We start from the raw sequence: 56,063 nt of genomic DNA on the forward strand, positions 1-56,063 counted from the left end.
TCGAATTCGCCGTGAAGATGCGGTGTACCCGCGGCTAGACGGAAAGACCCCGTGAACCTTTACTACAGCTTGGCACTGAACATTGAACCTACATGTGTAGGATAGGTGGGAGGCTTTGAAGGCGTGACGCCAGTTGCGCTGGAGCCGTCCTTGAAATACCACCCTTGTATGTTTGATGTTCTAACGCAGGCCCGTGAATCCGGGTCGCGGACAGTGCCTGGTGGGTAGTTTGACTGGGGCGGTCTCCTCCCAAAGAGTAACGGAGGAGCACGAAGGTTGGCTAATCCTGGTCGGACATCAGGAGGTTAGTGCAATGGCATAAGCCAGCTTAACTGCGAGACGGACAGGTCGAGCAGGTACGAAAGTAGGTCATAGTGATCCGGTGGTTCTGAATGGAAGGGCCATCGCTCAACGGATAAAAGGTACTCCGGGGATAACAGGCTGATACCGCCCAAGAGTTCATATCGACGGCGGTGTTTGGCACCTCGATGTCGGCTCATCACATCCTGGGGCTGAAGTCGGTCCCAAGGGTATGGCTGTTCGCCATTTAAAGTGGTACGCGAGCTGGGTTCAGAACGTCGTGAGACAGTTCGGTCCCTATCTGCCGTGGGCGTTGGATGATTGAAGGGAGTTGCTCCTAGTACGAGAGGACCGGAGTGAACGAACCTCTGGTGTTCGGGTTGTCACGCCAGTGGCACTGCCCGGTAGCTAAGTTCGGAATCGATAACCGCTGAAAGCATCTAAGCGGGAAGCGAGCCCTGAGATGAGTCATCCCTGACCCCTTGAGGGTCCTAAAGGGCCGTTGGAGACCACAACGTTGATAGGTGGGGTGTGTAAGCGCGGCGACGTGTTGAGCTAACCCATACTAATTACCCGTGAGGCTTAACCATACAACACCCAAGAAGTGTTCTAAGGCTTGTAGCAGATACCGAGAACGAACAACAAAATCAGCTTTCTTAGATTGAAGAATTTGCCTGGCGGCCATAGCGCCGTGGAACCACCTGATCCCATGCCGAACTCAGAAGTGAAACGCGGTAGCGCCGATGGTAGTGTGGCATTCGCCATGCGAGAGTAGGACACTGCCAGGCACCCAATTAAACAGCGACGTGCACATCACGACGTTGGCCGAGAGGATGACACCTCGTTGAAACGGCAGACAATTTAGCAAAAAGCTAACCAGACAGCGGAGCGGTAGTTCAGTCGGTTAGAATACCGGCCTGTCACGCCGGGGGTCGCGGGTTCGAGTCCCGTCCGCTCCGCCACTACTTAAGAAGCCCAGTCGAAAGACTGGGCTTTTTTTCGTTTGCGACACCGCACTCATGTTCCCGAATAGCCTCTTTTTTTCCTCACGCGACTCAGTAAAACACGCAAAGCCAGACGGTGGTCATGTTGGGATGGGTCCATTCCACCCGGTGTTTTTGGCGGGCGGGAATGTTGCTGTGGTCGCCACGGGCCAGCTGTACACATGACTTGCACTGGGAGCCTTCCTTGGTTGAAGCCCCTTTAAAGAGGTCTGAGCGAATGCCGGGGAGCTTTGTGGGTGGCTGCAGCCCAGAGCAACAGCGTTCACGAAGTGTATAGGATGTGAGAGAGGCGGATATTTTGGCTGACAATGGGCACCCAGATTGAGGGGGGGGGGGGGCTCTAGAGCAGACAGGATGTTCTGTGGCAGCGAATAGAGTCCCATGACATTGACCCGTTCTGGTACAAAATGCACATAAAGAAAAGGGGACGGCAGCTGCCGTCCCCTCAAGTCATCTAGTCCAGTCCATGAACTGCAACGCTCCCTGCAATCCCTGACTTTATCCTGATCCTTCGGAATATCCCCTTCCCAATCCGTTGAGGTGTCCTGTGGCCATCCTAGCCTGGCAATCGCTCCTGATTGCTGCACTCTCTCCATCCTGGAGGTGTCCGTTACCACATCCCGTGGTGTTCCTTGCGTCATCCTGACGGACAACCGTCCGGGTTGTCTCGCTTCATCCTGAAGCTGTCCTGCTCGCTTCCGGCGAGGTCCATATTCTTCCTGAAGAGCAATCATCCTGTTTGCTCTGCCTCATCCCGAGGTGTCCACAACCACGTCCAGTGGTGTCCTGCATTCCGTTTGATAACCATCCTGGTTACCGGCCTCATCCTGAGGTGTTCCCTGTCCACGCCCTGTGGTTTATTCCCTGCTTATGCGCTGTTTCCGCATCCTGCCGAACCAGCTCCGTCCTTGTGAGACCCATATTAAGGGAACCAGGGGGCGGAACAAGGGAGGATCCGGCGTTGTTGGCGTGCGGATAGCGGTTCAATGACCACTATCAGTGAAGATAAAGTCATATAAATCATTATATTAGTTTGTTTCATGGGAAAGTATGTGGATTCAAAGATGGCTTCGCGTACGGCTCGACACAGTGGCCTCTTACAGCTGCCATGGCGGATCTCTTACACGCAAAAACAGGGCGAAAACGATGGTACAAACAGGCTCAATTCGGTGGGTAAGACTTAAAAATTAGTTGAATAAATATGCTCAAAAAGAATACAAAAAGCCGGGCTTTGCCCGGCTTTTTTCTGAGGTGGTCAGCTGACGCGGCTACCCGGTGTCGGATATGCCTTGCGCAAGGATTCAGGCGCCAGCACTTCCAGGTTCCCGCTCATGTTGTTGAGCCAGGTACGGAACTCGGGGGTGTCTTGCACCTCGGTTTCCACCACCACGCTGCGCTTGTCGTAGCGAGTCATGCGCGGGTTGTGGCCGGGGATTTGCCCGTCGACCAGGGTCGGACAGTTGGCATCGATGCGGCCGACGAAGCGGATCGGTCCGCTGACATCCTGATACCCCTGATCGCGGATCAGTTTCTGGATATTGAAATCCTTCGGCTGGGTCGCGCTGAAGTTGGTCAGCTCCACGTTCTTGATGTGATCGAACGGGATGCCGTAGACCTTGGGATCCAGCTCGGACAGGGTGCAGAGCAGGGTCGGCCCTTCCGCCTGGTTCAGGATGCCGAGCGGATTGATGCGGTCGTAGCAGAGCCATACAGTGCGCTCCTTGATGACCCGTTGGATCTCGGCACTGAACTTGCGACCGCGCCACAACGCATCGCGGATCAAGGTGCTGCGGCGGATCTCCGGGTTGCCGGCAAACGGACGCGGTGACTGGTGCACGCTCTCGAGCCAGCGTTCAGCCAATTCGCTCTGGCTGTCGCGGATCACCTGGCTGGCCTTGTCGACCAAGGGATTCAGTTCGGTCAGTACGCTGGCCGGCAACAGCTGGCTGGCTTGATCGCTCCAGGTTTTCAGCGCCACTGCCAAGGAGAGCGGCATGATGTTGGCAAAATCGTTGAGGCCATGGCGCTCGAAGCACCAGCCGTGTGGTTTGCTGCGTTCATCCGAGGTGAGATCGAACAACCCCATGCCGGACATCTCTTCCAGGTCCCGTTGCACGGTACGCAGACTGACGTGGATGCCTTCTTCTTCCAGTTTTACCTGGAGTTGGCTGGCGGTCAGCTTGTAAGGGCGGTGCGGGATGCAACGCGCCAAGGTCAGTTGTCGTAACAGCTTCTTACTCATGGTGCATGCCTTCACTGGTTTAGCGTTGAGTGTATCCTAGCCATGCCTTGCGACAGTCTATGTCGCAAGTTTTGCTGCGACAACTGTCGCCATTTTCATACAAACCAAGCTAACCACATGATCCTAAAGATAATTGCCATCATTTAGGGCAGCAATCGAGGCTAAAAAATGATGAAAATTCACCAAATGAAAGTGCTGCCTTACGGATTTGGGGTAGAGGAAAAAACAGAAATGATGGGGAAACGCAGAATATGATGTGGAGGGGATGGCTCCCCTCCATCAGGCAGGTATTTTTTGGCTGGATCAGGCCAGCCAGGACAGGGCGGATTTGGTGATGGCGGCGCCCACCATGTAGCCAAATACCGCCAGGGCAGCGAGGCCGGCCACCAGCTTCTGGCTGCGCGCAGGGCGCTTGAGCGCCATGACGCCGAGGCCGATGTAAACCACCAGTGCGATCAGCTTGGCCATCAGCCAGGGTTGTTGGCCCGGGCTCATCTGCAGGGTTACCGCCAGCAGCACTCCGAACAGCAGCAGGAAGGTGTCGTTGACATGGGGCAGGATCTTCAGCCATTTCTGCTGCAGGCGGGCACTGCCATCCAGGGCCAGCAGCCAGCGATAGAGGAACAGCAGCACGCTGACCAGCGCCAGCGTCATGTGCAGGTGTTTGAGCATGGGGTAATAGGCAATCATATTGCTTCCTTGTCGTTGTCGGGCAGACCGCTGTTCCAGTTGTGAGCGTGAATGCGCTCCTGTCCTTCCTGATCGTCTTGCAGCAGATCGGAGAGGATGTCCCGGTATTGCAGGCTCTTGTTGATATAGGTGTGTTCGTCGTCCAGGTAGTTGACCTGTTCCCGCAGCAGCCAGTTGTCGTGCTGCTTGAAGGTCTGGCCGGCCCGCCAGGCCTGGTTGGCCCGAAAGCCGAGCTGGGTCAGGGCTTCCACCCCCAGATCCACGGCAGAACCCAGGGTTTCCCGGTACACGCTGCCCACGCCCTGGCGCAGGATCTCGTGAGCGTGGGGACGATCCTGGGCTCGCGCCAGTATCTTAAGGTGCGGGAAGTGTTTCTTCACCATTTCAATCACTTCGAGTGACGTGGCCGGATCGTTGATGGAAAGCACCAGCAGCTTGGCCTTGTGGGCGCCGGCGGCGTGCAGCAGGTCAAGCCGGCTGGCATCGCCATAGAACACCTGATAACCATACTTGCGCAGCATCTCGATCTGGCTGGCATCCTGCTCGAGGATGGTGGTGCCGATGCCGTGGCCGTGCAGCAGACGCCCCACGATCTGACCGAAACGGCCGAAGCCGGCGATGATGACCGGGTGCTCCACCAGCTCCGGCTGCTCGTGCTGCGGCAATTCACTCTGGTTGCGATAGTCGAACCAGGGCTGGATCACCCGATCGTTGAGGATCAGCAGCAGCGGCGTCAGCGCCATGGAGAGCGCCACCACCAGGGTCAGCAGGGCGATGGTATCCCCTGGCAGCACCTTGTTCTGGGCGGCGAACGAGAACAGCACGAAGGCGAACTCCCCGCCCTGGGCCAGTGCCAGCCCGAAGGTCCAGCGCTGGCTCGGCGAGATGCGAATGGCAAAGCCGAGCGCCATCAACACCAGCCACTTGAGCACCATCAGGCCGACCACTAGGGCCGGGATCAGCAGCGGGTGCTCGGCAAACAGCCCGAAGTTGATGCCGGCGCCGACCGACATGAAGAAGAGGCCGAGCAGCAGCCCCTTGAACGGCTCTATGTCAGCCTCCAGCTCGTGGCGATATTCGCTGTCCGCCAGCACCACGCCGGCGAGGAAGGAGCCAAGGGCGGGGGAGAGGCCGACCGATTCCATCAACACGGCGATGGCGATCACCAGCAGCAGGGCTGCTGCGACGAAGATCTCCCGCATGTGGGACTGGGCGATGGCGCGAAACACCGGTCGCATCAGGTAATGACCACCCAGCACTATGCCGGAGATGGCGGCCACCACCAGCAGGCCGTGTTGCCAGCCGGCCAGCTCCGAGCTGCCGCTGCTGGCCACCGGCGCGATGGCCAGCAGCGGCAGGATCGCCAGGATGGGGATGACGGCAATGTCCTGGAACAGCAGCACGGCGAAGGCGGAGCGGCCGCTCTCGCTCTGCATCAGTTTGCGCTCCTGCAGGCTCTGCAGCACGATGGCGGTGGAGGAGAGCGCCAGGATGAGGCCGATGGCCAGCCCCTGCTGCCACGGCAGGCCGATGAGGTGGGCCACACCGGTCAGGGCCGCCGTGGTCAGCAGCACCTGCAGCCCGCCAGTGCCGAGAATGGGCCCCTTCAGCTGCCACAGCAGCGCCGGCCTGAGCTCCAGCCCGACCAGGAACAGCATCAGCACCACCCCGAACTCGGCGAAGTGCATCACATCCTTCTGTTCACCCACCAGCCCCAGCAGGAAGGGACCTATGATGATGCCTGCCAGCAGGTAACCGAGCACGGAGCCCAGCCCCCAGCGCTTGGCCAGCGGCACCGCGATCACCGCGGCGGAGAGGTAGATGAAGGCATCGAACAGCAAACCATGTCCCATCAGCGGATCCTCCGCACTGTGGTGGAAGCCGATGTCGGCAGGCCGGGCCGTCGCCCGGATCGAGAGCGGGTCATGAGAGTACCTCCAGCAGATCGCGCAGATAGGGGCTGCCGGTAAGCTGGGCCGGGGTCAGTTGTTCGTCGCGCAGGGCACACAGCAGCTGGCGATAGTCCTGGCCACAGCGACGCAGCGCCTCCTGATCCCGGATCTTGTGAAAGGAGTGCAGCACGAATGGCGGTAACCAGCTCATGCCGCACAACTGGGCCGTCTGCCGGAACGGCAGCAGAAAGTCGAGCAGTGGGCGCTGGTTGTAACCCTCGCTGCAATAAGACTCGGGGGCGCCGCCGGTGGTGATGGCCGACAGCCACTGCTTGCCGTTGAGGGCGTGGGCTTCCGGGCCGTAGGCGTAGCCATACTCCAGCACCAGATCCATCCACTCCTTCATGATGGCGGGGCAGGAGTACCAGTAGAAGGGGTGCTGGAACACGATGATGTCGTGTTCAGACAGCAGGGCCTGCTCCCGCTTCACGTTGATGAACATGTTGGGGTAGTGCTGGTAGAGGTCGTGCAGGGTGACGCCCTCTAGGCCGTCGATGGCCTGCAGCAGCTGTTTGTTGGCCCGTGAGCTCTGCAGCGCCGGGTGTGAAAAGATAACCAGAATGCGTTTCATGGGTTCCTGATCTGAAGAGGGGGCCAAATACCGGTGCAAGCGACCGGCGAAAAAAAGATGCATTGAGCAGCGACGTTATCAAGAAGCGCCATGGCTCGCCAGTTCCGGGATCAGCTCGCGCAGCGCCGGATTGAGGGTCTGGTGGGCGGGATAGCAGAGGCCGATGCGCCGGAACATCCGTGGCCCGCGCACCGGCACGGTACACAGACCCGCTTCGTCCTCCACCAACCCGTCCGGCAGAAAGCTGATGCCGACTCCGGCCAGCACCAGCGCCATCACCAGCCCCTTGCTCTCGGCCTTGGCCACCAGATTGAGGGTCAGTCGGTCACAGGCCAGCAGACCTATGGTCTGCTGATGGGCTTCGCAGGGAGGGCACTCAATAAAATCATAATGTTGCAGCTCGGCCAACTCGAGTTGCTGGCGGCTGGCGAGGGGATGGTCGCTTCGCACGCACAAGACATAATCCTCCTCCCACAGCGGCAGGAAGATCTCGTCTTCGCGGCGCAGGGCATCCAGAGTCAGCCGACAGTCGGCAGGCGTCCCGTAATCGGAGAGGGTGAGATCCAGCTCGGGCAGTACAGCCTGCACCTGCTGCAGCAATCCCGCCACCCGCCGCCGGCTCAGGTCCGGCATGATGGCCATGTTGAGCCGCGCACGCGTCGCCTTCTGGCGAAACAGCGCCGGCAGCCGGCGCGCCTCTTCCACCAGCTTGACCGCGTGGGGATAGAGGTAATGGGCCTGATCCCTGGCCGCCACCCCCTTCTTGCCCCGAATGAACAGGCTGTCACCCAGGGTCTCTTCCAGCTGGCGAAGCCCCGCCGAGAGGGAGGGCTGGCTGACATGGCAGCGTTCGGCCGCCGCCGTGATGTTCTTCTCTTCATAGATGGCGATGAAGAAGCGCAGCAGTCTCAAGTCCAGCATAAGCCCAACCATAGTTTTTTCAGATGATAACCAGCGGAAAACAATATTTATCACTGATGGATGGAGTGACTATAGTGATCCCGTTCCGTGCTGGCCAGCCGCTTGTTTGCTCAAACCGACTCTTGAATCAGAAGGAAAACATCATGCCCAAGCCTCTCGTCGTGATCACCGGTGCCTCCGCCGGGATCGGTGCCGCCATCGCCCGCGCCTTCTCCGCCGCCGGCCATCCGCTGCTGCTGCTGGCCCGCCGGGTCGAGCCCATGCAGGCGCTGGCGCTGCCCGATACCCTCTGCATCGGGGTTGATGTGACCGACACCGCCGCCATGAAGGTCGCCATCCAGCAGGCCGAGGCACAATTCGGCCCGGTCGGCTGCATGGTCAACAACGCTGGCGTCATGCTGCTGGGACAGGCCGACGTGCAGGACTCGGCCGAGTGGCAGCAGATGCTCAACATCAACGTGATGGGGGTGTTGAACGGTGTTCACGCCGTGCTGGCCGGCATGAAGGCGCGCCGCAGCGGCACCATCATCAACATCAGCTCCATCGCCGGTCGTAAGACCTTCCCGAACCATGCTGCCTACTGCGCCACCAAGTTCGCGGTGCACGCCCTGACCGAGAACATCCGGGAAGAGGTAGCCGATGTCGGCGTGCGGATGGTGACCATAGCCCCGGGCGCGGTGGAAACCGAGCTGCTCAGCCACACCACGGACGAGAGCATCAAGGCCGGTTATCACGACTGGAAGGATCAGATGGGGGGCGTCATTGCACCTGAGGTGATCGCCGACGCCGTGCTCTATGCATGGAGCCAGCCGGCCAATGTCTGCGTGCGCGAGATCGTGCTGGCGGCCACCCGTCAGCAACCTTGATGGCGGCTGACTGGAAGAGGGGGAGGGCTTGACCCTCCCCCTGGGCCAAGGGTTACCATAGGCCACCTTTCGTCAATGAGTCGTCTCATGGTTCTGACCCGTCGCCAACTCGCTCGCGCCCGCCGCTGGCTCCCCCTGTGGAGTCTGCTGATGGTGCTGATGTCGTTTGGCAGCCGGGCGGCGACCGATCTCTGTACCCTGACGCCTCATTGCAGCCAGAGCGAACGCACCCTGGAGAAGGCCATGCCCTGCGGCAGCTTCACCTCGGCGCTCGCCATGACGGTGCTCACCGGCGACAGCCTGACGGTTGCCATGCTGGAACCCGATACCCCGGATTTCATCTCCCCTTCCCAGTTCATGCCGGATGTTCCATCCGACCGGCTGGAGCGTCCGCCTCGTCATCTCGGTTGAGTCGAATCCCCCTGTTTTTTTGGGCATATCTTCTTATCCGAGGTGAGTGATGTACAAGTCCCTGTTATTGGCCGTGCTGGCCGGTACCGTCAGTTTTTCTGCTCTGGCAACCGAGCAGATGACCGTCTACAAGTCCCAGTATTGCGGCTGCTGCAAGACCTGGATCAAGCACATGGAAGAGAACGGCTTTGAGGTCAAGGTCGTCGAAACCGAGCAGCTTGAACCGGTCAAGCAGCAGTACGGTATCACTCCGCAGCTGGCTTCCTGCCACACCGGAGTGGTGAACGGCTATGTGGTGGAGGGGCATGTACCCGCCGCCGACGTGCAGAAGTTGCTCAAGGAAAAACCGGCGATCCGCGGCCTGACCATTCCGGGCATGCCCCAGAGTGCGCCGGGCATGGATATTCCGGGTCAGCCCTATCAGGTGCTGAGCATCAGCAACGAGGGCGCGACCAAGGTCTGGTCGAGCTACCCCGGCTGATGACAACTGGCCGTGAGCAGACACACTTCCATCATGTGAGGCACACCTGAGCGAGCCCGTGTCGCTCACGGTCAGGTATGGGGGCCGCCATCGCGAGATGGCGGCCCTTTTACATCAGGGCGCGGGAGAACTTGCAACTGAAGGCGACAAGGGGCAGATTGATCCCCTGTCCAAGGAGCCAAGGCTCAGGTCCGCCAACCCTTTTACAGCGCAAAGGATGCGACATGTTCACCTTTTCCCGAGGGCTTCTGCTGCTGGCTTGTCTGGCCGCCGTTCCCTGTTCATATGCCAATGATGAGTCCGCCATGCCCACAAGCGACACCCTGATCCAGCCTCCCGTGGCCGCCAAACACCCTCACGCCATCAAGAAACACGGGGATACCCGGGTCGACAACTACTACTGGCTGCGCGATGACGAGCGTCAGAAACCCGAGGTGCTGGCCTACCTCGAGGCCGAAAACGCCTACACCGATGCCATGCTCAAACCGATCAAGCCACTGCGCGACCAGCTCTATCAGGAGATGGTGGCCCGCATTCCACAGCAGGACGAGTCGGTGCCCTACGTGAAGAACGGCTATCGCTACCAGACCCGCTACGAGCCGGGCAAGGAGTACGCCATCTATTCGCGCAGCAAGCTGGGTGAGTCGGAAAGCAGCCTGCTGCTGGACGGCAACCAGCGTGCCGAAGGCCACGAGTTCTATGCCCTGGGGGCGCTCGAGGTGAGCCGCAACAATCGCTGGTTGGCGGTGGCGGAAGATTTCCTCTCTCGCCGTCAGTACCAGATCCAGTTCCTCGATCTGGAGAGCGGCAAATGGGCCACTGACATGCTGGAGAACACCTCCGGCAATCTGGTCTGGGCCAACGACAGCAAGACGGTGTTCTACGTGCGCAAGCACCCCAAGACGCTGCTGCCCTACCAGGTCTATCGCCACGAGCTGGGCACGGATCCGGCCAAGGATCAGCTGGTCTATGAGGAGAAGGACGACTCCTTCTATGTGAGCCTCTACGCCACCACCTCGGAAGATTTCATCGTCATCGCCCTCTCCAGCACCACCTCGGGCGAGGCACGCCTCATCGATGCCAATGTGCCGACCCAGGCGCCGCGGCTGTTCCTGCCGCGTCAGGTGGATCACGAATACAGCCTGGAGCACTACCGCGGCCGCTTCTATGTGCGCTCCAACAAGGACGGCAAGAACTTCGGCCTCTACGAGACCAAGGAGAGCCCGGTAGATCGCTGGAAGGCGGTGATCGCCCCCAATCCGGACGTGCTGCTGGAGAGTTATGCCCTGTTCAAGGAGTGGCTGGTGCTGGAGGAGCGCAGCCAGGGGCTGACCCGGCTGCGCCAGGTCAACTGGCAGAGCGGTGAGCAGAAGGAGATCGCCTTCGACGATCCGGCCTATGTCACCTGGCTTGCCTACAACCCGGAGCCGGATACCAGCGCCCTGCGTTATGGCTACTCCTCCATGACCACCCCCTCGTCCACCTACGAGCTCGATCTGAACAGCGGCAAGCGCACCCTGCTCAAGCAACAGCCGGTGGCGGGCTTCAAGGCCGACCAATATGCCAGCGAGCGCCTCTGGATCACGGCCCGTGACGGCGTGGCCGTCCCGGTGTCGCTGGTCTATCGCAAGGACAAGTTCAAGCAAGAGGGTGCGCATACCAATCCGCTGCTGGTCTACGGCTACGGCTCCTACGGTGCCAGCATGGACCCGGATTTCAGCAGCGCCCGGCTGAGCCTGCTGGACCGCGGCTTCGTCTACGCCATCGCCCATATCCGCGGCGGCGAGGAGCTGGGGCGCCACTGGTATGAAGATGGCAAGCTGCTGAAAAAGCAGAATACCTTCAACGACTTCATCGACGTGACCGAGGCGCTGGTGGCGCAGGGCTACGGCGCCAAGGATCAGGTTTACGCCATGGGCGGCAGCGCCGGTGGCCTGCTGATGGGGGCCATCATCAATCAGGCGCCCCAGCTCTATCGCGGCGTGGTGGCCCAGGTGCCGTTCGTCGACGTGGTCACCACCATGCTGGACGAGTCCATTCCTCTCACCACCGGGGAGTACGACGAGTGGGGCAACCCGAACCAGAAGCGCTACTACGACTACATGAAGGCCTATAGCCCCTACGACCAGGTCAAGGCGCAGGCCTATCCCAACCTGCTGGTGACCACCGGTCTGCACGACTCCCAGGTGCAGTACTGGGAGCCGGCCAAGTGGGTGGCCAAGCTGCGCGAGCTGAAGACGGATGATAACAAGTTGTTGCTGAGCACCGACATGGACGCCGGCCACGGCGGCAAGTCGGGTCGCTTCAAGGCCTACGAGGATATCGCGCTGGAGTTCGCGTTTATTCTGGATCTGGCCAAGCCACAAGCATAAGTCACCACAGTTGCAGCCCTTGCCAGTCAAGGGCTGCAAAAGAATCTCCCTCCTCCCACTCTGTCTGCCGACCGGTAGCACATCCAATTAATCTCTGATCAGCAAATTAATGATCGGCTTCAAATTTCTCGTCATCCATATCCATCGTTTTGTATTTTTGTTTGATTTATGTTGGCGCCGTGTGCTTAATCGAAGCCGTTATGACTCTTTAATTGGCCCCCTCGGGGCCAATTATCTTCGGTTGGCATGAAGCCGACTGTCTCACCACAGGATGCTGGTGGCTTTTTGGGGAACGTTCGCCGTTCACCCGATTCCTCATATCGAGGTCATGGACAAACCGTCGACGCAGAACGGTGGTTTGTCCGGCATTCGCCCGTGGAACGGGCGAGCTGAATCAATCAAAAAGGATGAACAACATGAAAGGATTATCCCTGGCGTGTGCCCTGTCGGCTGCTCTGGCCGGCGTCTCGTTCGGTGGCCCGGTGCAGGCGCAGGAGCGCTTCGTGACCATAGGCACCGGCGGTCAGACCGGTGTCTACTACGTGGCGGGCCAGTCCATCTGCCGCTTCCTCAATCGCGGCGCCGCCGATCACCAGATCAAGTGCAACGCCCCGGCCAGCGGTGGCGGGGTGGCCAACGTCAACGGCATCCGCAGCGGTGAATTCAACTTCGGCATCATGCAGTCCGACCATCAGTACAAGGCGATGAAGGGGCTGCCGCCATTCCAGGCCGAGGGGGCCATGGACGACATGCGCGCCGTTTTCTCCCTGCAGAGCGAAGTGTTCACCATCCTGGCCCGCAAGGACGCCAAGATCGCCGGCTTTGACGATCTCAAGGGCAAGCGGGTCAACATCGGCAACCCGGGCTCCGGTCAGCGCGATACTTTCGAAGAGATCATGGCGGTGAAGGGCTGGAAGAAGGGCGACTTCGGCCTGGTCTCCGAGCTCAAGCCGGCCGAGCAAGCCTCAGCACTCGGCGACAACAACATCGACGCCATGAGCTACTTCGTCGGTCATCCGAACGGCGCCATCCAGGAAGCCTCCACCACCACCGACGCCGTGCTGGTCCCGGTGACCGGCGCGGACATCGACAAGTTGCTGGCCGAGAAGAGCTACTACAGCAAGGCCGAGATCCCGGGCGGCATCTACAAGGGCAGCGACCAGCCGACCCCGTCCATCGGCGGCAAGGCAGTGCTCTCCACCAGTGCCAAGGCCGATCCGGAAGTGGTCTATCAGCTGGTGAAGTCGGTGTTCGACAACCTGGATCGTTTCAAGCGCCTGCATCCGGCCTTCGCCGACCTCAAAGAGGCCGACATGATCAAGGTGGGTCTCTCCGCCCCGCTGCATGAAGGGGCTGCCCGCTACTACAAAGAGCGCGGCTGGCTCTGATAGCGGGCCCAAGGGCCGCTGTCACTCTCTTCGACACCCGTCTGCCGCAGCCCGTGGCAGCGGGTGTCGTGTCGTTGTACTCGTTGGCACAAGTTAACCCCTATGCAAGATAAACAACTCTCTACCGAGGAACTGATCGCCCAGGATGTGGGGGCGCGTCTGCCGCTCGGCATCATGGGTGGGTGCATCACCACCCTGGCGCTCGCCTGGTCGCTGTTCCAGCTCTGGATCGCCTCGCCCCTGCCCTTCATGCTGGGCTTCGGCGTACTCAATGACACCGAGACCCGTGCCATTCACCTCACCTTCGCCCTGCTGCTGGCCTACTTGGTGTTCCCGGCCTTTCGCCGCTCGCCGCGCGACCGGGTGCCGCTCGGCGATCTGGCGCTCGGGCTGGTGGCCGCCGGCGCCGCTTCCTATCTGTTCGTGATGTACGAGGCGCTGGCCCAGCGGCCGGGCAACCTCACCACCGCCGATCTGGTGACCGCCTGCATCGGCATCCCGCTGTTGCTGGAAGCCGCCCGCCGTGCGCTGGGGCCGGCCCTGGCGGTGATCGCCCTGGTATTTCTCGCCTACAGCCTGGCGGGGCCCTGGATGCCGGGCCTGCTGGCTCACCGTGGGGTGAGCTTCACCGCGCTGGCCAACCACCAGTGGATCACTACCGAGGGGGTGTTCGGCATCGCCCTCGGCGTCTCCACCAGCTTCGTGTTCCTGTTCGTGCTGTTCGGTGCCCTGCTGGAGCGGGCCGGTGCCGGCCACTACTTCATCCAGCTCGCCTTCAGCCTGCTCGGCCACCTGCGCGGTGGCCCGGCCAAGGCGGCGGTGGTGGCCTCCGGCCTGACCGGCCTCATCTCCGGCTCCTCCATCGCCAACGTGGTGACTACTGGCACCTTTACCATTCCCATGATGAAGAAGGTGGGGTTCAGCGCGGAGAAGGCGGGGGCGGTGGAAGTGGCCTCCTCGGTCAACGGCCAGATCATGCCGCCGGTGATGGGGGCTGCGGCCTTTCTGATGGTGGAGTACGTGGGCATCCCCTACGTCGAGATCATCAAGCACGCCTTCCTGCCGGCGACCATCTCCTACATAGCGCTGCTCTACATCGTCCATCTGGAGGCGCTCAAGCTCGGCATGCAGCCCATCGGCGACCATCAGCCCAAGCCCTGGCTGCGCCGGTTGACCGGCTTTGCCTTCGGCGCCGCCCTGATCAGTGGGCTGTCGATGGCGGTCTACTACGGCCTGGGCTGGCTCAAGCCGGCGCTGGGTGACTATGCGCTGCCTGGCATCGCCCTGCTGCTGGCTGCCACCTATCTGGGGCTGCTGAAGATTGCCGCCAGCAATGAGCCGCTGGCGGCGGAAGATCCGGACAAGCCGCTGACCGAGCTGCCCAACACCCGTACCGTGCTGCTCTCCGGCCTGCACTTCCTGTTGCCGGTGGTGGTACTGGTGTGGTGCCTGATGGTGGAGCGGCTCTCGCCCGGGCTGTCGGCCTTCTGGGGCACCGTCATGCTGGTGATCATACTGCTGACCCAGCGCCCGCTGCTCAACTGGCTGCGCAGCGATGGCCGGCACGATTACGGCTCCCTGCAGGACGGCTTGATCGATCTGCGAGAGGGGCTGGTGGCCGGTGCCCGCAACATGATCGGCATCGGCATCGCCACCGCCACGGCGGGGATCATCGTCGGTGCCGTCTCCCAGACCGGGGTTGGTCTGGTGCTGGCGGATCTGGTGGAGATGCTCTCCATGGGCAACCTGCTGCTGATGCTACTGTTGACCGCCCTGCTGAGCCTCATCCTCGGCATGGGGCTGCCCACCACCGCCAACTACATCGTGGTCTCCAGCCTGCTGGCGCCGGTGGTGGTGACGCTCGGGCAGCAGAACGGGCTGATCGTGCCGCTCATCGCGGTGCACCTATTCGTGTTCTACTTCGGCATCATGGCCGACGTGACACCGCCGGTGGGACTTGCCTCCTTCGCGGCGGCGGCCGTCTCCAAGGGCGATCCCATCAAGACCGGCATCACCGCCTTCTATTACAGCCTGCGTACTGCTGCACTGCCGTTCCTGTTCATCTTCAACACCGACCTGCTACTGATCGACGTGGACTTTGCCCACGGGGTGCTGATCTTCATGGTGGCCACCGTTGCCATGCTGATCTTCGCCGCCGCCACCCAGGGTCATTTCCTGGTGAAGAGTCGCTGGTACGAAAGCGTGCTGCTGTTGCTGGTGGCCTTCACCCTGTTCCGCCCCGGTTTCTGGATGGACATGGTGCATGATCCCTATCGCGAGACACCGCCGGCCCAGCTGGCCCAGACTCTGGGCGAGGTGGAGGCGGAAAGCACTCTGCGGCTGAGGATCCAGGGTGAGGATGCGGTGGGCAAGCTGCGTCAGTCGACCGTGCTGCTGGCGGTGCCGGCAGGGGAGGATGGGGAAGCCCGCCTCGCCAGCCTGGGGCTCGCGCTCTATGAGCAGGATGGCAAGACCCTGATCGACAGCGTCACCTTCGGCAGTCCAGCGGCGGCAGCCGGCATGGAGTTTGACCAAGAGATCCTGGTGGTCAAGGCCCCCACCGAGCGCTGGCACAAGGAGCTGATGTGGCTGCCCGGCTTCCTGCTGTTTGCGTTGATCGTCTGGTTGCAACGGCGCCGGGTGGTGAGAACATAAACAGAGTCAATAAAAACGGCGCCATCATGGCGCCGTTTTCATGCTCCCCGCTGGGGGGCTTATTCTTGCGGATCCTGCTCCTGCAGCAGGCTCAGGGTCTGTTGTTCCACCTGACTCAGGCCAAGCTGCTCGCAGGCTTGCTCGAAGCTGATGCCAAGGCGGCACATCATGATATCCATCACCGGGAGGGATTATTCCTGCGGATCCTGCTCCTGCAGGAGGCTCAGGGTCTGTTGTTCCACCTGGCTCAGGCCCAGCTGTTCACAGGCTTGCTCGAAGCTGATGCCAAGATGGCACATCATGATATCGATAGCGGGCAGATAGTTTTTCATAGCGTCTTCCATGGTGATCCTCCGGACCCGTCCCTTATGCCCGAACAGGGTGGGCGGGACAATTAGACTTTAGGCGTAGACTGTTCGTTTGCTGAGCGCCTCTGCCACTGGGCGGGGGAATTTGTTACTCTGCTTGTCAGCAAGAAGATGTTGCCGTGACTGCGAGCAACACGTGAGGAGCAGGGCATGTTATTGAGTTTCTTGATCATCGCATCGGGCTGGTGGCACATTCGTGCGGCCTATGGCTCAGACTCCCGTCAGTTCTACATCAGCAAGCCGTTGACCATGCTGCTCATCATAGCGCTGGCCTTTGGCTATCAGAGCTATGACCACGACGGTTCCCACGCCTGGATCCTGCTCGGTCTCTGCCTGTCGCTGGCCGGTGACGTGCTGCTGATGTTGCCAAGCGACCGCTTCATCCAGGGGCTGGCGGCGTTTTTTGTCGCGCACCTCTGCTACATCGTCGGCTTCGCCCAGGGGCCGCTGGTGTTGAATCTGGTGGATGGTCTGCTGTTGCTGCTGGTGGCCGGCATGGTGTTCGGCCTGCTGTGGGGCAAGCTCGGGGAGATGAAAGTGCCCGTGTTCTGCTACATGCTGGTAATCATCGGCATGGCCTGGGTCGCCGCCGGCGCCTGGCACGCCTCCCTCACCGCTGGCAGTGCCGCCGCCCTGGTGGGGGCGTTGATGTTCCTCTTCTCCGACAGCATGTTGGCGCTGGACAGATTCCGCCGTCCCTTCCCCCATGCCACCGCTTGGGTGATGACCAGCTACTTCGCCGCCCAGTTTCTGATTGCCGCCTCGCTGGCGGGGTGACTGTGGCTGAATTGTCTCCTCGCCAAGGGGAGTGTGCAGACAAAAAAACGGGCCATCAGGCCCGTTTTGCTATTTCATGCCCATCGTTTTTCACGCCTCGAGCGGTTCGGCATCCGCTGCCCTGGGTGTGGGCTGCTTGAGCAGCAGCATCAGGCCGCTGGCGAGCAGCAGGAAGATGCCCATCACGAAGAACACCTGGTTGTAGGCCATGATGGCCGCCTCCCGGCTGATGGTGTTCGACAGCATGGCCTGGGCTTGCTGGTGGGCCAGCTCGGGGCCGGAGCCCTGCGCCATCATGGTCTGGGCCAGCTGCAGCAGGTAGCTCTGTCCCTCTATGCTGCTGGCGGCCAGGGTGCTGCTGATCTGGCTGACGTGGATGCGGGTGTCGTTGTCGATCAGGGTGGCGATGATGGCGATGCCGAAGGCGCCGCCCAGGTTGCGCAGTACGTTGAGCAAGGTCGAGGAGGAGGGGATCTCGTCGTGGGTCAGGCTGGCGGTCGCCACCAGAGAGAGCGGCACCATGATGAAGGGCTGGCCCAGTGCCCGCACGATGAGCGACTGGATCAGCTGGGGCCCTGCGTAATCCGCACTCATGTTCATGTTCATGAAGCAGCTGACGGCGAACACCAGAAAACCAAAGCTCACCAGATAGCGCGGATCTATCTTGTGGGTCAGTCTGGGCACCAGCGGCAGTACCAGCAACTGCGGCAGCCCCATCCACATCAGCACCTCACCGATTTCCAGCGCGTTGTAGTTGTGAATCTGGGTCATGTAGAGCGGCAGCACATAGATGGAACCCATCAGCGCCATGCCGAGCACCAGATAGGCGAAGCAGGCCAGCGCGAAGCGCGGGTTGTGCAGCAGCCGCAGGTTGACCAGCGGGTGGCGCCGCAGCAGCTGGCTGATGACGAAAAACACCAGCGCCACCACCGAGATGACGGTGAGCCGCACGATGAAGCTGGAACCGAACCAGTCCTCCCGGTTGCCCTCTTCCAGCACCACTTCCAACAGGCCCAGTCCCACCGCCATGGTGACGATGCCGATGAGGTCCACCCGCTTGATCACCTCCCAGTCCACCGGCTTCTTGTCGAGCCCATGGGCCAGCATGGCCATCACCAGCAGTCCCGGCGGTACGTTCATGTAGAAGATGTAGTGCCAGGACATCTGCTCGGTCAGCCAGCCGCCCAGGGTCGGCCCGATGGCGGGGGCGAAGGTGGCGCACAGGCCGAACAACGCCATGCCGGTGGCCCGCTTGTGCAGCGGCAGCAGGCTGACGATGAGGGAGAAGGCCATCGGGATCAGCGCCCCGCCGGTGAAGCCCTGCAGCGCCCGAAAGACGATCATGCTGGTGAGGTTCCAGCTGAATGAGCAGAGCACGGAGGCGATGATGAAGGCGCCGGTGGTCCACAGCAGGTAGCGCCGCACGCTCAGCCCCCGGCTCAGCCAGCCGCTCAGCGGGATGGCGATCATCTCCGCCACCAGATAGGAGGTGGAGATCCAGGAGCTTTCGCTCAAGGTGGCCGACAGGGCTCCCTGAATGTCCTTCAGGGAGGCGTTGGTGATCTGGATGTCGAGGATGGCCATGAAGGCGCCGATGAGGCCCCCCATGACCGCGATCCAGTTGCGACGCGGGATGGGTTCCATCAGTGGGCCGCAACAACGGGATCAGGGCTGCGGGTGTCGACGATCACCTCGGTGGAGAGGCCCGGCAACAGCTTGCCCGCCAGCGGCCCCGGCTCCGGGATGCGGATCTTGACCGGCACCCGTTGCACGATCTTGGTGAAGTTGCCGGTGGCGTTCTCCGGCGGCAGCAGGGCGAACTTGGCGCCGGTGGCGGGGGCCAGGCTGTCGATGATCCCCTCGACCGGCTGATCCGGATAGGCATCCAGGATCACCTCCACCTTCTGGCCGGGCTGCATGTGGAGCAGCTGGGTCTCCTTGAAGTTGGCCTCGACCCACACCTGCTGCAGCGGCACCAGGCTGGCCACCTGCATGCCGGACTGGACGTAGAGCCCCGCCCGCAGACTGCGCTTGCCGATGATGCCGTCGGCCGGTGCGCGCAGCTCGGTATAGGCCAGCTCCAGCTTGGCCTGCTCCAGCTGGGCGGCGCTCAATGCCAGCTTGGCCTGGTTCTGCTTGGCCTCGGCATCCAGCACCAGCAGCCGCTCGCGGGCGGCCTGCAGAGCCGCTTTGGCCTCCTGCTCCTGGGCCTGATTGACCTGCAGACCGGCCCGTACTTCGTCCAGGCTGTCCTGGGAGCTGTAGTGCCGCTGGTTGAGCTGGCTGACGCGGCGTACCTGTTGCTGGGCCCGCACCTGTTCGGCATTGGCCGAGCTGACCTTGGCTTCGGCCTGGCGAATGAGGCTCAGCTGCTGGGTGCGGGTAGCGGCGAGATTTTCCGCCGTCGCCTGATTGAGGCGCAGGTCGGCTTCGGCCTCGGCCACCTTGGTCTTGTACTCCCGGTCGTCGAGGCGGGCGATAAGCTGGCCGGCCTTCACCGGCTGGTTGTCGGTTACCAGCACTTCGCTGATGTAGCCGGACAGCTTGGAACCGATGCTGGTCACCTCGCTCTGCAGGTAGGCGTTGTCGGTGCTCTCGAAGTAGCGGCCGTGCAGATACCAGTAACCGGCAAACAGCAGGCCGAGCAGGGCCAGGATCATGGCTGCCAGCAGGGGGATCTTCTTGTGTTGACTCATGTGGGGGATTCCTGAACTTAAGAAAGGCAGGCTAACACTGGCCAACTGTTTCGATTAGTATCCATTTATGAGATATACAGTTTCACTGGTGCAACAATGGATCTGAACGCTGCATTGATTCTAGTGCGGATCGTCGACAAGGGTTCCTTCACGGCGGCCGCCCAGGAGCTGGGCATGACCAAGGCGACGGTGAGCCGGCGAATCGCCGAGCTGGAGCAGCGCCTCGGGGTGCGGCTGCTCTACCGTTCGACCCGTCAGCTCACCCTCACCGAGGCCGGCGAGCAGTACTATCTGCGCTGCAGCAAGGCGGTGGACGAGCTGGCTCAGGCCGAGCTGATGGTGAGCGCCAGCCAGCAGGAGGTGACCGGCACCCTCAAGTTGGCGGTGCCAATCGAGGCTGGACAGCTGGTGGTGGGCAGGCTGGTGGCGGAGTTTCTGCAGGCCTATCCCGGCCTGCAGGTGGAGCTGGAGCTGACCAATCGCATCGTGGATCCCATCAACGAGGGGCTGGATGCGATCGTGCGGATCGGCGACATGAGCGATTCGAACCTGGCGGCGCGGCGGCTGTGGAGCAACGCCCGCCTGATCTGTGCCAGCCCGGCGTACCTGGCGCGCAGCCCCGCCATCACCCATCCCGAGGATCTGGTGCATCATGAGCGGGTGGCGGTGACCAGCGGCTTTCTGGCGTCGCACTGGTGCTTCGAGCGGGATGACAGAGAGGTGCTGGTTGACCCTCCCTCCCGCTTTCGGGTTAATAATATAACCTGTGCCAGAGAGGCGGCGAAGACTGGGCTGGGGCTCGCTTCCCTGCCCGCCATGCTCTGCCACGAGGAGCTGGCGAGTGGGACTCTGGTGTCCGTGTTGCCCGAGTGGCAGCAGCCCAGGGTGCCGATTTACCTGCTGTTTCCGGAGCGGCGGCTGATGCCGCGAAAATTGCGGGTGTTCATCGACTTCATCGTGGCCAAGGGGGCCGACTACGGCATCGATACCCTGCTGTAGCCGGTCAGAGGCGGTGCCGTGGTCACGGCATCGTTGTTGGATCTTAAGGGGGAAGACATGGATCACTGGATCAATCTGTATCGGGCTTCCCATTCGCTGGAGGCCCATGCCCTGAAAGGGGCGCTGGAAGTGGAGGGAGTGCCGGTGCGGCTCAATGGCGAGGCGCTGTCAGGCGCCCTGGGCGAACTGCCGGTGGACCTGCTGCAGGTGACCCTGATGGTGCGTGAACAGGATCGCAGCAAGGCAGGGCGGGTCATCGAGCGCTATCAGCAGCGCCAGGGTAACGGCTGGCTGTGTGGTCAATGCGGGGAGGAGAACGGCGCCAACTTCGATGTCTGCTGGCGCTGCCACCACGATCCCCACGAAAATTAATCGCTCGCCCTGCCTCAGCGCAGGGTGAAGTCGATGTCCTCGCCCGCGCTGGCGTCGTGATAGGTCGCTAGATCCAGCTCCCGCTCGCTGCGGGCAATCAACACGGATACCAGAATATCGCCGGAGACGTTGACCGTGGTGCGCGCCATGTCGAGGATCCGGTCGATCCCGGCGATCAGTGCCACCCCTTCCAGCGGCAGTCCCACAGCAGTCAGCGTCAGCGTCAACAGCATCAGGCCGGTGCCTGGCGTGCCCGCCGTGCCGATGCTGGCCAGGGTCGCGATGCTGATGATGGTCAGGTAATCCACCATGTGCAGATCCACCCCGAAGGCCTGGGCCACGAACAGGGCGGTAACCCCTTGATAGAGCGCGGTGCCATCCATGTTGATGGTAGCGCCGATGGGCAGCACCTTGGCGGTGATGGCGGGAGAGACCCCGAGCCGGCGCTCGGCGCAGGCCAGGCTGATGGGCAGGGTGCTGTTGCTGGAACTGCTGGTGAAGGCCACCGCCTGGGCATCGACGATGCTCTTGAAGTAGTGCAGCGGATTGAGGCGGGCCAGCAGGATCAGCAGGCTGCTGTAGACGCCGAGCACGTGCAGCAGGCAGCCGAGGTAGACGGCGCCGATCACCTTGAGCAGCGGCAGCAGCAGGCTCATGCCGTACTTGCCGGTCATCCAGGCCATCAGGGCGCAGACGCCGTAAGGGGCCAGTGCCATCACCATCTGGGTCAGCTTGAACATCCCCTCCGCCAGCGAGGTGAAGAACAGGATGGCGGGGCGACCGCGCCGACCGGTGGCGTTGAGGGCGAGGGCGAGGGCCACTGCGAACACGATCACCTGCAGGATCTTGCCATCCACCATGGCCTGCACCGGGTTGCGCGGCACCAAGTGGCTTAGCACGCTGGCCAGGGTGGGGGATTCCGCCATGCCGACCCGCTCATAGGGCCCCATGTTGGCGCCCATGCCGGGCTCCAGCAGCCAGCCCATCATCAGGCCGATGCAGATGGCGACGGCGGTGGAGCAGAGGTAGAGGCCGATGGCCTTGCCGGCGATCCGATCGAGGGTCTTGCCCTTGAGCAGCGAGGTGAGGCCGGCGATGACCGAGCAGAAGATGAGGGGCACCATCAGCATCTGGATGGTGTTGACGAACAGCACGCCGATGGGCTTGAGCAGCAACGCCTGCTCGCTGAAACCGGCGCCGAGCCCGATCCCCGTCAGCATGCCGAGCAGGGTCTTCAACCAGAGCGGGCGGCGGGTCCAGATCCGCCAGGGCTTGAAAGCCAGTCCATGGAACAGCATGACGCCAATGTCCTTATATTCGGTCTGCGGTGGCAAAAAGGGGCGTTAGTGTAGCCATCCCCTGCTCAGGTTGCCACATTATCGACAAAGCTGCGGCCATCACCAGTACGGACGCAGGGAAATCGGCAATTTGTTGGCCTATATCAAGGTCGTCGGCGGTGGGTCAGGATTTAATAGGCATCAGACATGTCTATTCAAGAGGTTTGCAATGACTCAATCGGTACACGGTCACGAAGTGATGGAGATGATGCTGGCGCAAGGCGGCCAGTTTACCCGGGCCAGCCTCAAGCAGGCCATTGACGAGCGCTTCGGTGCCGATGCCCGTTTCCATACCTGCAGCGCCAGCGAGATGGATGCCGAAGCCCTGATCGACTTCCTGGCCAAGCGCGGCAAGTTCATCGAATCGGAGCAGGGTTTCCAGACTCATGCCGACAAGATCTGCAACCACGGATGATCCCCGCCGGCGAGCGCCCGCCGCGCTCGCCGAATCCCGCCGCCTTTGTTATATTTCGCCCTCTTTCCCCCTCCTTTTGTTGAAGGCTTAGCCTGGGCGTTGTATGGACACTTTCTCCGCTGCCGTCATGTTGTTTCTGATCATGGATCCGCTGGGCAACCTGCCGGTCTTCCTGTCGATCCTGCGTCATATCGATCCCAAGCGACGCCGCAAGGTGATGATGCGGGAGCTGCTGTTTTCACTGGTGATCATGATGGCCTTCCTGTTCGTCGGCCAGCAGATCCTCAATTTCCTCAACCTGCGGCAGGAGGCGGTCAGCATCGCCGGCGGCATCATCCTGTTCCTTATCGCCATCAAGATGATCTTCCCGAGTGAAGGCGGGGTAACCGGGCTGGCAGCGGGTGAAGAGCCCTTCCTGGTGCCCATGGCCATCCCCATGATTGCCGGTCCCTCGATCCTGGCGTCCTTGCTGCTGCTGGCCAACCAGGAGCCGACCCGGATGGCGGACTGGTCGCTGGCGCTGCTGATGGCCTGGGGTGCCAGCGCGGTGATCCTGATGTTCTATGAGGTATTCAACAAGCTGCTGGGTGAGCGAGGACTCACCGCGGTGGAGCGGCTGATGGGCATGCTGCTGGTGATGATCTCGGTGCAGATGCTGCTCGACGGGGTGCATCACTACCTGGCGGTGACCGGCCAGAACTGACCGGCCGGCATGGCAACAGAAAAGACACGGGCTCGACGAGCCCCGTTTTTTTGCCTGTGATCCTGCGTGGTGACCGGCAGGGTCTTGCGGCCCTGTGCCGACAATCAGGCTGGTCCGGCCGCTGTTGGCTCCAGCTTGCCCATGATGAGGGTCAGCAGGGTTTCCCGCAGCCAGCGGTGGCCCGGATCCTCCTCGTGACGCTGATGCCAGATCAGCAGGTGGGAGATGCTGTCGAGGGCGATGGGCAGCGGCAGCGGCACCAGCGGATAGACCTGGGTGGCGTGGCGGGCGTAGAGCCGGGAGAGGGTCACTATCATGTCCGAATGCATGCCCATCCGCAGCGCCGCCTCGAAGGAGGGCACGGTCGCCTCGATGCGGCGATAGAGATCCTGCTCCGCCAGCTTGTGATCCAGCATCCAGCGATCGCGCCCCTCGCAATAGGTCTGCACGTGGGGATAGGCCAGGTAGCGGGTGAGATCCCACTCGGGTTCGTGCAGGGCAGGGTGGTCGTGCTGCACCAGACAGGTCAGATCGTCGATGGCGAGCAGCCGCTGGCAGATGGCGTTGGGCAGGGTGTCGAGCCGAAAGTCCGAGTTGATGCAGTTCTCCCGCACCGTGAAGGCGATGTCCACCTGGCCCTGGCTCATCTCGGTCAGGCTGTTCTCGGTCCACTCCTCGTAGCGCAGCCGGATGCCGGTGGCCTGCCGTTTCAGCTCGCTCAGGTAGAGCGGGGCAAACAGGGTGAAGGCGCTGTCCATGCTGGCTATGACGAACTCCCGCTCGGTGGTGGTCGGGTCAAAATCCGGCGGCTGGATCAGGTTGTCGAGCGACAGCAGGATGGGCTGCAGTTGCTGCTGCAGGCTGAGAGCGCGGGCGGTGGGTTCCAGCCCGTAGGCCGAGCGCACGAACAGGGGGTCGTCAAAGGTTTCCCGCAGCCGGCCGAGCGCCTTGCTGACAGCAGACTGGCTCAGGTGCAGCCGACGGGCCGCCCGGCTGCCGTTCCGCTCTTCCAGCAATACTTGCAGGATAATCAATAGATTGAGGTCGATGCGCCCCAGCTGTTCCAGCAACATGATATGAATCCTCTTCAATTCTTAGATGAATTTATACCATTTGTTTTCATATCTAGGCGAACTTATGCTCGAAACGTCTCTCGCCTTCAATGGCGGCTGGTACAGGATGTAGTGGTTGAGGGGACAAGTAGCATCAAGCAATACGGCGACCCAGGGTCGCCGTATTTTTTGGTGATTTATTTGCAAACTTGCGCCTGTCTTGATTTTGCCCAACAATCTTTGCGCCTTCTTTTGATACAAACAATCGGTATCTATCAGTCAGGAGTATCCCTATGGGACTCGGTGGAATTCATATCTGGCATTTGTTGATCCTGCTCGTCGTCGTGGTCGTGGTGTTTGGCAGCAAACGCCTGGCTGGCGCCGGGGAAGATCTGGGCACCGCCATCAGGGATTTTCGTAAAGCCTTGCGTGACGATGAATCACAGCCGAAATAAGTGGGAGTTGAATGATGTCCGTAGAAGAGAAAGTGGAATTGAACGAGACCTGTGACAGCTGCGGCTGTTTCGCCGAAATTGGTACCATCATCGGCGAGGGTGATGATGTGATGGAGCTGGTGATCGAGGCCGCTGCAGAAGCCGACGCTCGTGCCAAGCTGGCCGCCTACGAGGCGCTGGCCAAGCAGGTCACTGCCGAAGCCAAAAGCAGCAGCGAACTGAGTCAGGGCGCCAACGGCGTGATCCTGAAAGCCCGCCTGCAATTCACCTGCACCGCCGAAAAACTCATCTTCGAGATGCGTGCCCGCTCTATCTGAGCCTGCTGATGACACGGCAGGCTTGCCTGCCGTGTTGACCCTTCTGCTGTGGGTCCGCGTTCTATAGTTAGTTATCCCACAGACGGTTTTGCCCGACGCGAGTCGGCCAACAGAAGGCGATCTCATCATGGTTCAGCGCTGGCTCTTCGCCATTTTCCCCACCCTTGTTCGCCACCCGTTTGACGGGATCCCGCTCGCAGCGAAGCAACCGCAGGCGCTTGCATCATGAGGATGCGCTGGTTGTGGGGCCTGCTCGCTCTGTGTGCACTGCCGCTGCTGGCGGCGGATCTCAAGCCGCAACGGCTGCCCCAGCCCGGGGATCTCGCCAGCATATTGCAAAAGAAAGAGCTCAGGGCCCTGGTGGTCTATGAGCGGGGTTTCTTCTTCTTCGACAAGGGAGCCCAGCACGGTATCCTGGTCAACCAGCTGCAGGGGTTTGAGCGCTGGCTGAATCAGACCTATCTGGCCAAGGAGAAGATCAAGCTCAAGATCATCTACATCCCGGTGCGCCAGGACAAGCTGCTGGACTATCTCACCGAAGGGCGGGGGGATCTGGTGGCCGCCAACATGACGGTGACGCCGACCCGGCGCGAACAGGTGACCTTCTCCAACCCGGTGATCGCCCCCATCGAAGAGTGGGTGGTGAGCCAGCACAGCCTGCCGACCTTCAACCGCATTACCCAGCTCTCCGGCCGGCGAGTCTGGGTGCGGGCCAGTTCCAGCTATTACGAGAGCCTACGTCAGCTCAACTGGCTGTTTCGCGAGCTGGGGCTGCCGCCCATCTATATCGAGACGGTGCCTGAATATCTGCAGGACGGGGATCTGCTGGAGATGGTGGCGGCCGGCATCATACCGCTCACCGTGACCGACAGCTTCAAGGGGCGGATCTGGCTCGGCATGATCAGCGGGCTGCGGGCCCACAAGTTGATCCCGCTGCGGGACAATGGCCGCAGTGCCTGGGCCCTGCGCAACAACAGTCCCGAACTGCTCAAGGCGGTCAACGACTATCTGGCCGATGCCGGCAAGCGTACCCTTTACAGCGACATGGCTCTACGGCGTCTGCTGGCGCGCAACGACCAGATGAGCAACATACTGGCGCCGGATCCGCTGGGCAGGCTGTCGACCATCCGCAAGGTGCTGGAGCAGCAGGCCGACAAGCACCGACTGGACTGGCTGATGCTGGCGGCGCTGGCCTACAAGGAGTCGGGGCTCAATGCCAATATCCGTTCCGAACGGGGGGCTGTGGGGATTATGCAGCTGTTGCCGAGCACCGGTGGCGAGGTGGGCATTCGCGGCGCCCGGCTTGCCAGCCTAGAGGGCAATGTGGAGGCGGCATGCCGTTATATGCGGCTGATCCTCGACACCTATTTCAATGATCCCAAGCTGGATGTGCTCAACCGCCACCTGTTTGCGCTGGCGGCCTACAATGCCGGCCCGAACCGGGTGCAGGCGCTCAGGGCCAAGGCCGAGGCCGCCGGCCTGGATCCCAATGTCTGGTTCGGCAACGTGGAGCAGCTGGTGGCCAACGAGGTGGGCCAGGGGCCCATCAACTATGTCAGCACCATCTACAAGTACTATGTGGCCTACCGCTTCAGCCTGCCCCAGCTGGAGGGCAAGGCGGCCGCCATCGAGGCGGTGGCCCAGCCCTGACGTCCTGCTAGTGTGGTTGGGCGGACGGGGCGAAGGGCTGCCAGGCCTGATCCCGATGCTGCAGATACCAAGGGGCCAGCTGGCCGCTCGGCGAGGGATCCGGCTCACTGGCCTGCGGTCTGTGACTGGTGGCGGGGCGATCCGTGAGTTCCATGGTAAATTCCTTCATCCTGTTGCTACGAGGCCCTTAGCCAGCGTTATGCCATTTCCTCATGACAGGCGGATGACGCCATGATCCCCGCTGAATTCGCCCTGATAGACCAGCCCGAGCTGGCACTCAAACTGCGCTGCCAGCTGATCCGCGGTGCCAGAAGCCGGATCCAGGCCCAGTACTACAGCTGGGAGGAGGACAGCAGCGGCAAGCTGTTGCTGGCGGAGCTGCTGCATGCCGCCCGGCGCGGAGTGCGGGTGCAGCTGCTCATCGATGACCTCTATGCCGGCGACAACCGTTTCCTGGAGATGGTGGCCCACCAGCCGGGCATCGAGGTGCGCCTGTTCAATCCCTTCTGGTTGCGTGGCTGGCGGCCACTGACCCTGCTGCTGGAAGGGCTGCTCAGCTTTCGCCGCATCAATCACCGCATGCACAACAAGCTGCTGCTGGTGGATGGCAGCCAGGCGGTGATCGGCGGTCGCAACATCGGGGACCGTTACTTCGGGCTTGGTGGGGCGCCCCAGTTCGTCGATCTGGATCTCGCCTGCCGCGGCTCGCTCTGCCAGCAGGCCGAGCAGGGTTTCGATCAATTCTGGCGCAGCCGCTGGAGCCACCCGATCCGCCGTCTGCTGCGGCGCCCGTTGCAACGGGCCGAGGTGCAGGTGGTGAACGACTTTCTGCTGACGATGAACGAGCCGCAGGTGGCGGCCGTCTATGACCTGCCCGCCAGCCTGTTCGACCCCGAACCCATCCCCCTGCGCTGGCATGGCGGACAGGCAGAAGTGTGGTTTGATCGACCGGGCAAGGGGCTGGTGTCTCGACCCACCACCGCACGCCTGCTCTGGCGCAAGCTGGCCGACAACCAAGGCACCCTGAGTCTGGTCACCCCTTATCTCATCCTGACCCGGGGGCTGCGCCGCCGGCTCAGGCAGCAGCGGCAGGCGGGGGTGAACATTGACATCCTGACCAACTCCCTGGCCAGCACGGATGTGCCGCTGGTGTACGGCGCCTATCGCCGTCACCGTCCCTGGCTGATAAGGCAGGATATCGCGCTGTCGGAACTGGAGGGGGAGTCGCTCAGTCTGCACGCCAAGCTGATCCTGGTGGGGGAGGAGGAGGCGCTGCTCGGCAGCTTCAATCTGGATCCGCGCTCTCTGCTGCTCAACACCGAGCTGGTGCTGCATCTGGCTTGTCCCGCATTGTGTGCCGAGTTGCAGCAGTGGCTGGCGACCTGGCAGCAACGCTCTTCCCACTCGGTGGCGGCCCCGCCCTCCACCCTGCGCCGTCTGCTGGCCAGGGTCAGTGACTGGTTGCCGCTGCAGCGCTGGTTGTGAGCGGGCCGAGCGTGTGCGAGATCTCGCAAAGCCTTGTGCGCCTTCGAGGATAACGTTTGCCATCCTATGGCGATGAGCTGGTTTATCGTATTGTTTTTAATCGAATTGTTTTCTGACTGAAGTTCCATGAAGGGTTGCAGCTTGCATACATGAGCGCATAAAACGGTTTTTTATTTTATTTATCTGCGTAATATTTCAACTGCAAGGACAACACGGTGGCTTGCCGCCGTGCGGAAGAGGGTCGTGAAGGGAACTGGCCGACTGGATTGCTCCAGCAGGCACCTGCTTCAGATGGGTAGCGGAAACTCAGGAAACAGGAGCAGCACCCGACAGGACCGGATTCCAATATGGAACATGCTATTTGCGAGGGGGTGACATGCGAGTGTCACCCCATTTTTTATGGCTCGCTGGTTGAGTCGTGCCCAGAAAAAGACCGCCGACTGGCGGTCTTTTTCTTTGTTCAGCCCGATGGTCCTGGGTCAGGCGATGCCTGCCAGCAGTCGGCTCCAGTTGCGTTTGGCGGCGATGAAGGCATCGTGCAGGTTGCGATACTCCAGCTGTAGCTTCAGTTGGTCGTAGCGGGCCAGCGCCTTGCGCTTGCGCTGCTCCAGCAGGCGTTTGCGGCTGGCGTAGTAGTGTTGCAACTGCTGGTTCAGCTTGTCGTATTCCTCCTGCAGCAGGGCCTGCCAGAGCTCCCTGTCATCCTGCTTGCGCAGCTTGGCCTGGGCCCGTTTCAGCTGCATCTCCAGCCTGGCCTGTTCGATCCGCTCTTCCGGACAGGCGCGCAGATCCCGGGTCAGCCCGCACCAGGAGGCACTGCGGATCAGCCACTTGGTGGGATCGAACTGCCACCAGTGGATGCCGTTGCGATAGTCGTTCTCGAACAGGTGATGAAAGTTGTGGTAACCCTCGCCGAAGGTGAAGAAGGCCAGGATGCCGTTGTCCCGTGCGCTGTTGCGGTCGGTGAAGGGCTGGCTGCCCCAGATGTGGGCCAGCGAGTTGATGAAGAAGGTGGTGTGATGAGTCATCACCATGCGCAGCACCCCGGCCAGCAGCAACATACCGAGCAGATCGCCGTGGATGAGCCCCAGCAGCAGCGGGATGCCGATGTTGGTGGCCAGGGTCAGCGCCAGATAGTGCTTGTGCTGAAAAACGACGATGGGGTTGTTCTGCAGATCCCGCACATTGCTGTAGTCGTGATAGGTGTCGCCCTGGTATTCACGCAGCATCCAGCCGATGTGGGAGTACCAGAAACCGCGTCCCGCACTGTAGGGATCCTGCTGGTTGTCATCCACGTGGCGATGGTGGCGGCGATGGTCGGAAGACCAGTGCAGAGCCGAGTTTTGCAGGGCGAGGGCGCCGCCGATGGCGAAGATCCACTGCAGGATCGGGTGTGCCTTGTAGGCCTTGTGGGACCAGAGCCGGTGGTAGCCGGCGGTGATGGAGATGCCGCAATAGCAGAACAGCAGCAGGAAGCTGCCCCACTGCCAGAGGTCATAGCCATGGGTCATGCCGTACCAGGGCACGGCGATCAGTGCGGTCAGCCCGGAGAGGGCAAACAGCAAGGTGTTGGTCATGATGATCGGGGGGCGTTCCATCTCACTCGGTTCCTTTCAGCGAACAGCTGTGCGCCATTCTCCATGCAGCCAGAATTCGGGTCAATGGTAAAAAAGTAGGAGACAAACCTGATCCTGGCGCAGCCTTCGGGTTATCATTTGGCCTCGATAACCTGAAGGTGACTGTTTTCGTGGGTATTCGCGCGCAACAAAAAGAAAAAACCCGGCGTACTCTGATCGAGGCGGCGTTCAGCCAACTGTGCGCCAACCGCAGTTTTTCCAACCTCAGCCTGCGGGAAGTGGCGCGGGAGGCCGGCATCGCGCCCACCTCCTTCTATCGTCACTTTCGCGACATGGAGGAGCTGGGATTGACCCTGGTGGATGAAGGCGGTCTGACCCTGCGTCAGCTGATGCGCCAGGCGCGCCAGCGCATCGCCGGGGGTGGCAGCGTCATCAGTACCTCGGTGCAGACCTTCATGGAGTTCGTCGAGAACAACCCGAACATCTTCCGGCTGCTGCTGCGCGAGCGCTCCGGCACCTCGGCGGCATTCCGGCAGGCGGTGGCGCGGGAGATCCAGCACTTCATCGCCGAACTGACCGATTACCTCGAGGCCACCACGGGGGCACCGCGGGAAGAGGCCTACATCCAGGCCGAAGCCATGGTGACCATCGTCTTCAGCGCCGGTGCCGATGCCCTCGATATGACCAGCGAGGAGTGCCGGGCCCTGTCCGATCGCACCATCCGTCAGCTGCGCATGATCGCCATGGGCGCCGAGGTCCAGAACCAGAAGCGCCGTGAACCTCTCTCTTAAGTCAAAGGATGGACAGCTCCATGCATGATCAGAACCCGATCCCGAAGAAACCCCTGCTGCTGGCCCTGCTCATCGGCATCTGTGGTGATGCCTCCCTGACGGTCTTGTCGGAGTCGGTGGTGCCCTTCTCCTTCTTCCCGATGATCGCCCTGGTGCTGGCTGCCTATCAGCTCTACCAGCACTATCGTCATGTCTCGCTGGAGGGCAACACACCCGTTTGCATGCTGCTCTGCTTCTTCATCGGCGTGTTCGGCCACTCGGCGCTGGTCAAGGTGCAGTACCCCGAGCTTGGCAGCAACTTCTTCTCGCTCATCATGATGTTGCTGCTGCTGGCCGTGCTCTCCATCAAGCTCGGCATCAGCGTGGGGAAAAAAGAGAAGGAGTGACCAACACTCCTTCCAGAACCACCATGACAGAGCCGGGATCACCCGGCTTTGTTGTCTGTGCCGCGCTGTTTGGCATCGACGATGGCCTGCAGCCTGGCGCGGATCTCCACCATGCCGAACACCCCGAACACCAACACCTGGGTGAACTCGAGTCGGCTCACCGCGAAGTAGGGCTTGCAGGCTGCCTTGACCATGCTGGCCTGCACCCAGTGCATCAGGGCCACGATCACGCCGCACACCGGCAGAAAGCCGTTGAGCTTGCCCGGCAGCGGGGCGATCAGGCTGACCAGCACGCCGAACCAGAAGAACAGGATGAGGCCCATCGCCAACAGATTAAACACCCGCTTCATCGTTTACCTCCCGCAGATAGAGTTGATAGCAGACTTGGCCTGCCTGTTTGTCTTTGAGTAGTTGCCAGCTGGCCGGCAGCGGCAGATCGGCCATCTCCTTCTCCCGCTCCAGATAGATGAGGGCATCCGGTGCCAGCCAGCCGCGTTGCTCCAGCAGCTCGCACACCTGAGGCAGCAGCTCGCGGCGAAAGGGGGGATCGAGAAACACCAGATCGAACGGCGTGGCCGGCCCCTGCAGCCAGCTGACGGCATCGGACTGGATCACCTGGCCTTGGCTGCTGCCGAGGGTGGTCAGGTTCTTCTTGATCTGGTCGGCGGCACCCTTGTCCATCTCGATCAGGGTGACCTGCTCGGCATAGCGCGACAGCGCCTCCAGCCCCAGGCCACCGCTGCCGGCAAACAGATCCAGACAGCGCGTACCACGGACATGCGGAGCCAGCCAGTTGAAGATGGTCTCCTTGACGCGATCCGTGGTGGGTCTGAGTCCTTCCACATCCCTGACCGGCAGTTTGCGGCCTCGCCACTGGCCGCTGATGATTCTTACAAAGCCCGATTTCCCCTGCGGGGCAGGGCTCTTGCTCGGGCCGTTACGGCTGGATTTCACTCTGGGCATCGCGTTTCGTCGTCAGAAAATAAAGTGGTAGTATAAGGCGGTTCATTTTTATGCCGACCCGCCGAGGGACGGCTATCTTAGCAGTCAGCCTTTGATGTGAGTATTTTTAGATGGCAAAAGGTTTGTTTTCCTGGCTGGGTTTCGGCCGCAAGAAAGAAGAGGCTGAGGCTGTCCAACCACAGACACCGCAAGCCACCCCGATTACCGCTGAGCCCGAGGTGGCTGCTGCCCCTGCTCCCGTTTCCGATCCTACGCCTGCCGTGGCGGCTGAAGTGCCCGCCAGCGCACAGAATTCCGTTTTGCACGATGATTGCTGCCCACCTGCTGAGCTGGACGACCATGGTCCGCTGGTGGTGGAGGAGTGTGCCTCCGATCTGGAGCCGGTGATCGTCAATGAATCCCTGCTGGCCGAAGAGGAGCGTGCCGCTGCCGAAGCGCAGGCTCAAGAGGCTGCCCGTGTTGCTGCCGAGCTCAAGGCAGCCGAAGAAGCTCGTCTTGCTGCTGAGGCCCGCACCGTAGAAGAAGCGCGTATTGCCGCCGAGGCCCGCGCCGTAGAAGAAGCACGTATTGCCGCCGAGGCCCGTGCCGCAGAAGAGGCTCGCATTGCCGCCGAGGCCCGTGCCGCAGAAGAGGCTCGCATTGCCGCCGAGGCCCGTGCCGCAGAAGAGGCTCGCATTGCTGCTGAAGCCCTTGCCGCAGAAGAGGCCCGTATTGCTGCCGAGGCTCGCGCTGCAGAAGAGACCCGTATTACCGCCGAAGCTCGCGCCGCAGAAGAAGCTCGTGTTGCTGCCGAGGCCCGTGCCGCAAAAGAGGCTCGTCTTGCTGCTGAAGCCCGTGCCGCGGAAGAGGCTCGTATTGCCGCTGAAGCCCGCGCTGCGGAAGAGGCTCGTCTTGCTGCCGAGGTCCGTGCCGCAGAAGAAACTCGTCTTGCTGCCGAAGCCCGCGCTGTAGAAGAGGCGCGAATTGCTGCCGAAGCGCAGGCTGCCGAGGAGGCCCGTCTCGCCAAAGAGGCCCAGCGAGCGGAAGATCTGCGCCTGGTCGCCGAGATGGAGGCTGAGGCCGCTGCCCTGGCCGCCCTGCCGCTGGCCGCCAAGGTGGACGACGACACCCAGGAGAAGCCGCAGCGGGAGGGCTTCTTTGCCCGCCTCAAGCGCAGTTTGGTGCGCACCAAGGAGAATATCGGTTCCGGTTTCTTCGGCCTGTTCCGTGGCAAGAAGATCGACGACGAGCTGTTCGAGGAGCTGGAGACTCAGCTGCTGACAGCCGATCTCGGCGTCGATACTACCAGCCGCATTATCGAAGGGTTGGTGCAGCACGCGGATCGCAAGCAGCTCAAGGATGCCGAGGCGCTCTACGGCCTGCTCAAGCAGGACATGGGCGAGATGTTGGCCAAGGTCGAGCAGCCGCTGGTGATCGACACCAGCAAGAAGCCCTACGTCATCCTGATGGTGGGCGTGAACGGCGTCGGCAAGACCACCACCATCGGCAAGCTGGCCAAGCAGTTCCAGGCTGAGGGCAAGAGCGTGATGCTGGCCGCCGGCGATACCTTCCGTGCCGCCGCCGTCGAGCAACTGCAGGTGTGGGGCCAGCGCAACAACATTCCGGTGATCGCCCAGCACACCGGCGCCGACTCCGCCTCCGTCATCTATGACGCCATCGAGGCTGCCCGCTCCCGCGGCGCCGACGTATTGATCGCCGACACTGCCGGCCGCCTGCAGAACAAGAGCAACCTGATGGAAGAGCTCAAGAAGGTGGTGCGGGTTATGAAGAAGCTGGACGATGCGGCGCCCCACGAGATCATGTTGACTCTGGACGCCGGCACCGGTCAGAACGCCCTGAGCCAGGCCAAGCTGTTCAGCGAGGCGGTGGGCCTGACCGGCATCACCCTCACCAAGCTGGACGGCACCGCCAAGGGCGGCGTCATCTTCGCGGTAGCTGACAAGTTCCAGATCCCGATCCGCTACATCGGGGTGGGCGAGGGGATCGACGATCTGCGTCCGTTCGTCGCCAACGACTTCATCGAGGCGCTTTTCAGTCGCGAGGAGTGATCTCCTTCGCGATGATCAAGCTCGGGCGCCGCGAGTCGTGCGCCCCCAACCCCGACCCTGGTCGGGGTTGGTCACTGTCAGGGAACCGTTATGATCCGTTTTGACAAGGTCAGCAAGGTCTACAGCGGCGGCCATCAGGCGCTGCAGAAGGTCAGTTTCCACCTGCGCAAGGGGGAGATGGCCTTCCTGACCGGGCACTCGGGTGCAGGCAAGAGTACTCTCCTCAAACTCATCAGCGTGATGGAACGGCCCACCGACGGCCGTGTTTTCTTTCATGGCGACGACGTCAGCCATATCAAGCGGGGTGAGATCCCCTATGTGCGCCGCCAGATCGGCATGATCTTCCAGGATCACCGGCTGCTGATGGACCGCACCGTGTTCGACAACGTGGCGTTGCCGCTGGTGATCGACGGCTACAGCCATGCAGACATCAACAAACGGGTGGCGGCGGCGCTCGACAAGGTGGGGCTGCTCGGCAAGGAACGCTACCAGCCGCGCATGCTCTCCGGCGGTGAACAGCAGCGGGTCGGCATCGCCCGCGCCATCGTCAACAAGCCGCCGCTGCTGCTGGCGGATGAGCCGACCGGCAACCTGGATCCCCAGCTCTCCATGGACATCATGCGGCTGTTCGAGGAGTTCAACCGCTTCGGCGTCTCCGTGCTGATTGCCACCCACGATCTGGGGCTGATCGCCCGCATGCGCTATCGCACCCTGACCCTCAAGGCGGGTCGCATGTATTCGGCAGGGGAGGAGCTCTGATGGCTATCGTTCGTCATAAACAGCCACCGCTACGGCGCTTTATGATGTACTGGGTCGACCATGCCCGGCAGGCTTTTTCCAGCTTGGGGGAGCTGTGGCGCAACCCGCTTGCATCGCTGATGACGCTGGCGGTGCTGGGGGTCAGTCTGGCGCTGCCCTCCTGCTTCCACGTGCTGCTGAAAAACGCCGAGGTGGTAGAGGGCAGTTGGCAGACCAGCTCTCAGATCTCCCTCTATCTGCGCAAGGATCTGCCCGAGCAGAACATCCTCGACATGAAACAGCGGATCCTGCTCTACCCGGAGGTGGAGTCGGTCACCTACATGAGCCGGGATGAGGCGCTCAAGGAGTTTCGCGAGATCTCCGGGTTTGGCGATGCGCTCGACTACCTCGACAGCAATCCGCTGCCGCCGGTACTGAGCGTGATCCCGGATCCGCGTTGGCAGAACCCGGAAGGGGCGGCAGAGCTGCTCAACAAGCTCAACAACGAAGACGGGGTCGAGCAGGGCAAGCTGGATCTGCAGTGGCTGACCCGGCTGCAGGGGATCATGAACCTGCTGCGCCACACCATCACCGGCATCGCGGTGCTGCTGCTCTCCGCCGTGCTGCTGATCGTCGGCAACACGCTCAGGCTGAATATTCTCAACCAGCGCTCCGAGATCGAAGTGCTCAAGCTGGTGGGGGCGACCGATGCCTTCATCCATCGTCCTTTCCTTTATACCGGCATCTGGTTCGGGGTCATCGGTGGCATGCTGGCCTGGTGGTTGACCGAAGTGATGGTGATCTGGAGCGAAGGGGTGGTGAAGGAGCTGGCCGGCCTCTACAACAGCAACTTCCGGCTGGTGGGGATGGGGGCGGTGGACGGGATCAACCTGATCCTGCTGGGCGCCTTGCTGGGGCTGATCGCCTCCTGGTTTTCGGTCCATCGTCACATTCGCGACATCGAACCGTCCTGATTAATTTATCAGCGTTTTAAAGCGCTGGATTTTGCGACCTGGATCAAGTAAAAGAGTGGCCGTTTCTGGCACGGCCGCCGTTCTGGGAGTAATCTGAACATTGCCGATCTTCGGGATCTTCTCTGGATCCTGTGAACCTTCTGATTTATAAGCAGTCTACAAATGCTGAAGAATTTATACGGGTGTGGCCCCTATGCCTTGCTCGTCTGACTTGGCAAGCATGTGAAGGTTGCGAGCTCCGCAACAATGGACTTAGCATGCTACTTTTCGGGGGTCCTTTATTGTGACCCCCTTTTTTTGACTGTTCATTCATGATTCATCCTGCCGGCCTAAGATAACCCCGGTTCAAACATGCTCAGCATGTTTGATGCAGGCCGCAGAATGGCGTCCGGTCAGTAGACAGGCCCTCTCAGGGTGTTAGACTGATTCGATTGAAAAGTAAGAGGTAGAACATGGGAACTTCATTGCAGCGCACTATGGCTCTGATTCCGCAAGGTAGTCTGGAAGGCTATATCCAGGCAGTAAACTCGATTCCGGTGCTGAGCGCAGAGGAAGAGCGTGAACTGGCTGAGCGTTTGCAGCAGGGTGGCGATCTCGAGGCTGCCCGTCAGCTCGTTATGTCGCACCTGCGCTTTGTCGTTCATGTCGCCAAGAGTTATGCCGGCTACGGTCTGCCCCAGGCCGACCTGGTGCAGGAAGGCAATATCGGCCTGATGAAGGCGGTCAAGCGCTTCGACCCGAGTGTCGGCGTGCGCCTGGTCTCCTTTGCAGTGCACTGGATCAAGGCCGAAATTCACGAATACGTTCTGCGCAACTGGCGCATGGTCAAGGTGGCGACCACCAAGGCCCAGCGCAAGCTGTTCTTCAATCTGCGCAAATCCAAGAAACGTCTGGGCTGGCTGAACCACGAAGAGGTGCAGGCCGTGGCTGCCGACCTCGGGGTTTCCGCCGCCGACGTCACCGAGATGGAAGCGCGCATGAGCAACTACGATCAGGCCTTCGATCTGGTCGGTGATGACGAAGAAGAGGGCGGTTTCGCGCCAGTTCACTATCTGGAGGACAAATCCTCCGATCTGGCCGCCACCATCGAGAACGACAACTGGGACGATCATGCGGCCCGTCGCCTGAGCTCGGCCCTGGCTACCCTGGACGAGCGCAGCCAGCACATCATCCGTGCCCGCTGGCTCGACGATGAGAGCAAGACCACCCTGCAGGAGCTGGCCGATACCTACGGCGTCTCCGCCGAGCGGGTGCGTCAGCTTGAGAAAAACGCCCTCAAGAAGCTGAAGGATGCGATGGAAGCATAAGCCTGTGCGCCGAGCGGGTCCGTCAACTTGAGAAAAATGCTCTCAAGAAGCTGAAAGATGCCACGGAAGCCTGATGCTTCCTCTCATAAAAACAGGGCCTGATGGCCCTGTTTTTGTTTGACGGGGATCTGGTCGGCCTTGCCTTGGTTACCCTTGTGTATGGTATGTTGCCGCCACTGCCACAGTAGGGAGAGCAGATAGTGAAACTCTTGAACGACTTGTTTACCAACAACCGCGAGTGGGCGGAACGGATCAAGGCCGAGGATCCCGAATTCTTTGCTACCCTCTCCGCCCAGCAGGCCCCCGAATACCTCTGGATCGGCTGCTCCGACAGCCGGGTACCCGCCAACCAGCTGATGGGGCTGCTGCCGGGGGATGTGTTCGTCCACCGCAACGTCGCCAACCTGGTAGTACACACCGACTTCAACTGCCTCTCGGTGCTGCAATACGCGGTCGAGGTGCTCAAGGTGAAGCACATCATCGTCTGCGGCCACTACGGCTGCGGCGGCGTCAAGGCGGCGATGCAGAACCAGGAGCTGGGGCTCATCGACAACTGGCTGCGCAACATCAAGGATGTCTACTTCAAGTATCGTGAGCAGCTGGATGCCATCGAGGATGAGCACGAGCGCTTCGACTACCTGTGCGAGCTGAACGTGGCCGAGCAGGTGGCCAACGTCTGTCACACCACCATCATCCAAAACGCCTGGCGCAAGGGGCAGGAGCTGGCGGTACACGGCTGGATCTACGGCATCAAGGACGGTCTGCTGCACGATCTCGATCTCTGCATCAGCGGGCCGGAGCAGATCCCGGACGTCTATCGCGCCTGGCCGGACATGCGTCCGCCCCACCGCCGTCGCTGAGGAGCATCCTGTTGGCACCGGCCCTCTATCTGCAGATCAAGCAGCACATTCTGGACGGGATCCGCGAACGCCACTATCAGGCTGGCGACCGGATCCCGACCGAGGCCGCCCTGTGCGAGCAGTTCGCCGTGAGCCGGATGACGGTCAACAAGGCGCTGCGCGAACTGGTGGCCGAGGGGTGGCTGGTGCGTACCGCCGGCTCCGGCAGCTTCGTGGCGGACAGGCGCACCGAGTCGCCGTTGCTGGCCATTCGCAACATTGCCGACGAGATCGCCGAGCGGGGCAGCGAATACAGCGGCCGGGTGATCCGGTTGCAGCGCCAGGCCGCCGATGAGAAGGTGGCGGTGCAGCTGGGCCTGCGGGTCGGCGCCCCCATCTTCCACAGTCTCATCGTCCATCAGGCTGATGGCGAGCCGCTGCAGCTGGAAGAGCGCTTCGTCGATGCCGAGCGGTTGCCACAGTACGGTGAGCAGGACTTTGCCAGCCAGACCCCCAACCGTTATCTGATGGAGGTCTGCCCCCTCTCCGAGATGGAGCACGTGGTGGAGGCGGTGCTGCCAAGTGCCGGCGAGGCCGGCTTGTTGCAGGTGCGGGTCGACACCCCCTGCCTGCTGCTGCATCGGCGTACCTGGTCCGACGGTTATCTGGTCTCCTATGCCCGTTTGCTGTCGCCTGGCTCCCGCTACAAGTTGAGCTCCAAGACCAGCCTCAGCTAATTGTATATACATATTGTTTTTGACAAAGCCCGCCTCTGGCGGGCTTTTTTGTGTTTAAGCTCTAATGAATACACTGTTATCAAGATGTGAACTTGATCCTTTCTTTCCCGTCAGAGATCGGATATAAGTTAATGTATATACATTTAGAGGTCGGTATGAACAAGGAACTGTTGAACTGCGAGCGGGTCTGGCTCAACGTGACACCCGCCACCCTGCGCTCCGATCTGGCCGACTACGGTCTGCTGGAACCCCATGCCCTCGGCGTTCACGAGGGGCGGATCCACGCCCTGGTGCCGATGCAGGATCTCAAGGGCCCCTATCCCGCCCATTGGCAGGACATGAAGGGCAAGCTGGTCACCCCCGGCCTCATCGATTGCCACACCCACCTCATCTTCGCCGGCAGCCGCGCCGAAGAGTTCGAACTGCGCCAGAAAGGGGTGCCCTATGCGGAGATCGCCCGCAAGGGCGGCGGCATCATCAGCACGGTGCGCGCCACCCGTGCCGCCAGCGAGGATCAGCTGTTTGAGCTGGCGCTGCCGAGGGTGAAATCCCTGATCCGGGAAGGGGTCACCACGGTGGAGATCAAGTCCGGCTACGGCCTCACCCTGGAAGACGAGCTCAAGATGCTGCGGGTCGCCCGCCGACTGGGGAGGCGCTGCCGATCCGGGTCAAGACTACCCTGCTGGCGGCCCATGCAGTGCCGCCGGAGTATCGCGACGATCCCGACTCCTGGGTCGAGACCATCTGTCAGGAGATCATCCCGGCCGCCGCCGAGGCGGGCCTGGCCGATGCGGTGGACGTCTTCTGTGAACACATCGGCTTCTCGCTGGCCCAGACCGAACAGGTCTATCTGGCGGCAGATCAATACGGTCTGGCGGTGAAAGGGCACATGGATCAGCTCTCCAACCTCGGTGGCAGCACGCTGGCCGCCAACTTCGGCGCCCTCTCGGTGGATCACCTGGAGTACCTGGATCCGGAGGGGATCCAGGCGCTGGCCCATCGCGGCGTGGTGGCCACCCTGCTGCCCACCGCCTTCTACTTCCTCAAGGAGACCAAGCTGCCGCCGGTCGCCGCGCTGCGCAAGGCGGGGGTGCCGATGGCCGTCTCCTCCGACATCAACCCGGGCACGGCCCCCATCGTCTCGCTGCGGATGGCCATGAACATGGCTTGCACCCTGTTCGGCCTGACCCCGGTGGAGGCCATGGCCGGAGTGACCCGCCACGCCGCCCGCGCCCTCGGCGAGCAGGAGCTGCTGGGGCAGCTCAGGGTCGGCATGCTGGCGGACTTCCTGATCTGGAACTGCGGCCATCCGGCCGAGCTCAGCTACCTCATCGGCGTCGATCAGCTGGTGAGCCGGGTAGTCAACGGCGAGGAGACGCTCCATGGATAAGTTCCACCCGGTTGACATGTCGGTCTGGCAGGGGCGCCAGGATCCGGAAGATGGCGAGCTGGCCCTGCGCTGGCACGACAAGGTACAACCCTGGCCACAAGCCGGCAGCGCCGCTGCGGGCGTTGCCCTGGTGGGCTTTGCCTGTGACGAGGGGGTGCGCCGCAACAAGGGGCGGGTAGGGGCCGCCGGTGCCCCGCTGGCGGTGCGCAAGCTGCTCGCCAACAGCGCCTGGCATCTGAGCCGACCCATCTATGACAGCGGTGACGTGCACTGCGAGGATGGGGATCTTGATGCCGCCCACGGCCTCCTGGCCGAACGGGTGGCCCGCTTGCTGGACGAAGGGCACTTCCCGCTGGTGTTGGGCGGTGGCCACGAGGTGGCCTTCGGTAGCTGGAGCGGCCTCAACCTGCATCTGGCTGGCCGTGGCCGGGTCGGCATCATCAACTTCGATGCCCACTTCGACCTGCGCATGAAGCTGGAGCAGGCGAGCTCCGGCACTCCCTTCTTCCAGATTGCCGAGCAGTGTGCCGCCCAGGGTACGCCGTTTACCTACGCCTGCCTCGGGGTGGCCGAGACTGCCAATACCCAGGCGCTGTTCGCGCGCGCCGAGGCGCTGGGGGTGTGGCACGTGCTGGACGAGGCGATGACGCCGGCCGAGCTGCCGGCCTTGCTCAGCGGGCTGGATGCCTTTATCGCCCGCTGCGATCACCTCTATCTGACCATCGATCTCGACGTGCTGCCGGCGGCCGTGATGCCGGGAGTGAGTGCTCCCGCCGCCCGCGGCGTGGAGCTGGCAGTCATCGAGCCTTTGATCGCCCATATCCGGGCCAGCGGCAAGCTCAGACTCGCCGATCTGGCCGAATACAACCCGAGTCTGGATCAGGACAACCGCAGTGCCCGCGTGGCTGCGCGGCTGGTCCATCAGTTAACCAAGTAGCGGCCTGCCACCGGCCGCCACCCTGCTGCATCGATAAACAAGGAGTGTATATGTCTGAGCAACACCAGGATCCCCGCCACGATCCCAATCGCGTGATCCGTGCCCCGCGCGGCACCGAGTTGACCGCCAAGAGCTGGCTCACCGAGGCGCCGCTGCGGATGCTGATGAACAACCTGGATCCTGAGGTGGCCGAGCATCCCCAGTCGCTGGTGGTGTATGGCGGCATCGGCCGCGCCGCCCGCAACTGGGCCTGCTTCGACAAGATCGTCGAGGTGCTGACTAGGCTCGAGGAAAACGAGACTCTGCTGGTGCAGTCCGGCAAGCCGGTCGGGGTGTTCCAGACCCACAAGGACGCGCCCCGGGTGCTGATCGCCAACTCCAACTTGGTGCCGCACTGGGCCAATTGGGAGCACTTCAACGAGCTCGATAAGAAGGGCCTGATGATGTACGGCCAGATGACCGCAGGCTCCTGGATCTACATAGGCACTCAGGGGATCGTGCAGGGCACCTACGAGACTTTCTTCGCGGTGGCCAACCAGCACTTCAACGGCGAACCCAAGGGGCGTTGGATCCTGACCGGCGGGCTCGGTGGCATGGGCGGCGCCCAGCCGCTGGCGGCCACCATGGCCGGCTTCTCGATGATCGCGGTGGAGTGCGACGAGACCCGCATCGATTTTCGTCTGCGTACTCGCTATGTGGACAAGAAGGCCCACAGCCTGGATGAGGCGTTGGCCATGATCGAAGAGGCCAGGCAGAGCGGCAGCGCCGTCTCCGTCGGTCTGCTCGGCAACGCCGCCGACGTGTTCGCCGAGCTGGTGGCCCGTGGCATTACCCCGGACGTGGTGACCGACCAGACCTCTGCCCACGACCCGGTGCATGGCTACCTGCCGCAGGGCTGGAGCGTGGCCCAGTGGCGCGCGCTGCAAAAATCCGCTCCCCAGGAGGTGAACGTCGCCGCCCGCCACTCCATGGCTCGGCAGGTCGAAGCCATGCTGACCCTGCAATCTCGCGGCGCAGCGACCCTGGATTACGGCAACAACATCCGCCAGATGGCGCTGGAGGAGGGGGTGAAAAACGCCTTCGACTTCCCCGGCTTCGTCCCGGCCTACATTCGCCCGCTGTTCTGCGAGGGGATTGGCCCGTTCCGCTGGGTAGCGCTCTCTGGCGACCCGGAAGATATCTACAAGACCGACCAGAAGGTGAAGGAGCTGATCCCCGATGATCCTCACCTGCACAACTGGCTCGACATGGCTCGCGAGCGCATCGCCTTCCAGGGCCTGCCGGCGCGGATCTGCTGGGTCGGGGTCAAGGATCGGGTGCGCCTCGGCCTGGCCTTCAACGAGATGGTCAAGAATGGCGAGCTGAAAGCCCCCATCGTCATCGGCCGCGATCACCTGGATTCCGGCTCGGTGGCGAGCCCGAACCGCGAGACCGAGTCGATGATGGATGGCTCCGATGCCGTCTCCGACTGGCCGCTGCTCAACGCCCTGCTCAACACGGCCGGCGGCGCGACCTGGGTCTCCCTGCACCACGGTGGCGGTGTTGGCATGGGCTTCTCCCAGCACTCCGGCGTGGTGATCGTCTGTGATGGCTCCGATGACGCCGCCAAGCGGGTCGGTCGGGTGCTGCGCAACGACCCGGCCACCGGGGTGATGCGTCACGCCGATGCCGGCTACGAGATTGCCATCAACTGCGCCCACGAGGCGAAACTGGATCTGCCGATGATTGACGGCGCCAACGGTGTCAAAGGAAAGGTGTAACACCATGTTTGAATTGACTATTACCCCGGGCGAGCTGGATCTTGCCACCCTGCGCCGCGTCAGCCGCGAGCCGGTACACGTTTCACTGGATCCCGCCGCTCTGGCGGGGATCCACGCCTCCGCCGCCGTGGTCACCAAGGTGATCGAGCAAAACCGGGTGGTGTATGGCATCAACACCGGCTTTGGCCTGTTGGCCAACACCCGCATTCCGGTGGAGCAACTGGACGAGCTGCAGCGCTCCATCGTGCTCTCTCATGCGGCGGGGATTGGCGAGTACATGGATGATGCCACCGTGCGGCTGATGATGGTGCTCAAGCTCAACTCGCTGGCGCGCGGCTTCTCCGGCATCCGGCTGGTGGTGCTGGAGGCCCTGATACGGCTGATCAACGCCGAAGTCTACCCGGTGGTGCCGAAGAAGGGCTCCGTCGGCGCCTCCGGCGATCTGGCGCCGCTGGCCCACATGAGTTGCCTGCTGATCGGGGAGGGCAAGGCCCGCCACGCTGGCGAGCTGATCGACGCCGCCACTGCCCTGAAGATTGCCGGGCTCGAGCCCATCGCGCTGGCACCGAAAGAGGGGCTGGCCCTGCTCAACGGCACCCAGGCGAGCACCGCCTTCGCGCTGGAAGGCTTGTTCCACGCCGAGGATCTCTACGCCGGCGCCATCACCATCGGCGCCATGAGCGTGGAGGCCGCCCTTGGCAGCCGCCGGCCGTTTGATGCCCGCATCCACGCGGTGCGCGGTCAGCGTGGCCAGATCGACGCGGCCGCCTGCTACCGCCACCTGCTGGTGGATGGCAGCGAGATCGGCATGTCTCATCACAACTGCGAGAAGGTGCAGGATCCCTACTCCCTGCGCTGCCAGCCGCAGGTGATGGGTGCCTGCCTGACCCAGATCCGCCAGGCGGCCGAGGTGCTGGTGTGCGAGGCCAACGCGGTCTCCGACAATCCGCTGGTGTTTGCCGAGGATGAAGACATCCTCTCCGGCGGCAACTTCCATGCAGAACCCGTGGCCTTTGCGGCCGACAACCTGGCGCTGGCCATCGCCGAGATCGGGTCGCTGTCCGAGCGGCGCATGGCGCTGCTGATCGACTCGCGCATGTCCGGTCTGCCGGCCTTCCTGGTCAACAACGGCGGCGTCAACTCCGGTTTCATGATCGCCCAGGTCACCTCGGCGGCGCTCGCCTCCGAGAACAAGACGCTGGCCCATCCGGCCTCGGTGGACAGCCTGCCGACGTCTGCCAACCAGGAGGATCACGTCTCCATGGCCACCTTCGCCGGCCGTCGACTGGCGGACATGGCCGAGAACACCCGTGGCATTCTGGCGGTGGAACTGCTGGCGGCGGCGCAAGGGCTGGATTTTCGTGCTCCCCTGCGCAGCACCGAGCTTATCGAGCTGGCCAAGGGCCGGCTGCGGGAAGAGGTCAGCTTCTACGACAAGGACAGGTACTTCGCGCCGGACATCGAGGCGGCCGCCGCGCTGCTGGGCCGCGCCAGCTACAACGACCTGCTCCCGGCCGGCGTGTTGCCGAGCCTCTAAGCAGCCATCCCGCCCATAACAAAAGACCGCCCAATCGGGCGGTCTTTTCGTTGCTGCGGTTGGTGCGCGGTTATTCGTGCTCGAACATCAGGAACAGGTACACCACGAACAGCACCAGGTGAGTGGCCCCGTGCAGCACATTGGTACGGCCGCTGCTGAAGGTCACCTTGCACACCATCAGGGTAGTGAACAGCAGCACCATGTCGGCGGCGGAGAGGCCCAGGCGCACCTCTTGCCCCAGCATGGCGCCGATGAACAGCACCGCAGGCACGGTGAGGGCGATGGTGGCCAGCACAGAGCCGAAGTAGAGGTTCATGGCCCGCTGCAGCTGATTGTTGAAGGCGGCCTTGATGGCGCCGACCGCCTCGGGGGCCAGCACGATACAGGCGACGATGAAGCCGCCCAGCGCCGGCGGCGCCGCCAGTACCTTGACCCCGTGGTTGATGGGAATGGCCAGGGTCTTGGCCAGCAGGATCACCACCACCAGATAGGCGAGCAGCAACAGGGTGTGGTAGACGTTGCTCTGCAGCGGGCCGTGGTGCTCTTCGTAATCTTCGTGATCGCTGTCGATGAAGAAGTGGCTGTGGCTGCGGGTCTGGATCAGCAGGAAGACACCGTAGAGCAGCACCGAGATGATGATGAGCATCCAGGACATGGCGCTCGACATGCTGCCGATGTTGCCCCCTTCGGTGAAGTTGGGCAGCACCAGGCAGAGCAGAGCCAGCGGAATGATGGCCACCAGATAGGATTTGACCCCGTCCAGATTGAAGCTCTGGGTGTGGTAGCGCCAGCCGCCGAACAGCAGGGTAAAGCCTACCAGGCCGTTGGTCACCAGCATCACCACGGCAAACATGGTGTCGCGGGCCATCACCGGATTGGGTTCGCCGGTCAGCATGACCGAGGAGATCATCACCACTTCCAGCGAGATGACCGACAGGGTGAGGATCAGGGTGCCAAAAGGCTCGCCAAGCTTGATGGCAAGGGCATCCGAGTGGCGCACCACCGAGAAGATGGCCCAGGTGACGATGGCAAGCAGCACCGCCGAGACAGGAAGATAAATCCCGAGCGGAGTGGCCTCTGTCAGCAGGTCGCTGCCGAGCGTCTTGAAAAAGAGCAGGGTGAGCAGGCCAACGGGCAGGGCAATCTCTTGCCGGATAAATGACTTCATAGGCAATGGTTCTCATCATCAGGGCGGCGTGAGCCGACGGGTAAGGAACAGGGTGGCGGCGCCACACGAGGTGGCGTGCCTGTTCATGATAAGGGGAGTTGTCCGCTCAAGGGAAAATCATTTTGTTGCTCATTTTGTTGCAAAATATGAGCGGTCGCCTCGGCAGTGTGGATCAGTGCTCACCCGTGTGGTTCTGATACCAGGCCAGCAGCCAGATCTTCAGCTTGGTCAGCGCCATGGGCGGGGCATAGACATAGCCCTGGATCAGGTGCACGCCGTGCTGCTGCAGATAGTCGACCTGCTCCTGGCGCTCGACCCCTTCGGCGATCATCTCCATGCCCGACTCGCGGCCGAAGGCGATGGTGGCATCCAGCACGCTGCGCTTGAGGTCGTCGGTGCCTATGGTGTCGACGAACATCTTGTCGATCTTGATCTGGCGGATGCCGAGCCGTTGCAGGTAGGCGAAGCCGCCGTAACCGGTGCCGAAGTCATCCAGCTTGAAGTGGTAGCCCTGCTGTTGCAGGGCGGTGATCTCGATGACGGCCGTCTTGATGTCGGTGATGGGCTTGCGTTCGGTCAGCTCGAAGGTGAGCTGGGCGGGAGAGGGCCAGCCGTGCTGCAACAGCAGGTTGCGCAAATGCGGATGCTCGAGGTGGGCGGCCACTATGTTGACGCTGACCCATTGGCCGGGGGCGAGCCTGGGCAGATCCGCGATGACCCTTTCCAGCAGCTGGCTGGTCATCGGCAGGATCAGCTGCTGCTCCTCTGCATAGTCGATGAAGGCGCCGGGCGGGATCAGGCCGCCGCCCCGCTGCCAGCGCAGCAGCGCCTCGAAGCCGACCACCTGCTGGCTGCGGCTGTCGACCACGGGTTGATAGAAGGGCACGAACTCGCGCCGTGCCAGCCCGGCCTGCAGCAACCCCTTGAGCGAGCGCCGATAGTTGCGCAGCCCCCAATAGGCGGCGACCAGCAGGGTGCCCACTGCGGCGCCGAGCCAGAGCCCGTCGTGGCGGGCCTGCTGCTGGGCGTAGTGTTCGAGCGCCCGGCCTGCCCACAGGGTTTGCCTGATCTCCTGATTGGGGTCGAAAAAGCTCAGGCTCTGGCTGCCCTCCTCCTGCTTGATGCTGCTGTCACCGCGGGGAAAGATCGGGCTTGATGCCCCTGGCTGTTGCTGGCCGAACTCCAGATAGAAGCAGTTGGAGCAAGGGGTCTGCAACAAGGCATGGCTCCAGCTGTTGTTCAGTACCCAGTAGACGATGTTGCCACCGGTGCGGTAGTAGGCGACCAGCTCCTGCTCGGTGTGGAAGCGGGCCTGGGTGGCGGCGATCCCGAACTGCTCCTGATTGGTGTAGGGCGGCAGTTCGGCCGGGGTGAAGGGCAGATCCAGTCCCAGACTGGAACAGCCACCACCGTTGGCGAGCAGGATCCCCTGGATGCGGATGTGGCTGTTGTAGTACCGGGGGTCCCGCAGCAGGGTCATGTCTTGACGTCCGCAATCAAACTGGAAGCGGGTCAGCTGATGGCGGATGTTGTTGTCCAGCAGACGGTGGCGTTCCGCCAACGCGGTCTCGACCTCCATCTTCTTCTCTTGCAGCAGCTGATGGGCCAGCGGGCCGCCGAGCAGCTGACTGATGGGCAGGCTGGCCAGCAGGGGCAGGCAGAACAGCAGCAGGCTGAGCCAGAGAGGAGAAATGGATCGCAAGGTGCACCTGCCTGATGTGGGGATGGGATGCATATGGGTGGCATCATCATAGTGCATTAGCTGAATCGATTTGAGCAGAACCGATCACACTTGTGGCGCGAATTTATAATGTGCTGATAAATAATGGTTTTATAAAATGAGTTGCTGAAGATTCAATCGCTGACCTGTCATAAATGACAATTGTCCAGCTTATCTGAAGTGGCTAGAGTAGCCGTGCGGTTTGACTCACCGTGTGTTCAATACTCCTGTATCTGTTTTTTTGTCAGTAGCACAGAGTGTTAGTTTTGATATGAGTGTTTCTTTTGGTCCCCTTTGTGGGACCATTTTTCTGCCCGTCGTTCAGCCAGTGCACTGAGTTTCCTCCTGTTTCTTTCCGTCATCCGTCATTTTTTGGCCGTCACCCCGCCCGGGGCTTGGTGTTCTCGTACCGGTTTGGGTATGCTCGCCCGCTTAATTCCAGAAGCGGGATCTTCGTCCATAGGCGCGCTTCGAGGTTGGCTGATACGATGAAGCCACATGGATGTTGTCGGGCATACGGAAAGGTACATGAAACTGACCACTCAGCTTGTCTCGTTTATCACCCTGTGCGTCATTGCGGCCATGGCCATGGTGCTGCTTGGCGGGGTGTTCAGCTTTCGCGAGCTGGGCATGGAGATGCAACAGAAGAAGGTCAACTCGCTGGTCGAGATCATCGACAAGCAGCTGGAGGTGGCCGACGATCATCAGGATCTCACCCGCTGGCTGCCGACCCTGCTGCGCTCTGCCCACGTGGTGGAGCTGGAGATCCGCCAGGACAAGCAGCGGATCTACTGGTTTCGCGACGTACAGCAGCCGACCGACGAGAACCTGCTGATCCCCTATCACCAGCCCATGCCCCATCAGCCTGGCATGCAGGCCGACTTCAAGCTGGAGCGGCCGTTCAAGGAGTTCGAGTACTCCATGAAGGCGATGTCCGGCATCTCCCTTGGCGTTTTCATCGTGGTGTTCGGCCTCTGGTACTCCATCCGCTGGCTGCGGTTGCAGTTGCGGGGAGCCGAGTTGCTGGCGGAACGGGCCCAGCTGATCCTCGACAACAAGCTCACCAAGCTGTCCCACGATACAGCCGACGAGTGGCCGCAGCCGGCCAGTCAGGCTCTCGACTATCTGCTGGCCGAGCTGGCGGATGCCCGCAAGGAGCGCAGCCGCTTCGACAATTTCATTCGCAGCAACGCCTTCGTGGACAAGATGACCGGCATCGGCAACCGGCTGTTCTTCGACAACCGGCTGGAGAGCGCCATCATGGAGGCGAGCGTGATGAGCGGCGGCGTGCTGCTGATCGAGCTGGCCGGGCTGGAAGAGCTGGATCCCGAGCTGAACGGCCGCCAGAGCCAGGATCTGCTGATGGAGGCAAGCGCCTCCATCGCCGCTTTCGTGCGCAAGCACAACGGTGCCCTGCAGGCCCGCTATGCCGGCCAGGTGTTTGCCGTGCTGCTGCCCAACATGTCGGAAAGCGAGATGGTGGATGCCGCCGGCCAGCTGCACAAGAGCCTGCAGCGGCTGCACTGGCCCGAGGCGGTCAATCCGGATACCGCCGTCTATCTCGGCGCAGTTTGCTATCAGGCACAAGACTCCCTGCTCAAGGTACAGGAGGAGGCGGAGCTGGCGCTCAAGAGTGCGCGGCTGCAGGGCCACACCGGCTGGTTCCTCTTCGAGAAGCAACTGGACGAGGAGCAGAGCAGCAAGGGCACGGTACGCTGGCGCACCCTGATCGGCCGGCGCATCGAAGAGAACGGCATCGACTTCTACGTGCAGCCGGTGCAGCAGGAGCGGGATCAGGTGGTATTGCAGCAGGATCTGCTGATCCGGATCCACGACGAGCAGGGGCGGGAGCTGCAGGCCGGTGTCTTCATGCCGATGGCGGAGAAGGCGGGGTTGCTGCTGCCGCTGGATCGGCTGGTGGCGGAACAGACCCTCGGCCTGCTGCGCCAGCGCTCCGAACAGAGCTGCCCCATCAGCCTGACCCTCTGCGCCCAGAGCCTGCTGCACCGGGAGTTTCAGCGCTGGCTGTTCTTCGATCTGTTCCAGCTGCCGCGCAGCACCAACGAGCGCTTGATCCTGCAACTCTCCGAGGCTCAGGTCACCCGCCACTACGAGGCGCTCAAACGGCCACTGCGGGCAGTGCGCATGCTGGGCTGCCAGCTGGCCATCGATCACGCCGGCCAGGATGTGGTGAGCACCCAGTACATCAAGGAGTTCGAGATCAACTTCCTCAAGTTGCACCCCAGCCTGGTGCGCGAGATCCATACCCGCCAGGTCAACCAGATGGCCGTGCGCAGCCTGGTGGGGGGCTGTGCCAACACCCGCACCCGGGTCATTGCCGTGGGGGTGGAGAGCGGCGACGAGTGGAAGATGCTGCGCCACCTCGGGGTGCACGCCGGGCAGGGCCCCTGGTTCGCCGAGCCACAACCATTGGTGCTGGAGCCAGCCGGCGCCTGATGAATGCAAAAGAGGGTCGCCTGGGCGACCCTCTCTTTTGTGGTTCAGCGCCGGAATTGCGCCCTGCATGCCGTCACAGGCGCCCCTGCTCCCTCAGCCCCGCCAGCCCCTGCATGCCACCGGTGTGGATGAAGATGATCTTGCTGCCGCGCGGGATGTGGCCAGCAGCCAGCTCGCGAAACAGCCCCCACATCGCCTTGCCGCTGTAGATGGGCTCCAGCGGCAGGCCCGTCTCGATGCTGAAGGTCTGCACCCACTGCCAGAGCGCCGGACTGAATTTGGCATAGCCGCCGTCGTGGTGATCCAGTGCGATCCGCCAGCCGGGCGTGTCGGCGGCGGCAGGATGGAGCCGATGCACCTCGTCGGTGATGAAGCTCCCCCCTTGAGTACCGCAATGGCGAGGATCTGTTCTCCTTCCCGCTTGCCGGCGATGAGCCCGGCCAGGGTGCCACCGCTGGCGCAGGGCAGCACCCAGAGATCCGGCGAGAAGGGGACTTCATCGACCAGCTCGGCCACCCCGGGAATGGCCAGCGGGCTGCTGCCCCCTTCCGGCACTATCAGGGTCTCTTCATCCTCGAATTGGGCCAGCCAGGCGGGATCCTGCCGCCGCCGGTAGCTTTGGCGATCGACAAAAACGAGATCCATGCCCCAGCCTTTTGCTGCGCTCAGAGTGCAGTTGCTGACGGCTTCCGGCTCCCCGCGTATGATGCCGGTAGTACGCAGGCCAGATTGGCACCCCGCTGCCGCCAGGGCATGGATGTGATTGGAGTAGGCGCCGCCAAACGAGAGCAGATGGCGTTTGCCCTGCTCTCTGGCATGCAGCAGGTGGTACTTGAGCTTGCGCCACTTGTTGCCCGAGAGGACGGGGTGGATCAGATCGTCCCGTTTGCACCAGAGCTGGACTCCATGGGCGCTCAGTAGCGGATGTGAGACAGCTTGCGGCGGCGAGGGCAACAGGGCGGGCGGCAGGGGCGGCAGCGCCATCGGGGGCGATTGGGGTGACAATGAGTAATCGGTCATTTATCTGGAGGCTAATGCTCTGTTTATGCTAAGGTTTAATCCGTTTTGGGCAGCCAGGTGCGGGTTTCAATGAAACAACTTTTCAGACGTTCGACCCCCAGCCGTCAGGTAGGACTCCTGCTGGCCAGCGATCGGATCATGCTGGCTTCGCTCGGCAACCCACCTATCTTCGCCACCCGCGCCATCAACGGTCCGCAAGAGTGGTCCCAGGCCATGGCCGAGCTGTTCAGCCGCCATGGCCTCGCCAAGTCTAAGGTGCGAGTCGCCCTCGCGGCCAGCCTTTATCAACAGGTCCAGATCGACAAACCCGCCGTTCCCGATGCCGAAATGGCCGGTGCCCTGCCCTGGGCAATCAAGGATTACGTCAGCGAATCCGTGCTGCAGCTCGCCATGGATTATGTGGATCTGCCCACCCCGCCGGCGGGTCGGGCCGCGCATCAACGTGATCTGCGTGCCCAAGGCGCGGGTACAGCAGCTGGCGGATGCGGTCAACGGCATCGCCAGCCTGGACGCCATCGTCAGCGACGAGCTGGCGATGACCGCGCTGTACGAGCCGGATCAGACGGTGCGCATGCTGCTGTGGCAGCCGAAGGGGCTGGATCTGCAACTGCTGGTGTTCCATCAGGGGGGCTCTGCTTCTCCCGCCAGCTGCGCGGTTTTGGCGCCCTCACTGGCGAGCACGAGCCTGACGCCATGCTGCTCGATTCGTTGGCGCTGGAGATCCAGCGCTCCCTCGACTATCTGGTGGGCCAGCTCAAACTACCGGAACTCGGCCAGATGCAGCTGGCCATCGCCTCGCCCTTCATCGGTACCCTGGTGCGCCACATGGAGCAGACCTTCGGCTTTGCTGTCTCTGCCATGGCCAACAAGGCGATCCTCTCCGGCGTGGAATATCTCTCGGCCTATGCCGCCGCCCTGGGAGGTGAGCAATGAGCGCGCTTGCCATGTCGACTGCCAAGGTCAACAAGTCCGAATTACTGTCTGGCATCGAATATCTCTCGGCCTATGAAACTGCTTTGGGGGAGGATGCCTGATGAAACGCCAGATCAACCTCTACGGCGCCGAGTTTCGGCCCAGACGGCAGTGGGCCAGCCTCAACCAGATGGCGCTGGTATGGGGCGGCAGCGTGCTGTTGCTGCTGTGCGTCGCCGGTGTCATCGCCTGGCAGCAACACGCTGTCGAGCGCGAGCTGGTGCAGGTACGGGCGGCGCTGGAGATCAAGCGCGGCGAGGCGCAGCGGCTCGATGCCGAACTGGCCCGCCATCAGGCCGATGGCCTGCTGCAACAACAGCTTGTCACCAAGCAGGAGGAGCTGACCGCCAAGCAGGGCTTGATGCGGCAGCTGGGCAGCCTGGCATTGCAAAAATCCCAGGGCTATGCCGGGCTGATGGCAGATCTGTCCCGTATCCGCGATCCGCAGCTCTCCTTGCAGCGGATCGAGATCGCCGACGGCTACGTCAACCTGTCCGGCTTCGCCGGGCGCAGCCAGGATGTGCCGGCCTGGGTCAACCGTTTCAAGCAGACCCCGTCGCTGGCGGGCAAGCAGTTTGGTGAGCTGACGTTAAGCCGTGACAAGGAGGGCCGGCTGGCCTTCCAGCTCAGCGGCATCGAGCGGGAGAAGCCCTGATGAGCCTGAAAGAGCAGTGGCAGGCATGGGCCGACAAGATCGCCGCCCTCAGCCAGCGCGAGCGGGTACTGATCCTGCTGACCGGGGTGGTACTGGTCGGCGCCGTTGCCATTTATGGCTGGCTGGATGGTGCCGCGGTGCGGCTGGAGCAGGAGCGGCTGGCGCTGAGTACTGCCCAGCGGGATCTGGAGATCATGGATCTCGAGAATCAGGGCAAGCAGGCCAAACTGGCGCGGGATCCTGATCTGCACGTGCGTACCCAGCTGGCTCAGCTGGATGGCGAGCTGGGCAGGCTGGACGCCGAACTCAAGGCCCAGACGGTGGATCTGATCCAGGCCCACGAGATGCCGGCCGTGCTGGAGGCCCTGCTGTCGCGCTCCGCCAATCTGCACATGGTGGCACTCACGTCGCTGACGCCGGAGCCGCTGATGGCGGGCGAGCAGCGCATCAACCTGTTCAAGCACGGCATCCGGCTCAAGCTGGAGGGCGGCTATTTCGATGTGTATCAGTATCTCAAGGCGCTGGAGGGGCTGCCGCGCCATTTCTACTGGAAGCAGTTTGACTACCAGGTGCAGGAGTATCCCAAGGCGGTGGTGGAGATGGAGATCTACACCCTCAGCACCAGCAAGGAGTTTATCCGTGGCTAGATGGTTCCCCCTGTGGGCGTGTCTGTTCAGTCTGCTGGCCCAGGCGCAGCCCGAGCTGTTGCAGGACCCCACCGCGCCTTTGAGCGGCGCGACCAGCGGCGCCAGTGCAACCGGCCAGCGCGAGGCCGGTCTGCCCAGGCTGCAGAGCATCATGCTGGGCAATGGCCCGGCACTGGCGGTGCTCAACGGCAGCAGTTATCGGGTCGGCCAGCAGGTCGACGGTTATCGCGTGGTGGCCATAGGTGCAGATGCCGTGGTGCTGGAGAAGGGGGGCAAGCGCCAGTCGCTGACCCTGTTTGCCAGCAAGGTCCGGATCTGAACGCGCTCCACCCGGGATGGGCGGAGCCAGGTTTGTCGAGTTCAATTGCAAGTCAGGGTGCACTTATTACATGAAAAAACATCATCTCTGCCTGATCTCCGCCGCCGTGCTGACGGCAGGCTGTACCAGCTACCGGCACCCCGAACCCGTGCAGGCCAAGGACGCACTCAGGCATGCCATGACCGAGCAGAACAAGGGCGGGGCCCTGACCAGCGTACCCAAGTCGGTACAGAGCGAACTGCTGCAGCTCAATCGTCCACCCCAGGCCATCAGCATGCCGGAACCGCGGCTGCGTATTGCCGCCCATGACGTGGATGCGGTGGAGTTTTTCGGCTCCCTGTTCAAGGGGGCCCGCTACAGCGTGGCGGTGCACCCCGGGGTGGCGGGTCAGATCTCGGTCGAGCTCAAGGATGTGACCCTGACCGAAGTGCTGGCCGTGGTGGGCGACATGTACGGCTTCGACGTGCAGCGCAAGGGCAACGTGTTCCACGTCTATCCGGCCGGGCTGCGCACCGAGACCATTCCGGTCAACTACCTGATGATGTCCCGGCGCGGCCTCTCCCGCACCTCGGTCAGCACCGGCGGGGTGACGGCCAACGACAACAATGGCAACAGCAACAGCTTTGACAATGCCAACGGCAGTAACAACAGCACCAGTAACAGCAACCGCTCCTCCAACGGCAGCTCGAACAGCGACAGCAACGGCACCCGCATCGAGACCGACACCAACAGCGACTACTGGACCGATCTGCGCGACACCCTGCAGACCCTGATCGGCAGCGGCGACGGCCGCGCCGTCATCACCAGTCCGCAGGCGGGCCTGGTGACCATTCGGGCCTATCCGAAGGAGCTCAAGGCGGTGCGCGAGTTCCTCAATCAGTCAGAGAGCCACTTGAAGCGCCAAGTGGTGCTGGAGGCGCGGATCCTGGAGGTGGCCCTCAACGAGGGTTACGAGCAGGGGGTAGACTGGAGTGGTCTCTCCGCCAGCTGGGATGGCAACAAGGGCATTACCGGCGGTGGTTCGGCAGCTCCTTCCCAACTGCCCACCACCCCCAACCAGATCTTCAGCGCCCTGGGCGGCGGGGCCGGCTTCAAGATTTCTGACGGCAACTTCAACGTGGCGGTCAACCTGCTCAAGACCCAGGGGGACGTGAACACCCTCTCCAGCCCGCGGGTGACGGCGACCAACAACCAGAAGGCGGTGATCAAGGTGGGGACCGACGAGTATTTCGTCACCAACGCCTCCACCACCATCACCACGACTTCCACGGGTACGGACAAAACTCCCAACGTGGAGCTAACCCCCTTCTTCTCCGGGATAGCGCTGGACGTGACGCCGCAGATCGACGAGGAGGGCAAGGTGCTGCTGCATATCCACCCCTCCGTCATCGACACCGAAGAGCAACAGAAGACCATCGACATGGGCACCTCGGGAGGGACCCTTCAACTGCCGTTGGCCAAGAGCTCGATCCGCGAGTCCGATACCGTGGTGCAGGCCAACAATGGCGACATCATCGTCATCGGCGGCCTGATGAAGACCGACAAGCAGGAGATCGTCAGCAAGGTGCCGTTGCTGGGGGACATTCCCTGGGTCGGCGAGGCTTTCACCAACCGCCGCGAAAGCACCAAGAAGGTGGAGCTGGTGATCCTGCTCAAGCCGACAGTGGTGGAGAAGGACACCTGGCAGAACGAACTGCAGCGTTCCTCCGAGCTGCTCGACAAATGGTATCCGCCCAAGGGCTGAGTCATGATCCTGGACCGGTTTGACCAAGTGCCGGGGGCCATCACGGGCTCCCGGGCAGAGATGGCAGGTGATTGCCCATGTACCTGAACCACTTCGGTTTGCAGGAGGCTCCCTTCGGCCTCACCCCCAACACCGGTTTCTATTACGGGCTGCCCCCGCACGAGGAGGCGCTGCAGGTGCTCAACTGGGCGCTGGCGCAGGGGGAGGGCTTCATCAAGGTGACCGGCGAGGTCGGTACCGGCAAGACCCTGCTCTGTCGCAAGCTGCTGAGCGAACTGGGCTCCGAGGAGCGGCCGGTGCGGCTGGCCTGGTTGCCCAATCCCCATCTCAACCCGGCCGAGCTGCGCATCGCCCTGGCGCTGGAGCTGGGACTGGCGGTGCGGGATCAGAGCGAGCTGGATCTGACCGATCGCATCCATCGCCACCTCATCGCCTTGCACCAGCAGGGGAACCGGGTGGTGGTGCTGATCGACGAGGCGCAGGCGCTGCCGGACGAGACGCTGGAGGCAATCCGGCTGTTCGGCAACCTGGAGACCGAATCGAGCAAGCTGCTGCAGATCGTGCTCTTTGGCCAGCCCGAGCTGGACGTCAGGCTGGCCAAGCCCCATCTGCGCCAGCTGCGCCAGCGGATCGGTTTCTCCTACTGCCTGCGGCCGTTGCGTTTCGATGAAACCCGGGCCTACCTGGAGCACAGATTGCAGATTTCCGGTTATCGCGGGGCCCCGCTGTTTGGCGGACGGGCGCTGCGCCAGCTGTGGCGCGCTTCGCGCGGCATTCCGCGACTCATCAACATACTGGCGCAGAAGTGCCTGATGCTGGCCTATGGCCAGGGGGCGCGCCAGATCGACTGTCGGCTGGTGCGGCTGGCCGTGCGCGACACCGACGATGCCCGCCGCTT

At 62.2% G+C, this 56,063-nt stretch carries 49 protein-coding genes, 1 tRNA gene, 2 rRNA genes and 3 pseudogenes (2 of these 55 running past the window's edge); 37 read left to right on the forward strand and 18 right to left on the reverse strand.

The window, feature by feature from the left end; genetic code table 11:
• From ACPDZI_RS00990 to ACPDZI_RS01000, 3 genes are all read left to right on the forward strand, one after another.
• Positions 1-890 (forward strand): 23S ribosomal RNA (locus tag ACPDZI_RS00990); it begins 1,999 nt to the left of the window's first position.
• 83 nt (positions 891-973) lie between these two features.
• Positions 974-1,088, forward strand: a 5S ribosomal RNA gene (gene rrf / locus ACPDZI_RS00995).
• A gap of 97 nt (positions 1,089-1,185) precedes the next feature.
• Positions 1,186-1,262, forward strand: a tRNA-Asp gene (locus ACPDZI_RS01000).
• A gap of 1,297 nt (positions 1,263-2,559) precedes the next feature.
• Here ACPDZI_RS01000 and ACPDZI_RS01005 read toward each other — a convergent pair.
• The 5 genes from ACPDZI_RS01005 to ACPDZI_RS01025 form a co-directional block, all read right to left on the reverse strand.
• The gene (locus ACPDZI_RS01005; RefSeq protein ID WP_005308002.1) at positions 2,560-3,546 is read right to left on the reverse strand and encodes a helix-turn-helix transcriptional regulator; all 987 of its coding nucleotides are present in this window, start codon (positions 3,544-3,546) and stop codon (positions 2,560-2,562) included.
• A 303-nt stretch (positions 3,547-3,849) separates the two neighbouring features.
• On the reverse strand, positions 3,850-4,236 hold the full coding sequence (locus ACPDZI_RS01010) for a SirB2 family protein (RefSeq protein WP_438833856.1): 387 nt from the start codon (positions 4,234-4,236) through the stop codon (positions 3,850-3,852).
• Positions 4,233-6,089 (reverse strand): monovalent cation:proton antiporter-2 (CPA2) family protein, encoded by a 1,857-nt coding sequence (locus tag ACPDZI_RS01015; RefSeq protein WP_029304384.1) that lies wholly within the window; start codon positions 6,087-6,089, stop codon positions 4,233-4,235. The genes ACPDZI_RS01010 and ACPDZI_RS01015 overlap by 4 nt, the downstream gene beginning before the upstream one ends.
• 70 nt (positions 6,090-6,159) lie before the next feature.
• A complete protein-coding gene (locus ACPDZI_RS01020; RefSeq protein WP_044798927.1) occupies positions 6,160-6,759 on the reverse strand; it encodes a glutathione-regulated potassium-efflux system oxidoreductase KefF in 600 nt (199 codons plus the stop codon).
• A gap of 78 nt (positions 6,760-6,837) precedes the next feature.
• Positions 6,838-7,680 (reverse strand): LysR family transcriptional regulator, encoded by an 843-nt coding sequence (locus tag ACPDZI_RS01025; RefSeq protein ID WP_016349119.1) that lies wholly within the window; start codon positions 7,678-7,680, stop codon positions 6,838-6,840.
• Between the two features lie 143 nt (positions 7,681-7,823).
• Here ACPDZI_RS01025 and ACPDZI_RS01030 point away from each other — a divergent pair, with 143 nt between their 5' ends.
• From ACPDZI_RS01030 to ACPDZI_RS01055, 6 genes are all read left to right on the forward strand, one after another.
• Positions 7,824-8,546: an SDR family oxidoreductase gene (locus ACPDZI_RS01030; RefSeq protein ID WP_438833857.1), complete on the forward strand. Its 723-nt coding sequence runs from the start codon at positions 7,824-7,826 to the stop codon at positions 8,544-8,546.
• An 87-nt stretch (positions 8,547-8,633) separates the two neighbouring features.
• Positions 8,634-8,957 (forward strand): hypothetical protein, encoded by a 324-nt coding sequence (locus ACPDZI_RS01035; protein WP_438833858.1) that lies wholly within the window; start codon positions 8,634-8,636, stop codon positions 8,955-8,957.
• Between the two features lie 49 nt (positions 8,958-9,006).
• Positions 9,007-9,438, forward strand: coding sequence for a DUF411 domain-containing protein (locus ACPDZI_RS01040; RefSeq protein ID WP_011704327.1), 432 nt, complete (start codon positions 9,007-9,009; stop codon positions 9,436-9,438).
• Positions 9,439-9,662: 224 nt separating this feature from the next.
• On the forward strand, positions 9,663-11,810 hold the full coding sequence (locus ACPDZI_RS01045; RefSeq protein ID WP_438833859.1) for a S9 family peptidase: 2,148 nt from the start codon (positions 9,663-9,665) through the stop codon (positions 11,808-11,810).
• Positions 11,811-12,226: 416 nt separating this feature from the next.
• Complete coding sequence (locus tag ACPDZI_RS01050; protein WP_029301753.1) at positions 12,227-13,198, forward strand: TAXI family TRAP transporter solute-binding subunit; 972 nt, start codon at positions 12,227-12,229, stop codon at positions 13,196-13,198.
• 102 nt (positions 13,199-13,300) lie between these two features.
• Positions 13,301-15,853, forward strand: a complete 2,553-nt coding sequence (locus tag ACPDZI_RS01055) for a TRAP transporter permease (RefSeq protein WP_323934296.1) — start codon at positions 13,301-13,303, stop codon at positions 15,851-15,853.
• Positions 15,854-15,912: 59 nt separating this feature from the next.
• Here the strand turns inward: ACPDZI_RS01055 and ACPDZI_RS01060 are convergent, their stop codons facing one another.
• The gene (locus ACPDZI_RS01060) at positions 15,913-16,035 is read right to left on the reverse strand and encodes a hypothetical protein (RefSeq protein ID WP_257620107.1); all 123 of its coding nucleotides are present in this window, start codon (positions 16,033-16,035) and stop codon (positions 15,913-15,915) included.
• A 9-nt stretch (positions 16,036-16,044) separates the two neighbouring features.
• Entirely contained in the window at positions 16,045-16,185 is a 141-nt protein-coding gene (locus ACPDZI_RS01065) for a hypothetical protein (protein WP_016349126.1), read from the reverse strand.
• 186 nt (positions 16,186-16,371) lie between these two features.
• Here ACPDZI_RS01065 and ACPDZI_RS01070 point away from each other — a divergent pair, with 186 nt between their 5' ends.
• A complete protein-coding gene (locus tag ACPDZI_RS01070; RefSeq protein WP_011704333.1) occupies positions 16,372-16,998 on the forward strand; it encodes a lysoplasmalogenase in 627 nt (208 codons plus the stop codon).
• A 90-nt stretch (positions 16,999-17,088) separates the two neighbouring features.
• Here the strand turns inward: ACPDZI_RS01070 and ACPDZI_RS01075 are convergent, their stop codons facing one another.
• Both ACPDZI_RS01075 and ACPDZI_RS01080 read right to left on the reverse strand, forming a co-directional pair.
• Entirely contained in the window at positions 17,089-18,642 is a 1,554-nt protein-coding gene (locus ACPDZI_RS01075) for a DHA2 family efflux MFS transporter permease subunit (RefSeq protein ID WP_076361709.1), read from the reverse strand.
• Positions 18,642-19,694: an HlyD family secretion protein gene (locus ACPDZI_RS01080; protein WP_194760205.1), complete on the reverse strand. Its 1,053-nt coding sequence runs from the start codon at positions 19,692-19,694 to the stop codon at positions 18,642-18,644. Before ACPDZI_RS01080 ends, ACPDZI_RS01075 begins: the two co-directional genes overlap by 1 nt.
• Positions 19,695-19,790: 96 nt before the next feature.
• Here ACPDZI_RS01080 and ACPDZI_RS01085 point away from each other — a divergent pair, with 96 nt between their 5' ends.
• Both ACPDZI_RS01085 and ACPDZI_RS01090 read left to right on the forward strand, forming a co-directional pair.
• Positions 19,791-20,693: a LysR family transcriptional regulator gene (locus ACPDZI_RS01085; RefSeq protein WP_076361708.1), complete on the forward strand. Its 903-nt coding sequence runs from the start codon at positions 19,791-19,793 to the stop codon at positions 20,691-20,693.
• A 57-nt stretch (positions 20,694-20,750) separates the two neighbouring features.
• Positions 20,751-21,065, forward strand: a complete 315-nt coding sequence (locus tag ACPDZI_RS01090; protein WP_011704337.1) for a putative signal transducing protein — start codon at positions 20,751-20,753, stop codon at positions 21,063-21,065.
• 14 nt (positions 21,066-21,079) lie between these two features.
• On the opposite strand, the gene ACPDZI_RS01095 is transcribed toward ACPDZI_RS01090, so the two are convergent.
• Positions 21,080-22,363 (reverse strand): dicarboxylate/amino acid:cation symporter, encoded by a 1,284-nt coding sequence (locus ACPDZI_RS01095; protein ID WP_026080178.1) that lies wholly within the window; start codon positions 22,361-22,363, stop codon positions 21,080-21,082.
• A 208-nt stretch (positions 22,364-22,571) separates the two neighbouring features.
• Here ACPDZI_RS01095 and ACPDZI_RS01100 point away from each other — a divergent pair, with 208 nt between their 5' ends.
• Positions 22,572-22,817, forward strand: a complete 246-nt coding sequence (locus ACPDZI_RS01100) for a YecH family metal-binding protein (protein ID WP_024946227.1) — start codon at positions 22,572-22,574, stop codon at positions 22,815-22,817.
• Positions 22,818-22,920: 103 nt separating this feature from the next.
• Positions 22,921-23,520 (forward strand): YhgN family NAAT transporter, encoded by a 600-nt coding sequence (locus ACPDZI_RS01105; protein ID WP_010635400.1) that lies wholly within the window; start codon positions 22,921-22,923, stop codon positions 23,518-23,520.
• A 104-nt stretch (positions 23,521-23,624) separates the two neighbouring features.
• Here ACPDZI_RS01105 and ACPDZI_RS01110 read toward each other — a convergent pair whose 3' ends face one another.
• Entirely contained in the window at positions 23,625-24,593 is a 969-nt protein-coding gene (locus ACPDZI_RS01110; protein ID WP_438833860.1) for a LysR substrate-binding domain-containing protein, read from the reverse strand.
• A gap of 272 nt (positions 24,594-24,865) precedes the next feature.
• Here ACPDZI_RS01110 and tatA point away from each other — a divergent pair, with 272 nt between their 5' ends.
• From tatA to ACPDZI_RS01125, 3 genes are all read left to right on the forward strand, one after another.
• Positions 24,866-25,027, forward strand: coding sequence for a twin-arginine translocase TatA/TatE family subunit (gene tatA / locus ACPDZI_RS01115; protein ID WP_005308036.1), 162 nt, complete (start codon positions 24,866-24,868; stop codon positions 25,025-25,027).
• A gap of 14 nt (positions 25,028-25,041) precedes the next feature.
• Positions 25,042-25,344 carry a DUF406 family protein gene (locus ACPDZI_RS01120; RefSeq protein ID WP_017408789.1) on the forward strand — a complete coding sequence of 101 codons (303 nt, stop codon included), beginning with the start codon at positions 25,042-25,044 and terminating at the stop codon, positions 25,342-25,344.
• A gap of 225 nt (positions 25,345-25,569) precedes the next feature.
• On the forward strand, positions 25,570-26,994 hold the full coding sequence (locus ACPDZI_RS01125) for a transglycosylase SLT domain-containing protein (protein WP_438833861.1): 1,425 nt from the start codon (positions 25,570-25,572) through the stop codon (positions 26,992-26,994).
• Between the two features lie 7 nt (positions 26,995-27,001).
• Here ACPDZI_RS01125 and ACPDZI_RS01130 read toward each other — a convergent pair whose 3' ends face one another.
• Positions 27,002-27,148 (reverse strand): hypothetical protein, encoded by a 147-nt coding sequence (locus ACPDZI_RS01130; RefSeq protein WP_438833862.1) that lies wholly within the window; start codon positions 27,146-27,148, stop codon positions 27,002-27,004.
• Between the two features lie 77 nt (positions 27,149-27,225).
• On the opposite strand from ACPDZI_RS01130, the gene ACPDZI_RS01135 reads away from it, so the two are divergent.
• A complete protein-coding gene (locus ACPDZI_RS01135; protein WP_438833863.1) occupies positions 27,226-28,479 on the forward strand; it encodes a phospholipase D family protein in 1,254 nt (417 codons plus the stop codon).
• Between the two features lie 479 nt (positions 28,480-28,958).
• On the opposite strand, the gene ACPDZI_RS01140 is transcribed toward ACPDZI_RS01135, so the two are convergent.
• Complete coding sequence (locus tag ACPDZI_RS01140; protein WP_039212848.1) at positions 28,959-30,077, reverse strand: fatty acid desaturase; 1,119 nt, start codon at positions 30,075-30,077, stop codon at positions 28,959-28,961.
• 149 nt (positions 30,078-30,226) lie between these two features.
• Here ACPDZI_RS01140 and fabR point away from each other — a divergent pair, with 149 nt between their 5' ends.
• Both fabR and ACPDZI_RS01150 read left to right on the forward strand, forming a co-directional pair.
• Positions 30,227-30,847 (forward strand): HTH-type transcriptional repressor FabR, encoded by a 621-nt coding sequence (gene fabR, locus ACPDZI_RS01145; protein ID WP_005308043.1) that lies wholly within the window; start codon positions 30,227-30,229, stop codon positions 30,845-30,847.
• A 20-nt stretch (positions 30,848-30,867) separates the two neighbouring features.
• Positions 30,868-31,233 carry a YijD family membrane protein gene (locus tag ACPDZI_RS01150; RefSeq protein ID WP_113995426.1) on the forward strand — a complete coding sequence of 122 codons (366 nt, stop codon included), beginning with the start codon at positions 30,868-30,870 and terminating at the stop codon, positions 31,231-31,233.
• 38 nt (positions 31,234-31,271) lie between these two features.
• Here the strand turns inward: ACPDZI_RS01150 and ACPDZI_RS01155 are convergent, their stop codons facing one another.
• Together ACPDZI_RS01155 and rsmD are read right to left on the reverse strand one after the other, a co-directional pair.
• Positions 31,272-31,583, reverse strand: coding sequence for a DUF1145 domain-containing protein (locus ACPDZI_RS01155; protein ID WP_016349137.1), 312 nt, complete (start codon positions 31,581-31,583; stop codon positions 31,272-31,274).
• The gene (gene rsmD, locus ACPDZI_RS01160; RefSeq protein WP_016349138.1) at positions 31,567-32,196 is read right to left on the reverse strand and encodes a 16S rRNA (guanine(966)-N(2))-methyltransferase RsmD; all 630 of its coding nucleotides are present in this window, start codon (positions 32,194-32,196) and stop codon (positions 31,567-31,569) included. The genes ACPDZI_RS01155 and rsmD overlap by 17 nt, the downstream gene beginning before the upstream one ends.
• Positions 32,197-32,306: 110 nt before the next feature.
• On the opposite strand from rsmD, the gene ftsY reads away from it, so the two are divergent.
• The 10 genes and pseudogenes from ftsY (at position 32,307) to hutH (ending at position 44,463) form a co-directional block, all read left to right on the forward strand.
• Positions 32,307-34,244, forward strand: coding sequence for a signal recognition particle-docking protein FtsY (gene ftsY / locus ACPDZI_RS01165; protein ID WP_438833864.1), 1,938 nt, complete (start codon positions 32,307-32,309; stop codon positions 34,242-34,244).
• 90 nt (positions 34,245-34,334) lie between these two features.
• Positions 34,335-35,003, forward strand: a complete 669-nt coding sequence (ftsE, locus tag ACPDZI_RS01170; RefSeq protein ID WP_011704349.1) for a cell division ATP-binding protein FtsE — start codon at positions 34,335-34,337, stop codon at positions 35,001-35,003.
• Positions 35,003-35,956 carry a permease-like cell division protein FtsX gene (gene ftsX, locus ACPDZI_RS01175; RefSeq protein ID WP_011704350.1) on the forward strand — a complete coding sequence of 318 codons (954 nt, stop codon included), beginning with the start codon at positions 35,003-35,005 and terminating at the stop codon, positions 35,954-35,956. Before ftsE ends, ftsX begins: the two co-directional genes overlap by 1 nt.
• A 452-nt stretch (positions 35,957-36,408) precedes the next feature.
• The gene (gene rpoH, locus ACPDZI_RS01180; RefSeq protein WP_168967874.1) at positions 36,409-37,263 is read left to right on the forward strand and encodes an RNA polymerase sigma factor RpoH; all 855 of its coding nucleotides are present in this window, start codon (positions 36,409-36,411) and stop codon (positions 37,261-37,263) included.
• Between the two features lie 200 nt (positions 37,264-37,463).
• Positions 37,464-38,123 carry a carbonate dehydratase gene (can, locus tag ACPDZI_RS01185; RefSeq protein ID WP_005308055.1) on the forward strand — a complete coding sequence of 220 codons (660 nt, stop codon included), beginning with the start codon at positions 37,464-37,466 and terminating at the stop codon, positions 38,121-38,123.
• Positions 38,124-38,134: 11 nt separating this feature from the next.
• Complete coding sequence (gene hutC / locus ACPDZI_RS01190) at positions 38,135-38,839, forward strand: histidine utilization repressor (RefSeq protein WP_011704352.1); 705 nt, start codon at positions 38,135-38,137, stop codon at positions 38,837-38,839.
• Between the two features lie 155 nt (positions 38,840-38,994).
• Positions 38,995-40,229, forward strand: a pseudogene (gene hutI / locus ACPDZI_RS01195) (imidazolonepropionase).
• A complete protein-coding gene (gene hutG / locus ACPDZI_RS01200) occupies positions 40,222-41,166 on the forward strand; it encodes a formimidoylglutamase (protein ID WP_438833865.1) in 945 nt (314 codons plus the stop codon). The pseudogene hutI and the gene hutG overlap by 8 nt, the downstream one beginning before the upstream one ends.
• A gap of 50 nt (positions 41,167-41,216) precedes the next feature.
• Positions 41,217-42,926: a urocanate hydratase gene (gene hutU / locus ACPDZI_RS01205; RefSeq protein ID WP_226032760.1), complete on the forward strand. Its 1,710-nt coding sequence runs from the start codon at positions 41,217-41,219 to the stop codon at positions 42,924-42,926.
• 4 nt (positions 42,927-42,930) lie between these two features.
• Positions 42,931-44,463 carry a histidine ammonia-lyase gene (gene hutH / locus ACPDZI_RS01210; RefSeq protein WP_438833866.1) on the forward strand — a complete coding sequence of 511 codons (1,533 nt, stop codon included), beginning with the start codon at positions 42,931-42,933 and terminating at the stop codon, positions 44,461-44,463.
• Positions 44,464-44,533: 70 nt separating this feature from the next.
• On the opposite strand, the gene ACPDZI_RS01215 is transcribed toward hutH, so the two are convergent.
• Positions 44,534-45,631, reverse strand: a complete 1,098-nt coding sequence (locus tag ACPDZI_RS01215; protein ID WP_017408799.1) for a calcium:proton antiporter — start codon at positions 45,629-45,631, stop codon at positions 44,534-44,536.
• 172 nt (positions 45,632-45,803) lie between these two features.
• Positions 45,804-47,333: an EAL domain-containing protein gene (locus ACPDZI_RS01220; protein ID WP_438833867.1), complete on the reverse strand. Its 1,530-nt coding sequence runs from the start codon at positions 47,331-47,333 to the stop codon at positions 45,804-45,806.
• 546 nt (positions 47,334-47,879) lie between these two features.
• On the opposite strand from ACPDZI_RS01220, the gene ACPDZI_RS01225 reads away from it, so the two are divergent.
• Positions 47,880-49,808 carry an RNase E specificity factor CsrD gene (locus tag ACPDZI_RS01225; protein WP_438833868.1) on the forward strand — a complete coding sequence of 643 codons (1,929 nt, stop codon included), beginning with the start codon at positions 47,880-47,882 and terminating at the stop codon, positions 49,806-49,808.
• Positions 49,809-49,881: 73 nt separating this feature from the next.
• Here the strand turns inward: ACPDZI_RS01225 and ACPDZI_RS01230 are convergent.
• Positions 49,882-50,828: pseudogene (locus ACPDZI_RS01230) on the reverse strand (1-aminocyclopropane-1-carboxylate deaminase/D-cysteine desulfhydrase).
• Positions 50,829-50,897: 69 nt separating this feature from the next.
• On the opposite strand from ACPDZI_RS01230, the pseudogene mshI reads away from it, so the two are divergent.
• From mshI to mshM, 6 genes and pseudogenes are all read left to right on the forward strand, one after another.
• A pseudogene (gene mshI / locus ACPDZI_RS01235) lies at positions 50,898-51,761 on the forward strand (MSHA fimbrial biogenesis protein MshI).
• 100 nt (positions 51,762-51,861) lie between these two features.
• Positions 51,862-52,455 (forward strand): MSHA fimbrial biogenesis protein MshI1, encoded by a 594-nt coding sequence (mshI1, locus tag ACPDZI_RS01240; RefSeq protein ID WP_438833869.1) that lies wholly within the window; start codon positions 51,862-51,864, stop codon positions 52,453-52,455.
• Positions 52,455-53,102 (forward strand): MSHA fimbrial biogenesis protein MshJ, encoded by a 648-nt coding sequence (gene mshJ / locus ACPDZI_RS01245; protein ID WP_168967883.1) that lies wholly within the window; start codon positions 52,455-52,457, stop codon positions 53,100-53,102. Before mshI1 ends, mshJ begins: the two co-directional genes overlap by 1 nt.
• Complete coding sequence (gene mshK, locus ACPDZI_RS01250) at positions 53,095-53,421, forward strand: MSHA fimbrial biogenesis protein MshK (RefSeq protein ID WP_016349155.1); 327 nt, start codon at positions 53,095-53,097, stop codon at positions 53,419-53,421. Before mshJ ends, mshK begins: the two co-directional genes overlap by 8 nt.
• Positions 53,422-53,491: 70 nt before the next feature.
• On the forward strand, positions 53,492-55,165 hold the full coding sequence (gene mshL, locus ACPDZI_RS01255) for a pilus (MSHA type) biogenesis protein MshL (protein WP_252475293.1): 1,674 nt from the start codon (positions 53,492-53,494) through the stop codon (positions 55,163-55,165).
• A 77-nt stretch (positions 55,166-55,242) separates the two neighbouring features.
• Positions 55,243-56,063 carry the 5' portion of an MSHA fimbrial biogenesis protein MshM gene (gene mshM, locus ACPDZI_RS01260; RefSeq protein WP_268031803.1) on the forward strand. The gene runs 70 nt beyond the window's last position, so the window shows 821 of its 891 coding nt (coding positions 1-821); the start codon lies at positions 55,243-55,245; its stop codon lies beyond the right edge, outside the window.

This window comes from Aeromonas oralensis, assembly GCF_049665575.1.
Classification (GTDB): domain Bacteria; phylum Pseudomonadota; class Gammaproteobacteria; order Enterobacterales; family Aeromonadaceae; genus Aeromonas; species Aeromonas hydrophila.

Bases quoted from the DNA above. Each gene is read 5' to 3' on its own strand.
- ACPDZI_RS01020 (WP_044798927.1), bottom strand. From the start codon at position 6,759: ATGAAACGCATTCTGGTTATCTTTTCACACCCGGCGCTGCAGAGCTCA.
- ACPDZI_RS01090 (WP_011704337.1), top strand. From the start codon at position 20,751: ATGGATCACTGGATCAATCTGTATCGGGCTTCCCATTCGCTGGAGGCC.
- ACPDZI_RS01095 (WP_026080178.1), bottom strand. From the start codon at position 22,363: ATGCTGTTCCATGGACTGGCTTTCAAGCCCTGGCGGATCTGGACCCGC.
- ACPDZI_RS01125 (WP_438833861.1), top strand. From the start codon at position 25,570: ATGAGGATGCGCTGGTTGTGGGGCCTGCTCGCTCTGTGTGCACTGCCG.
- hutG (WP_438833865.1), top strand. From the start codon at position 40,222: ATGGATAAGTTCCACCCGGTTGACATGTCGGTCTGGCAGGGGCGCCAG.
- ACPDZI_RS01025 (WP_016349119.1), bottom strand. From the start codon at position 7,680: ATGCTGGACTTGAGACTGCTGCGCTTCTTCATCGCCATCTATGAAGAG.
- ACPDZI_RS01065 (WP_016349126.1), bottom strand. From the start codon at position 16,185: ATGAAAAACTATCTGCCCGCTATCGATATCATGATGTGCCATCTTGGC.
- ACPDZI_RS01070 (WP_011704333.1), top strand. From the start codon at position 16,372: ATGTTATTGAGTTTCTTGATCATCGCATCGGGCTGGTGGCACATTCGT.
- ftsE (WP_011704349.1), top strand. From the start codon at position 34,335: ATGATCCGTTTTGACAAGGTCAGCAAGGTCTACAGCGGCGGCCATCAG.
- ACPDZI_RS01110 (WP_438833860.1), bottom strand. From the start codon at position 24,593: ATGTTGCTGGAACAGCTGGGGCGCATCGACCTCAATCTATTGATTATC.
- ACPDZI_RS01140 (WP_039212848.1), bottom strand. From the start codon at position 30,077: ATGGAACGCCCCCCGATCATCATGACCAACACCTTGCTGTTTGCCCTC.
- ACPDZI_RS01215 (WP_017408799.1), bottom strand. From the start codon at position 45,631: ATGAAGTCATTTATCCGGCAAGAGATTGCCCTGCCCGTTGGCCTGCTC.
- mshL (WP_252475293.1), top strand. From the start codon at position 53,492: ATGAAAAAACATCATCTCTGCCTGATCTCCGCCGCCGTGCTGACGGCA.
- tatA (WP_005308036.1), top strand. From the start codon at position 24,866: ATGGGACTCGGTGGAATTCATATCTGGCATTTGTTGATCCTGCTCGTC.
- ACPDZI_RS01055 (WP_323934296.1), top strand. From the start codon at position 13,301: ATGCAAGATAAACAACTCTCTACCGAGGAACTGATCGCCCAGGATGTG.
- ACPDZI_RS01015 (WP_029304384.1), bottom strand. From the start codon at position 6,089: ATGGGACATGGTTTGCTGTTCGATGCCTTCATCTACCTCTCCGCCGCG.
- ACPDZI_RS01030 (WP_438833857.1), top strand. From the start codon at position 7,824: ATGCCCAAGCCTCTCGTCGTGATCACCGGTGCCTCCGCCGGGATCGGT.
- ACPDZI_RS01080 (WP_194760205.1), bottom strand. From the start codon at position 19,694: ATGAGTCAACACAAGAAGATCCCCCTGCTGGCAGCCATGATCCTGGCC.
- hutH (WP_438833866.1), top strand. From the start codon at position 42,931: ATGTTTGAATTGACTATTACCCCGGGCGAGCTGGATCTTGCCACCCTG.
- rsmD (WP_016349138.1), bottom strand. From the start codon at position 32,196: ATGCCCAGAGTGAAATCCAGCCGTAACGGCCCGAGCAAGAGCCCTGCC.
- ACPDZI_RS01225 (WP_438833868.1), top strand. From the start codon at position 47,880: ATGAAACTGACCACTCAGCTTGTCTCGTTTATCACCCTGTGCGTCATT.
- ACPDZI_RS01005 (WP_005308002.1), bottom strand. From the start codon at position 3,546: ATGAGTAAGAAGCTGTTACGACAACTGACCTTGGCGCGTTGCATCCCG.
- ACPDZI_RS01155 (WP_016349137.1), bottom strand. From the start codon at position 31,583: ATGAAGCGGGTGTTTAATCTGTTGGCGATGGGCCTCATCCTGTTCTTC.
- ACPDZI_RS01085 (WP_076361708.1), top strand. From the start codon at position 19,791: ATGGATCTGAACGCTGCATTGATTCTAGTGCGGATCGTCGACAAGGGT.
- ACPDZI_RS01050 (WP_029301753.1), top strand. From the start codon at position 12,227: ATGAAAGGATTATCCCTGGCGTGTGCCCTGTCGGCTGCTCTGGCCGGC.
- hutU (WP_226032760.1), top strand. From the start codon at position 41,217: ATGTCTGAGCAACACCAGGATCCCCGCCACGATCCCAATCGCGTGATC.
- ACPDZI_RS01100 (WP_024946227.1), top strand. From the start codon at position 22,572: ATGACTCAATCGGTACACGGTCACGAAGTGATGGAGATGATGCTGGCG.
- ACPDZI_RS01150 (WP_113995426.1), top strand. From the start codon at position 30,868: ATGCATGATCAGAACCCGATCCCGAAGAAACCCCTGCTGCTGGCCCTG.
- mshI1 (WP_438833869.1), top strand. From the start codon at position 51,862: ATGAAACGCCAGATCAACCTCTACGGCGCCGAGTTTCGGCCCAGACGG.
- ACPDZI_RS01135 (WP_438833863.1), top strand. From the start codon at position 27,226: ATGATCCCCGCTGAATTCGCCCTGATAGACCAGCCCGAGCTGGCACTC.
- ACPDZI_RS01040 (WP_011704327.1), top strand. From the start codon at position 9,007: ATGTACAAGTCCCTGTTATTGGCCGTGCTGGCCGGTACCGTCAGTTTT.
- ACPDZI_RS01035 (WP_438833858.1), top strand. From the start codon at position 8,634: ATGGTTCTGACCCGTCGCCAACTCGCTCGCGCCCGCCGCTGGCTCCCC.
- ACPDZI_RS01045 (WP_438833859.1), top strand. From the start codon at position 9,663: ATGTTCACCTTTTCCCGAGGGCTTCTGCTGCTGGCTTGTCTGGCCGCC.
- ACPDZI_RS01130 (WP_438833862.1), bottom strand. From the start codon at position 27,148: ATGGAACTCACGGATCGCCCCGCCACCAGTCACAGACCGCAGGCCAGT.
- ftsX (WP_011704350.1), top strand. From the start codon at position 35,003: ATGGCTATCGTTCGTCATAAACAGCCACCGCTACGGCGCTTTATGATG.
- mshJ (WP_168967883.1), top strand. From the start codon at position 52,455: ATGAGCCTGAAAGAGCAGTGGCAGGCATGGGCCGACAAGATCGCCGCC.
- ftsY (WP_438833864.1), top strand. From the start codon at position 32,307: ATGGCAAAAGGTTTGTTTTCCTGGCTGGGTTTCGGCCGCAAGAAAGAA.
- ACPDZI_RS01075 (WP_076361709.1), bottom strand. From the start codon at position 18,642: ATGGAACCCATCCCGCGTCGCAACTGGATCGCGGTCATGGGGGGCCTC.
- rpoH (WP_168967874.1), top strand. From the start codon at position 36,409: ATGGGAACTTCATTGCAGCGCACTATGGCTCTGATTCCGCAAGGTAGT.
- ACPDZI_RS01105 (WP_010635400.1), top strand. From the start codon at position 22,921: ATGGACACTTTCTCCGCTGCCGTCATGTTGTTTCTGATCATGGATCCG.
- ACPDZI_RS01010 (WP_438833856.1), bottom strand. From the start codon at position 4,236: ATGATTGCCTATTACCCCATGCTCAAACACCTGCACATGACGCTGGCG.
- ACPDZI_RS01120 (WP_017408789.1), top strand. From the start codon at position 25,042: ATGTCCGTAGAAGAGAAAGTGGAATTGAACGAGACCTGTGACAGCTGC.